Here is a 57,129-nt window from a genome sequence, read left to right on the forward strand (position 1 = left end):
GACACCAGCGTATCACGACACGGGGTCGAGCCATTACCGCGTTCAGCCGGCCGGCTTGGGGGCCGGCGTCTTCGCCTCCGCGTCGATCGCCCGCTTCAGCGCCGCTTGGAGGTCGGCCTGGGCCTTGCCGTAGGCCGCCCAGTCACCGGCCTTCATCGCCTTGTCCGCCTCCTCGATCGCCTTCTGGGCGTCGGCGAGGGCGGCCTTGACCGTCGGGTCCTGCGGGGCCGGCGGCTGCTGCGCCGTCCCGTCGCCCGGCTGGTCCGGCGGCACCGGCGTCGTCGGCGCCTCCGCCCCGAAGACCACGTTCAGCGCCTTGTCCAGGGTGTCCTCGAAGGCCGTCTGCGTGCCGTACGTCACCAGCACCTTGCGCAGCAGCGGGTACTTCAGACCGGAGCTGCGCACGTACACGGGCTCCACGTACAGCATCTTGCCCTCGATGGGAACGGCGAGGAGGTTGCCGTACTCCACCTCGGAGTCGCCGCCGCGCAGCAGCCGGATCGACTCGGCGATCTTCGGCTCCGACTGGAACTTGCTCTGCACCTGCTTCGGGCCGTCGACCGGCTTGCTCGTCGGCATCTTCAGGATGCGGATCTTGCCGTAGTCCTTGGAGCCCGGGTCGGCGTTGACCGACATGAAGGCGCTCAGGTTGTCCCGCTCGTTCGGCGTGAAGGTCGTCGTGAGCGAGAAGACCTGGTCCTTCTCCGCCTGGCCGGGGGTCTTCATCGACAGGTAGTACGGCGGGACCGCCGTGCCGGCCTTGGTCGTCGGGTCGTCCGGGACGGCCCAGGCCTCGCTGCCGCTGAGGAAGGTCTGCGGGTCGGTGACGTGGTAGCGGGTGAGCAGCTCGCGCTGGACCTTGAACAGGTCCTGCGGGTAGCGCAGGTGGTCCATGAGCGGCTTGGAGATCTCGGACTTCGCCTTGACCGTTCCGGGGAAGGCCTTCATCCAGGTCTTCAGGACCGGGTCCTGGGTGTCCCACTCGTAGAGGCTGACCGTGCCGTCGTAGGCGTCGACCGTGGCCTTGACCGAGTTGCGGATGTAGTTGACCTGGTTCTCCTGCGCCACCACCGCGCGCTGGCTGTTGGTCAGCGAGTCCGCGGTGCTCTGGCCCAGCGTGGTGCGCGAGGCGTACGGGTAGCCGTTGGTCGTCGTGTACGCGTCGACGATCCACTTGATCCGGCCGTCGATCACCGCTGGGTAGGGGGCGCCGTCGATCGTCAGCCACGGGGCGACGGCCTCGACCCGCTCCTTCGGGGTCCGGTTGTAGAGGATCCGCGAGCCGTCGCCGATGGCGCCGGAGTACAGGATCTGCGGCTCGCTGAAGGCGAGGGCGTACGCGGCGCGGTTGACCGGGTTGCCGAGGTTGACGCCCGAGTCGCCCTCGTAGCTCGTCTCCTTCTCGCCCTTGTCGTCCGAGTAGTCGAGCTCCTTCTGCGGCCCGCCGACGATCGAGTACTGCGTCGTCCGCTCGCCGTAGTAGATGCGCTGCTCGAAGTCCGTGCCGAACTGGCCGCGGGAGGGCAGGTCGGACTGGGTGAAGTCCGGGGCGCCCTGGTCGCCGACGGTGGTGCCCTTGGCGGCGACCACGCCGTACCCGTGCGTGTACTTGAAGTGGTCGTTGATCCAGTTGTTCTTCGGGATGCCGCCGATGTTCAGCTCGCGCAGGCCGATGACCGTGTCCTGGCCGTTGTAGCGGTCGACCGCCAGCGTCGACGGGAAGGCGTAGTAGCCCTTGACCTGCTGGAGCTGCTGGAAGGCCGGGGAGACGATGTTCGGGTCGAGCAGGCGGATGCTCGCCGTCGTGGCAGCCTCCTGGCGCAGCTTGGCCTTGTCCTCCGCCTTCTCGCTGTCCGGATAGTCCGTGACGTCGGACTTGTCGATTCCGTAGGCGTCCCGCGTGGCCTTGATGTTCTTCTCGACGTACGGGGACTCCTTGGCCTGCTCGTTCGGCTGGACCTGGAACTTCTGCACGATGGCCGGGTACAGCCCGCCGATCAGGATCGCGGAGAGCACCATCAGGCCGAAGCCGATCACGGGCAGCTGCCAGGTGCGGCGCCACAGCGTCGCGAAGAACAGCACCGCGCAGATCGCGGCGATCGCGACGAGGATCGTCTTCGCCGGCAGGTAGGCGTTGGCGTCGACGTAGCGCAGGCCCGTCCAGTTGTCCGCCGCCTTGAAGTCACTGGACTTCACGGCCAGGCCGTACCGGTCGAGCCAGTACGCGACCGCCTTCAGCGTGACGAAGAGGCCCAGCAGCACCGAGAGGTGCCCCGTCGCGGCGGCCGTGGCGCGGGCGCCGGGGCTGGTCACGCGCAGGCCGCCGTACAGGTAGTGCACGACGACGGCGGCGATCACCGAGAGCACCGCGGCGGCGAAGCCGAAGCCGAGGAGGAAGCGGTACCAGGGCAGGTCGAAGGTGTAGAAGGAGACGTCCAGCCCGAACTGGGGGTCCTTCCTGCCGAAGGGCACCCCGTTCACGTACATCAGCCAGGTCTTCCACTGGCCCGCCGCGGACGCGCCGGCGATCATGCCGACGAGCGCGGAGATGCCCAGGAGGAGCCACTTCTTGTACGGCGCGACGCTCATCCGGTAGCGGTCGAGGCTCTGCTGCTCCATCGACATCGCGCTCAGCGGCGGCCGCAGCCGGTGGGCCAGCCAGATGTTGAAGCCGACCGCCCCTGCCATCAGCAGGCCGAAGACCGCGAACAGGCCGATCCTGGTCCACAGCGTGGTGGTGAACACACTGGAGTACTTCACGGAGCGGAACCAGAGCCAGTCCGTCCAGAAGCCCGCGAACATGATGAACGCCATGCCGAGGACGGCCAGCACGCCCAAGGTCATCAGAAGAGTGCGGGCGCGCCGGGACGGGCGGCCGACTCTCATCCGTGGCCCCGAAGGGCCTGAGCCGCGGTCCGGCATCTGGAAAGCCAAGGTGGGCACCTCGAAAGCTGAGTCTTGTTACTGGACGTTTCTTTACCTGGGCCCTTGATGGTAAAGCCCACTCCTGCAACTTACTGAGGCTTCCGTCAGTTCCCGGTATGCGCCGGAAAGGAGGCAGGATGTTGTCCATGTCCAACGTTTCCCCCTCCGCCGGCACGCCGATGGCGGCCAGCCCGCTCACCCGCGCCTGCCTCGAGATCGACGAGTACGCGGCCGGACTGGGCTGGGACCGGCCCGCCCGGCTGTTCGCCCTGGTCGACACCGCCCGGCTGCGCCGGCAGGAGCCGCGCCTCGCCCACCAGCTCGGCGTCGACGCGGACGACGCCGGCCGGACGTCGCTGACCCCCGTCGAGCAGGACGAGCTGCCCGCCGGGATGCCCCTGGACAAGTTCCTGGGCACGATCGCCTGGCCCGACGCGGTCGTCGGCTGCGCCCTGACGGTGGAGCGGCTGATGCTGCCCCCGTCCGCGGAGGCGTCCGTACCGCAGGGGCTGAGCGACAAGCAGCTCGCGAAGTGGGTCGCCGCCCACCCGGAGCGGCAGGAGGTCCGCCTGACCGTGGCGGTGCTGCGCGACGGCTCGCGCGAGTCGGCGGTCCGGCTGCGCGAGAAGGACTCCTCGACCGAGGTGCTCACCGGCGCGAGCCTGGTGCCGGGGCTGGCGGAAGCGCTCGCCGCGACGTTCTCCTAGGGCCTAGGTCAGGAGTCGCCGCACTGCGGCACGCCGGCCGTGTCCCCCTTGGCGATCTTCTCCAGGGACTGCACGGCGTCGCCGATGGTGGAGACCTTGACGAGGGTCAGGCCGTCGGGGGCGTTGCCCGCCGCCGAGGCGCAGTTCTCGGCGGGGGTCAGGAAGTAGCGGGCGCCTGCCTTGCGGGCGCCGATCGTCTTCATCTGGATGCCGCCGATGGGGCCGACCTTGCCGGCGTCGTCGATGGTGCCGGTGCCGGCGACGAACCGGCCGCCGGTGAGGTCGCCGGGCGTCAGCTTGTCGACGATGCCGAGGGCGAACATGAGGCCCGCGCTCGGGCCGCCGACGTCGGCGAGCTTGATGTCGATCGGGAACGGGAAGGTGTGCGCGGTGCCGGCCCGGATGCCGACGATGGCGTGCCCGTCGCCCTCGGCCTTCGCCGTCGTGATCCCGACCGTGCGGGCCGCGGGCGCACGGCCCGACTTGCGGGCCTCCTCGGCCTCGGCGGCGGGCACGACCGCGAACTCGACGGGCTCGCCTGCCTTGTGCTTGGTGACGAGCTTGGCCACGTCACCGGGTGCGGTGACGGGGGTGCCGTCGACCGTCTTGACCTCGTCCCCGGCGTGCAGCCGGCCCTCGGAGGGGCTGCCCTTGACGACGGAGGAGACCACGACGCGGGTGGGGACGGAGATGCCGAGCTGCTTCAGCGCGGCGACCTTCGCGCTCTCCTGCGACTGGCTGAACTCCTCCGCGTTCTCCTGGGTGGACTGCTCCTCGGTCTTCCCGTTCGGGTAGAGGTTCTCGTGCGGGACGACGATGTTGTCGCCGGAGAGCCAGCCGTGGACCGCTTCGAGCAGGTTCATGTCGTAGTCCGCGCCGGTGACCCGCACGGTCGTCATGTTGAGGTGGCCCGTCGTCGGGTACGTCGTGCGGTCGCCGATGCTGATGACGGGCGCGCCGCGCGAATCGCCGAGCGTGTTCACGGTCGGACCGGGGCTCATCTCCGAGTACGGCACCTTGATGAACACCCCGGCGCAGAGCAGCGCGAACAGCATGAGGGTGGCGGCGAGCATCGTCGCTGTGCGGCGTGGCATGGAATCGACAGTACGGGACGGTCCTGTGCGGCGGCCGCCCGGGCCGTTCGCCCCGGTCGGTGTGCACGGGGTGCGGCGGGCGGTGCCGGCGGGGCCTCAGGCGGTGTCGGTCGCGGAGTGCGCCGCCGCCCCGGCCCGGGCGCCGTCGGCCCGGTCCATCGCCTCGCGGAAGCGGGCGTAGCCGGCGAGCTCGGATATGTCGCCTTGGGTGCGGTCGCGGGCCGCCCAGCTGCCCCATATCGCCGCGCCGATCGCGGCGAACAGCGGAATCAGCAACCACGCCAGTGACGCCATGGACGTGCCTCCCTGCCCCTGGGAATGTGCGTGTCGTTGGTGGCTTCAACGCTCCTGCCCAAGGGGGGGTTACGCAAATCGAGGGCGTGTTGCGCGGCCGAACGGGTGGGAGAGTACCGCCCCGGCCGACGGGCGCCGCGGGCGGGGTCCCGCCTGCGTCCGCGGGCCGGCTCAGCAGGCCCCGACCCACTCCTCCGTGCCGTCGGAGAAGCGCTGGTGCTTCCAGATCGGCACCTCGTGCTTGAGGTCGTCGATCAGCATCCGGCAGGCCTCGAAGGCCTCGCCGCGGTGCGGGCACGACACGGCGACGACGACCGCGATGTCGCCGACGGACAGGTCGCCGACGCGGTGGACGGCCGCCAGCGCGCGCACCGGGTACTTGGCGGCGACGCGCTCGGCGATGCGGCGCATCTCCGCCTCGGCCGAGGGGTGGCAGGAGTAGCCGAGGGATTCGACGTCCGCGCCCCCGTCGTGGTTGCGCACCGTGCCGACGAAGAGGGTCGTGCCGCCGGTCTCGTCGTCGCCGACGGCCCGGAAGACCTCGTCGACGGAGAGGGGGGTGTCGCGGATCGCGAGCAGCCGGACCGGGTCCTGGGCGGCCTGCTCGCCGGGGTGGTCGAAGTGCGGTGCCATGGGGCCATCGTGCACCACCGCTCCCGCCGCGCGGTATAGCCGTTTCGACCGGCTGTACGGGCCCGGCGTATGGAGCCTCCTACAGGGCCGGCCGCCCCCGGCCCGCGGGGGCGGGCCGGGCGGGGTGCGGCAGGACGTCCCTCAGATCCCCCGGCGGCGGCGCGCGCGGCGGACGACCGCGGCCGCGCCGAGCAGTGCGACGGTCGCGCCCGCGGCGCCCGCGGCGGTGGCGTCCTTGCGGCCGAGCCGCCGGCCCGCGACCGTGTGCCGGCCCGCGACCTCCTGGAGCAGCTCGGCCAGCACCTCCTCGTTGGTCCAGCGCGGCCGCCAGCCGGCGGCGTGCAGCCTGCTGACACTGACCACCCACGGGTGCATGGTGTACGCGAGGTCGCCGGCCGGGGACGGCGTCAGGCCGATCCGGTGCAGCCGGGCCGCCGCGCCGAGCGCCACCGCCGAGGGCAGCTCCATGCGGCGGATGCCGCTCAGCTCCTCGACCTCGTCCTGCTCCAGCCAGCCCTCGCAGCCGACCGCCAGCTCGCCCTCGACCTTCTCCAGTGCCGCGTACTCCAGGGCGCTGACGAGGTCCTCGACGTGGCAGAACTGCCAGGTCGGGCGGGATCCGGCCACGACGAGCAGGCGCGGGGACTCGAAGTAGCGGGTCAGGGCGGTGTCCGTGCCGCCGACGAGGACGGCGGGGCGGACGACGGTGACGTTGAGGCCCGGGTGGGCGCGCGGCGCACGGCGTCCCAGCCGCTCGATCTCCAGCAGGTCGCCGACGCCTGTGGCCTCGGCGGTGGCGCGCAGCTCGGAGTCCTCCGAGAGGGGGAGGTCGTTGTCGGGCAGCGCCCCGTAGACCATGGCGGAGGTGCAGAGCACGACCCGGTGGACGCCGGCCGCGGCGGCCGCGGTCAGGACGGTCTGGGTCCCCCGGACGTTGTACGCGGTGCGGGCCGCGGGGTCCGTCTCGAGGTCGAGGTCGAGGGCGAGGTGGACGACGACGTCGCTGCCGCGCAGCTTGTCGGCGATGGCGGGGTCGCGGACGTCCAGGACGTGCCATTGGGCGGCGGCGCAGTCGCCGCGCCGCTCGTCGATGGCGACGACCTGCTTGACCTCGTCGGAGGCGGCGAGGCGGCGGACCAGGGCGGCGCCGACGCCGGAGGCGGCGCCGGTCACGGCGATCACCGGGCTGTTCCGGCGGCGGCCCGCGTGGTTTCGCGGCTGGCGAACGCCGGGGGCGCTGTCACCGTGCTCGGGGCGGTTCTCGGCGTCGTCGGGCTCGTGAACCTGCGGATCTGGGGAACTCACCAGGCGTCTCCAGCGGTTGTCTTCAGTAGGGACGCGCCCGTGACGCGTACCCACCAGGTGATGTCCATCCTGCCGCAGCCCAGGAGTCGGCGGAGCACCGAGCCCGGAACCGGGAGTGGTGTCTACGCTGGTTGGTGTTGTCGGACCACTTGCCCGCCGGCTCCCGCCGGCGGCCCTACGAGCCGAGGAAACCCGTGAGCGACACCCCATTCGGATTCGGCCTTCCGCCCGAGGAGCCGGAGGACGGCGACGAGGGCAAGAAGAAGGGCGGGCAGGGCGGCCCGAATCCGTTCGGGTTCGGCGGCTTCGGCCTGCCCGGCGGCCCCGGCGGCCCGGGCGCCGGGGACAACCCGTTCGCGGCCATGTTCGGCGCGATGAACCCGGCCGACCTCGGCGCGGCGTTCCAGCAGCTGGGCCAGATGCTCAGCTACGAGGGCGGCCCCGTGAACTGGGACATGGCCAAGGACGTCGCCCGCCGGACCGTCGCGCAGGGCACCCAGGACGGGGTGAAGGACACCAGCGTCGGCATCGCGGAGCGGTCCGCGGTGGAAGAGGCCGTGCGCCTCGCCGACCACTGGCTGGACGACGTGACCTCGCTCCCCTCCGGCGCCACGACGGCCGTGGCGTGGAGCCGCGCCGAGTGGGTCGAGGCGACCCTGCCGGTGTGGAAGGAGCTCGTCGACCCGGTCGCCGAGCGGGTCGGCGCGGCCATGGGCGGCGTCCTGCCGGAGGAGATGCAGGCCATGGCGGGCCCGCTGCTCGGCATGATGCGCTCCATGGGCGGGGCCATGTTCGGGCAGCAGATCGGCCAGGCCGTGGGCGTCCTCGCAGGCGAGGTCGTCGGCTCGACCGACATCGGCCTGCCGCTGGGCCCGGCGGGCAAGGCGGCCCTGCTGCCGCTGAACATCGAGGGCTTCGGCAAGGACCTCGGCGTCCCGTCGGAGGAGGTGCGGCTGTACCTGGCACTGCGCGAGGCGGCGCACGCCCGGCTCTTCGCGCACGTGCCGTGGCTGCGCTCGCACCTGTTCGGCGCGGTCGAGGGGTACGCCCGCGGGATCAAGGTCGACACCTCCAAGCTGGAGGACGTCGTCGGGCAGATCGACCCGACCAACCCGGAGCAGCTGCAGGAGGCGCTCCAGGGCGGCATGTTCCAGCCGCAGGACACACCCGAGCAGAAGGCCGCGCTGGCCCGCCTGGAGACGGCGCTCGCGCTGGTCGAGGGCTGGGTGGACGCCGTGGTCCACGCGGCGGCCAAGCCCCGCCTCTCCTCGGCGGACGCCATGCGCGAGACGATGCGCCGCCGGCGCGCCTCGGGCGGTCCCGCGGAGCAGACGTTCGCGACGCTGATCGGGCTGGAGCTGCGGCCGCGCCGGCTGCGGGACGCCTCCCGGCTGTGGGCCTCGCTGACCGACGCCCGCGGCGTCGACGGCCGGGACGGCCTGTGGGAGCACCCGGACATGCTGCCTACGGCCACCGACCTCGACGACCCGGACGGCTTCGTGCACCGCGAGCACCCGGACTTCTCCGAGCTCGACAAGATGCTCGGCGAGGCCGCCGAGCAGCGCGGCCGGGACGGCAAGGGCGGCCAGGACGGCAAGGGCGGGCAGGGCGGCACCGACGGCCGGGAAGGCGAGGACGGCGGCGAGGGCGAAGGAGCGAAGTGAGCCTCCACGAGGACGCGGTCCTGACCCTCAAGGGGTACGAGGGCGGCGATGCGGAGCAGCGCGCCCTGCGCGACGTCTACCTGGACCACCTCGCCGCGCATCCGGACGGCATGTACAAGCCGTGCCGGGCGGGGCACGTCACCGGCAGCGCGCTGGTGGTCGACCCGTCGCGCGGCCGGGTGCTGCTGACCCTGCACCGCAAGCTCGGCATGTGGCTGCAGATGGGCGGCCACTGCGAGCCGGGCGACGCGACGCTGGAGGCGGCCGCGCTGCGCGAGGCCGTCGAGGAGTCCGGCATCGGCTCCGGCCTGGCGCTGCTGCCGGGCGGACCGGTGCGGCTCGACCGGCATCCGATCCCGGCGCCGTGCAACTGGCACCTGGACGTGCAGTACGCGGCGCTCGCGCCGGCCGGCGTCGAGGCGGAGATCAGCGACGAGTCGCTCGACCTGCGCTGGTTCCCGTACGCGGAGGTGGGCGCCGTGGCCGACACCTCGGTCGTGCGGCTGGTGGAGGCGACCCTGGCGCGGCTCTGACCGGCCGGACGTGAACGGATGCGAGGGGCGGCCCGCGGTGTGCGGGCCGCCCCTCGCGCCGTGCGGCGGGGCCGCGGGTGCGGCCGGAGCGGTCAGTTCCAGGCGTTGTTCTGGTTCTGGCCGCGCGCCCCCTGCTGGCCCACGCCGAACTGCGCGGCGACGCCCTGCCCGAGCTGGGCGTTCTGCGGGGGCAGCACCTCGCTGGGCTGCACCAGGGCGAAGCCGGTGCCGAGGAAGCTGAGCTCCCAGCCCTCGCCGGTGTTGCCGCGGCGGCGCCACACTCCGCTGGAGTGGGTCTGGGCCTGCATCTGCACGCGCAGCGAGGTGGACCAGGCGACGACGGCGTCGGCGTCGGCGTTGACGTACTTGTCGGGCGTGACCTGGAGCATCAGCGGCTGCCCGGAGGTCATCAGGGCGACCTTGCCGCGGCCCGAGATGTTCAGCTGGTACTTGCCGGAGCCGGAGATGCCGTACTGGCTGTCCACCGCGATGACCTCGGTGTGCAGGGCGGAGTCCAGGGCGAGGACGTAGCTGCTGTCGACGGTGAGGCCGTCGTGGTCGACGTCGACGACATGGACGTACTGGGCCAGGTTCGCGAGGTAGACGGTGCCCTGGCCGGAGCAGCGCATCAGGTCGAGGCCCTCGCCGGTGTTGCGGCGGGCGTTGCGCTGGTTGCCGCTCTGGTACTCGCCGTCGAAGTCGATCAGGCCCTGGTAGGCGACCATGGCGCCCTTGCGGGCCAGGACGTCGTCGGTGCCGGTCAGGGAGACCCGCAGCAGCTGCGGGTTCTGGACGGCGTAGCGGTCCTGGGACTGCTGCTCGGCGTGTGCGAAAAGTGAGCTCTGCATGGTGGTGTCCGCTCCCCCTCAGCCCCGGGTCCGGAGCCGGTCGGTGCTGTCCTCGCTGGGCTGTACGACGACGATGCCCTGGCCGGAGAAGGCCATCTGGTAGGCCTCCCCGCTACCGCGGCCGATCATCGACGAGGCCTTGAAGCTGCGCTTGCCCTTCACCTTGAGGTTCGGGGACCAGGCGACGAGCGCGTCCGGGTCGACGTACGTCTCGTCCTCGCCGCGGCCGCAGTCGACGACGATCGGGGTTCCGCGGGAGGTGATCGCGACCCAGCCGGTCCCGGCGACCTGCACGTTGAACAGGCCCTGGCCGGCGAACTTGGCCATGCCCTTCACGCGCTCGACGCCCCACTGGAGGTGTGCGTCGAAGGCGAGGAGGTTGGTGCCGTTGACGGAGAGGGCGTCGTTGTCGAGGTTGACGACGACGACGTCCGCACCGTAGTCGGCGAGGTAGAGAAGGCCGTCGCCGCTGCACTTCATGACGGGCGCGCCCTCGCCGGTCAGCCACTGCGAGGCCATCTGGCGCAGGGCCGGCGGGTTGGGCTCGTACTGGATGAAGCCCTCGTAGGCGACCATCGACCCGGTGCGGGCGAAGAGGTCCTGACCGGTCTGCATGGCGACCTTGAGCATGGACCGGCCGTGGTTCTCCATGCGGGCCGTGACGGGGGTGGGGGCGTAGCCCGCGAGCTGCTGGTTCATTGCGTTCATGACGGGCTCCCTCAGACCTCGTACGGCTGGACGACGATGAAGTTGCCGGGAGCGCCGCGGAACTGGAGGTTCACGGTCTCCCCGCTGTGGCCGGGGTAGGCGTTGCGCCGCAGGCGGACCTGGCTGGAAACGATCACCTGGGAGGCCGCCGACCACGCCACGATCGCGTTGCTGTCGGCGAAGGTGGTCGGGGTGACGGGGAGCACGACGGGCGTGCCGTGCGTCTTGACGACCACGGTGCCGGTGCCCTGGAAGAGCATGGTGAACAGGGCTCCGCCGGGGATGCCGTGGCCCTCGATGCGGCGGACCTCGTGGTGCAGGGACTCGTCGAAGGCGAGGACGTTCTCGGCGGAGACGCAGATGCCGTCGCCCTGGAGCTCGACGGTGTGCAGGTGGGCGCCGTTCTCGGCGAGGAAGACCTGGCCGCGGCCGGTGCAGCGCATCAGCTGCATCTCCTGGCCGGTGGCGTTGCCGACGACCCGGCCGGCGAAGCCGGCGCCCTTGTAGCTGAAGTCGACCTTGCCCTGGTAGAGGACCATGCTGCCCTGGCGGGCGAGGACGGGCTGCCCGCCCATGGCGAGGTCGACCCGGACCAGCTGCTGGTTCTGCGCGGTCCAGCGGGCGCCGGTCGGGACCTCCTTGTACACCTGGAGGGCCGCGCCGAGGCCGGGGCCGGCGGCCCGGGGGACCTGGCCGGGGACGCCCTGCGGGTACGGGCCGGGGGCCTGGGCCGGTGCCTGGCCGTAGGGGGCCGCCTGCTGGCCGGGGACCTGGCCGCCGTAGGAGGGCTGGGGCTGGTGCGGGGGCTGCTGGCCGTACGGCTGCGGGACCTGGCCGTACGAGGGCTGCGGGACCTGGCCGTAGGAGGGGGTGCCGGGCTGCTGGCCGTACGGGGCCGGGGGCTGCGGCGCATGCGGGGCCGACGGTGCGATCGGCGCGGCCATGGTCGGGGCCGAGTGCACCGGGGCGGCGGGGGCCGGCTGCTGGTACTGCGGCGCGGGGGCCTGCGGCTGCTGCGGAGCCTGGGGCTGCTGAGGCGCCGGCGGCGCCTGGGGCGCAGCGGCGGCGGGGGCGGCGAACGACGGCGCGGGAGCGGGTGTGGGCGCCGGGGCGGCGGGAGCGGCGAACGACGGCGCGGGGGCGGCGGCCTGCGGCGGGGCGAAGCCGGGTGCCGCGGCGGGGGCGGCGGCCGCCGGGGCCTGCTGCTCCGGTTCCTCGGCGACCTCGCCGCCGAAGTTCTGCAGCAGCGCGGCGAGCCCGCCGTCGAAGCCCTGGCCGACGGCGGCGAAGCGCCACACGTCCTTCAGGTAGAAGTCGCCGAGCATCACGGCCCGCTCGGTGCTGAACTCGGTGCCGGAGAAGGAGTACCGGACGACTTCCTCGCCGCCTGCCACGATCCGGATGTAGCCCGGTCCGATCTGCGACATCTGTCCGTCGCCGTCGATGGTGGCGGTGAAGGACAGCTTGTGGATGTTCGCCGGGATGCGGTCCAGCGTCACGCGGAACGACTCGGTGTCGCCGGCCTGCGCGCCGAGCTGCTGGATGGACTCCTCCGGCGACTTCGGCTGGTTGTAGAAGACGAAGTAGCGGTCGTCCGAGAGCCGCTCATCGGCGTCGAGGCCGAAGCAGCTGATGTCGAAGGCGAGCCCGGGGCCGGCGATCTGCACGCCCACGTACAGGTCGGTGCCCGCCGTGAGATCGCTGATCCTGGCCTTGTGACCGCGTTGGAATTCCCTGGCCATACGTAACGACCGTCCCCCATCCCGACAGTGAATTGCGTGGCGCACAGGCTAGCCGCATCCGACGACATCCGGCCAAGTCGGTATCAACCCGGTATCCGGCGGCAGCGGCGGCCAGGCCGCGGCGGCGCGCGGGTGCGCGCCGCCCTTCCGGCTCATTGTCCGCGCGGGGGCGGCACGTTGGGGTGCCGTTCCGCCGCGGCCACCCCTTCCAGGTAGCCGCGGGCCCGCTCGGTGCGGGGATACGCCTCCAGGAGTTCCCAGAAGCGCGGTCCGTGGCCGGCGACGAGGAGGTGGGCGAGCTCGTGCAGCAGCACGTAGTCGACCACGTACTCGGGCATCCCCTGGAGGCGGTGCGAGAGCCGGATGCTGCCCTCGGCGGGGGTGCAGGAGCCCCAGCGGGTGTTCTGGTTGGCGACCCAGCGCACCGAGCTCGGGCGGGCGCGGCCGCCGAGGTACTGCCCGGACAGACGCTCGGCGCGCCCGATCAGTTCCCCGTCGCCGACGGTGTTCCGGCTCTCCCGGGCGGCGAGCTTGTCGAGCATGGCCCCGACCCAGCGCCGCTCCTCCGCCTCGGACATGCGGGCGGGGATGAGGACGATGGTGCGGTCGCCCTCGCGGTAGGCGGACACGGTCTTGCGGCGGCGGGCGCTGCGGCGGACTTCGACGGCGCGCTGCGGTGGGTCGGCGGACACGCCTCCGACCGTACCGGTTCGCGGCGGGCGGGGGGTCTGCGCTCCGCGGTTCGGACGGGGTCGGCAGGAAACAGCGGGAATCGGTGCGGAACGGCCTGAAACGACCCCCTTGTTCTGCATCTCATATGCCTTATAGGTCTTGCCTGTGGACAAATGAGGGCGTCCGGGGCGCGGGGCGGGCACTGTTGCGGGGACGGGTGGCCGAGGCGGTGCGGGGCGATGGGCGGACGTACCGGAGGAAGGGGGAGCCGTGTATCCGAAGGTGAAGCCGGCCCTGGCGAGGGCGTGGCGCGATCTGCAGACGGTCCAGTTCGGGGTGACGCCGGCGCACGCGGTGGTGCTGGGCCCGGTGGACACGGCGACCGGGTCGCTGATCGACCGGATCGACGGGACGCGGGGCATGGACAGGCTCCGCGAGGAGGCGTCGGCGATGGGCATGCCGGCGGGGCAGGCGGACGGGCTGGTGCGGCGGCTGGCGGCGGCCGGGCTGCTCGACGACGCCACGGCGGGCGGGCCGCCGGCCCAGGCGGTCCGCAGCAGGCCGGAGACGTTGGAGCGGCTCGGGCCCGACCTGGGGTCGCTGTCGCTGGTGCACCGGGAGCCGGGGGGCGACTTGCGCGGGGTGGCGGCGCGGCGGGCGATACGGGTCGTGGTGCGGGGCAGCGGGCGGGTGGGCGGTGTCGTCGCGGCGGTGCTGGCGGCTGCGGGCGTGGGCCGGGTCGAGGTGCTCGACGGGGGCCGGGTCGAGCCGGCCGATGTCGCTCCGGGCGGGCTGGGGCCCGGCAGTGTCGGCCGGCTCAGGGCCGAGGCCGCGGCGGCGCTGGTGCGGGAGGCGGCGCCGGGGCGGGCTCCGCGGTCCACCGGGAGGGGAGGGTACGAGACGGGGCCGGCACTGGTGGTGGTCGTGCCCCGGGACGGACTCCAGTCCTGGGCCCCGGATCCGGGGGTGGCGGCCGACTGGATCGCCACCGGAGTGCCGCACCTTTACGCGGGGGTGCTGGAGGGCACGGGGGTGGTGGGGCCGCTGGTCCTGCCGGGGGTCACGGCGTGCGCGGGGTGCATGGAGCGGGAGCGCGTGGACCGGGATCCGGCCTGGCCTCGGATGCTGGTGCAGTGGCGCTCGGCGCACCGGCGCCGGACGGCGGCCGCCTGCGATCTGGGGCTGGCCACGGCCGTCGCGGGGCTGGCCGCGGCCCATGCCCTGTCCTTTCTCGACGGGGAGCTGCCGGCCTCCACGGCCGCCCGCTGGGAGGCGGCCCTGCCGGCGCTGCACTGGGAGCGGACGGCCGTGGAGCCGCATCCGGACTGCCCGTGTGCGGCGGCGGTCGTGCCGGCGGCGCAGGCGGCGGGAGCGTGAGGGCGGCCGGTGCGGGCTGCGCGGGGGCCGGCCGGTGCGGTCCGGAGGGCCCGGAAGGCGCCATGACAGGATGCGCTGTGACGCAGGTGCGGGGAGGACACCCCCGAACCGCCGCCTGCCGCACGGCACTCTGGGAATTGGAGGGGCGCATGTCTGATCTTCCCCGGAAGGCGGTCACCCGTACCGTCAAGCTGGCCGCTCTGCCGCTCGGCATCGCGGGCCGGGCCACCTGGGGGCTGGGGAAGCGGATCGGGGGCAAGTCGGCGGAGATCGTGGCGCGCGAGATCCAGCAGCGCACCGCCGACCAGCTGTTCCGCACCCTCGGCGAACTGAAGGGCGGTGCCATGAAGCTGGGGCAGGCGCTCTCCGTCTTCGAGTCGGCCCTGCCGGAGGACTTCGCCGGCCCGTACCGGGCGGCGCTGACCAAGCTTCAGGAGGCGGCTCCGCCGCTGCCCGCGCAGACGGTCCACCAGGTGCTGGCCGAGCGTCTGGGGCCGGATTGGCGGGAGTCGTTCCGGGAGTTCGAGGACGTGCCGGCCGCGGCGGCGTCGATCGGGCAGGTGCACCGGGCGGTGTGGCACGACGGCCGGGAGGTCGCCGTCAAGGTGCAGTACCCGGGGGCCGGGGAGGCGCTGCTGTCGGACCTGCGCCAACTGGGGCGGTTCGCGGGGCTGCTGGGGCCGCTGGTACCGGGGATGGACCTCAAGCCGCTGATCCAGGAGATGCAGGAGCGGGTCGCGGAGGAGCTCGACTACGGCCTGGAGGCCGAGGCGCAGCGGATGCACGCGGAGGCGTTCGAGGACGATCCGGATGTGGTGGTGCCGCGCGTGGTGCACCAGGGCGAGCAGGTGCTGGTGACGGAGTGGCTGGAGGGGACGCCGCTGTCGGAGGTGATATCCGACGGCAGCCGGGAGGAGCGGGACCGTGCCGGGCAGCTGCTGGCCCGGTTCCTCTTCACCGGCCCGGCACGGACGGGGCTGCTGCACGCGGATCCGCACCCGGGCAACTTCCGTCTCATCAAGGCGGAAGAGGGCCGGCTGCGGCTGGGCGTGCTGGACTTCGGCACGGTCGACCGGCTGCCGGGCGGCTGGCCGGAGCCGATCGGCACCTCGCTGCGGATGACGCTGGAGGACGACGCCGAGGGGATATACGGGCACCTGTGCGGTGAGGGGTTCGTGCGGGAGTCCATCGAGCTGGATCCGCAGGCGGTGCTGGAGTACCTCAAGCCGATCGTCGAGCCCATCGGGGCCGAGGAGTTCACCTTCACGCGGTCGTGGCTGCGCGGGCAGGCGGCCCGGATAGCCGATCCGCGGTCCCCCGCGCACCAGTTGGGCCGGCAGATCAACCTGCCGCCGTCGTACCTGCTGATCCACCGGGTGACGTTGAGCACGATCGGGGTGCTGTGCCAGCTCGGGGCGACGGTGCGGCTGCGCGGCGAACTGGAGTCGTGGCTGCCGGGGTTCCTGCCGGAGGAGTGAGCGGGCGGGGGCTGCGGGCGGCGGTCACCACCAGGACGAGTCGAGGCGGCCCTCGATCGCACGGAGGTTGGCGCGGGCGCAGTCCACGCAGAAGTACTGTCTGGTCCCGTTCTCCACGGAGCAGGTCCAGGTCGGCGGGGCGCCGCCGGGGGACCGGGTGCCGCAGCGCGCGCAGACCGCGGCCTCGGGCTCGGTTCCCGACGGGTCGGGAGGGGGAGTCTGCTGGTCCACCTCCAGACGATATCCCCGCCGCGGCCGCGCGGCACCGCAACGCACCGGGGGGACCGGTCCGTGCGGACCGGTCCCCCCGGGTGGCCGGTGTGCCACCGCACCGCCAGGGTGGTGGCGGCGCGGCGGCGTCAGCGGCTGCCGTCAGTGCATGACGGCCATGGCGAGGGCCCGGCGGGCGCGCAGCGAGACGCGCTCGGCTCGCCGCTGCATGCGGCGGGCGGCGACCAGGCGCAGGGCGCGACGCTCGGCGTCGGCCTCACGCATCCGGTCGTCCATATGGGCACGAGCCAGGGCTTCTGGGATGAGTTGCATTTCGCGGGTCCTGTTCTGACGCGAGGTGATCGCGCCGGTGGTGGTGAAGTCTGCGGGGGCGGAGCCGTGCGGCTTCTCGCTCGTCGTGTGGGCGGTCATGAGGGCCTGCTTCAGGGGGTCGTGCGTCAGGGGGCGGTCAATGGTTCCGGTGGCTTTCATGCCGAGGCAACCGGGTTCTTGCGCGGGCGGCCGCGGGGCCGCTTGCGGGCCACGACCACACCCTGGACGAAGAGCTCGCCGCCCCAGACGCCCCAGGGCTCGCGGCGCTCCAGCGCGCCGGCGAGGCAGGCCTCGACCAGCGGGCAGGTGCGGCAGAGGGACTTCGCGTACTCGACGTCGGCCGGGGACTCGGCGAAGAAGACCTCCGGGTCGTAGGTGCGGCAGGCGACGGGTACGCCGAGGTTCTCGATGGCGTCGTCGAGCGCGGTCAGCGCGGTGAGGGGAGTCAAGGCGGAGTCCTCCGGGACTGCGGGCGGGGAGATCGTCTGGGTCTGCGGTACGGACGGGGCGTGCGCTTCGAGTTGCACGGTGTTTTCTTCCTCGTCTTGTTCGTCTAGTCGTTCCGGCCCGGTTCGGCCGGGGGCGGCTGGTACCTGGTCTTGCCAGTCCCGAGGCTCCTTCGGACTGCCGTCCCCGTTCGGGGACAAACAGAAGGGCCGCGGATCCCGGGTGGGGTTCCGCGGCCCTGAAGGCGCCGGCCTGATCGCTGGATCAGGCTGGATCACTCCAGGGTTCGAGCCCACGGAAGGCCCACATCAGGTGGTGCTGCTGCTTCGTCTGCTTCGTCTTGGATCCGGCACCGGCCGCGGCGGCAAAGCCATAGGCGTGCGCCTGGGCTTCTGCCTTTACTGCCACCGGTGCCTGGGTCGGTCGCTCATTCCGCTCGCTCGCGAGCAGCGCGGCGGGCGCGGCCGGCAGGGCGCGGCTGTCGGCGGAAATCGCGGACAGACCGGTACCCGTGAGCGGGAGGAGCGAGGAGGAGCCGAGCGTGCAGGAAGCGGCGACCGAGCGATCGGTCATTGCGGTGGTGGTGATGAAGCTGGTCACTGGTCTCGCCTCCTCTCGGCGTCTCGGGGACGGGGGCCCGGGGGCCTGTCCCATGCGTATTCGGATAAGTACAGCACAGAGTCGGAGCTTCTCAGAAGCCACCGTTTCCGTTGCTAAGAACCTATGGGGATCCGGCAGGCATGTGCAAACTATTTTTCCGACGAGTTTTCACGCGTCGGCGCCGTCCCCTCCGGCGGGCTCCCTGCCTGCGCAGATGGCGAGGACATCGGCCCCGTACCGGTCGAGCTTGCGGCCGCCCACTCCGGGGATCACGGCCAGCTCCCCCGCCTCGCCGGGCGCCGCCTCCGCGATCGCCATCAGCGTCTTGTCGGTGAAGACGCAGTACGCGGGCAGGCCCTGCCGGCCGGCCTGGACGCCCCGCCAGGCGCGCAGCCGCTCGTACAGGCCCTCGTCCATGGCGGACGGGCAGTCCTCGCAGCGCATCAGCTTCATCTCGCCGGCTTCCGTGAGCGTCCGGCCGCAGACCCGGCACCGGACGGGCCCGCGGCGCGCCCGCCCCCGGGCCGGGCCGCGCTCGATGCCCGCTCCCCCGCCGCCTCCGGGGCGGGAGGCGCGGGCGCCGGAGCCCGGGCGCAGGCCGTTCAGGAAGCGGCTGGGGCCGCGGGAGGGGCGGCCGCCCGGGGAGCGCGAGAGGGCCCAGGAGAGGGTCAGGTGGTGGCGCGCGCGGGTGACCCCGACGTAGAGGAGGCGGCGCTCCTCCTCCACCTGCTCGTCGGTCTTGGCGTAGGTGATCGGCAGCATGCCGTCGGTGAGGCCGACGAGGAAGACGGCGTCCCACTCCAGGCCCTTCGCCGCATGGAGCGAGGCCAGGGTGACGCCCTGGACGGTCGGCGCGTGCTGGGCGGCCCGCCGCTCCTCCAGTTCCACGCCGAGGTCCGCCAGGGTGGCCCCGGGCCGGGCGCGGGCGAAGTCCTCGGCGAGGCGGACCAGCGCGGCCAGGGACTCCCACTGCTCGCGGACGGCCCCCGAGCCGGCGGGCGGCTCGGGGCTCCAGCCGGTGGAGCCGAGGACGGCGCGGACCTGGGCGCCGAGCTCGACGACGTCGTCGAGGAGGGGGTCGTTGCCCGCGGAGCGGGCGGCTCCGCGCAGCGCGAGCAGCGCCCGCTGCACCTCGGCCCGCTCGAAGAACCGCTCGGCGCCGCGCAGCTGGTAGGGGACGCCGGCGTCGGCGAGGGCCTGCTCGTAGACCTCGGACTGGGCGTTGATGCGGAAGAGGACGGCGATCTCGCCGGCGGGCACGCCGGCGGCGATCAGGTCGCGGATCCGGGCGGCCGTGCCCTCTGCTTCGGCGGGCTCGTCGGCGTACTCGGCGTAGACCGGGTCGGGGCCGGGCTCGCGCTGGGAGACCAGTTCGAGGCGGTGGTCGGCGGCCCGGCCGCTCGCCTGCGCCAGCAGCCCGTTCGCGAGGTGGACGACCTGCGGGGTGGAGCGGTAGTCGCGGACCAGCTTGACGACGGTGGCGTGCGGGTAGCGGCGGCGGAAGTCCAGCAGGTGGTCGGGGGTGGCGCCGGTGAAGGAGTAGATGGTCTGGCTGGCGTCGCCCACGACGCACAGGCTGTCGCGGTCGCCGAGCCACAGCTCCAGCAGCCGCTGCTGCAACGGGCTGACGTCCTGGTACTCGTCGACGACGAAGTGCTGGTACTGGCTGCGGACCTGCTCCGCGATGTCGTGGCGGTCCTGGAGGATGCCCACGGTCAGCAGCAGCACGTCCTCGAAGTCGATCAGCACGCGGTCGCGTTTGAGCTGCTCGTACATTCCGTACAGCTGGGCGATCTCGGCCGGGTCGCGGGGGGCCTCTCGGCCCGCCTTCCGGGCGGCCGCCGGGTAGTCGGCGGGGACCGTCTGGGTGACCTTCGCCCACTCGATCTCGCCGGTCGCGTCGCGCAGCTCGCCGCGGTCGAGGCGGAGGCCGCAGCGGGCGCCGGCCTCGGCGACGAGCTGCACCTTCCGCTCGACGAGGCGGGGCAGCTCCCCGCCGATCGCGCGGGGCCAGAAGTACTGGAGCTGGCGCAGGGCGGCCGAGTGGAAGGTCCGCGCCTGGACCCCGCCCGCGCCGAGGCTCCGCAGCCGGCCGCGCATCTCGCCGGCCGCCCGGTTGGTGAAGGTGACGGCCAGCACACTGGCCGGGGCGAGCTGCCCGGACCGGACGCCGTAGGCGATGCGGTGGGTGATCGCCCGGGTCTTGCCGGTGCCGGCTCCGGCCAGCACGCACACCGGTCCGCGCAGGGTCGTGGCGACCTCGCGCTGCTCCGGGTCCAGGCCCTGGAGCACCGCGTCGGCCGGGCCGTCGGGCCCCCCGGCGGCGGAGGGGAAGGACGGGAAGGGCGTTGCTGCTGTCACCCCGCCATGCTGCCAGGTCCGCGGGGGCGGGCGGGACGCCCGTCCACAGGGGGGCCGCCGCGGTCGTACTTGACGTACCGGGCTCCCCGCGGGTGCGGGAATGGCTCCGCGGTCCCGTACGTTCGAGTACTCGGACCACCCCAGGCCCCCACCCCACGAAGGAGCGCAGCATGCAGGACACGGGTTCCGTGACGATGTACAGCACGACCTGGTGCGGCTACTGCCGCCGGCTGAAGAGCCAGCTGGACCGGGAAGGCATCGCCTACAACGAGATCAACATCGAGCTGGACCCGGAGTCCGCGGCGTTCGTCGAGAAGGCGAACGGCGGGAACCAGACCGTCCCGACCGTGCTCGTCGTCTCGCCCGCCGGCACCGAGTCGGTCATGACGAACCCGAGCCTGGCCCAGGTGCAGCAGGCGCTCGCCGTCTGACCGGCCCCGTCCGCGGACGGAGCTGCGGAAGGCCCCCGCCGCCGGCGGGGGCCTTCGCGCGTCCGCAGGCGGACGGCGGCTACGCGCTGTGCGCCAAGGGCCGCGGCAGCGGCTTGCCGTACCAGCGCTCGACCAGCCGGGCCGCGATGGAGATCCCCGACGGGGGCAGCACCTCACCCGACTCGATGGCCTGCCGCAGGTCCTCCCGGGAGAACCAGCGGGCCTCCTCGATCTCCTCGCCGTCGACGGCTATCTCGGAGGAGGCGGCGCGGGCGGTGAAGCCCAGCATCAGGCTGTACGGGAACGGCCAGGGCTGGCTGGCGACGTACTCGACCTCCCCGACCCGGACGCCCGCCTCCTCCCAGACCTCCCGGACCACCGACTGCTCGATCGACTCGCCTGGCTCCACGAACCCGGCCAGCGTCGAGAAGCGCCCCTCCGGCCAGTGGACCTGCCGGCCCAGCAGCGCCCGGTCCTGCTCGTCGGTGACCAGCATGATCACCGCGGGGTCGGTGCGGGGGTAGTGCTCGGCGCCGCAGCCGGGGCAGCGGCGGATGTGCCCGGCGGCCGCGACGACGGTGCGCTCGCCGCAGCGGGAGCAGAAGCGGTGCATCCGCTGCCAGTTCTCCAGGGCGACGGCGTGGACCATCAGGCTCGCGTCACGCGGCGACAGCAGCATCCCGGCCTCGCGCAGGCCGGCCGGGCGGGCCGACTGGTCCATGCGGCCGGGCAGGGAGTCCTTCTGGAGCGCGAAGTACCGTACGCCGTCGTCGTCGGTGCCCAGGAAGTAGCGGTGCGTCTCGGTGAGCGGTGCCTCGAAGGCCGGGGTCATGACGATGCCGGTGCCCCCGTCGGGGGTGTCGTCGATCAGGACCTGGCCGCCGGAGACCACGAAGACCCGCGTCGTCGGGTGGCTCCAGGCGGCGGCGAGCCAGGCCTCGTCGAGGCGGTGGTGCGCGGCGCGGTCGATGCCGCCGGGCTCGGCGAGCGTGATCGGGTGCTCGGTGTGGGTGCTCACAGGTGCTTCCAATTCCCCCGGGGCGTGGTCGGGCAGGCTGGGTGACGCGTGACTCGTGCGGCTCTTGGTGCGCGGCGCGGGCGGGCGGGCGCGCCGGTCTAGGCGGTGGGCCTCCAGTGGGCGGCGAGGTCGGTCCACAGGTGGGCGGCGGCCTCGACGCCCTTGAGGAGCAGGTCGAGCTCGACCTTCTCGTTCGGGGCGTGCCAGCCGTCCGACGGCACGGAGATGCCGAGGAACAGCACGGGCGCGTCCAGGACGTCCTGGAGGTCGGCGGCGGGACCGGAGCCGCCCTCGCGGGTGAAGCGGACCTTCTCGCCGAAGGCGCGCTCCATGGCGCGGACGACGGAGCGCAGCGCCGGGTGGTCCAGCGGGGTCAGGCAGGGCCGGGTCGGGGCGCCGAAGACGAGGGAGTGGCGGATGCCGTCGGGGACGCGGGCCGCGACCCAGTCCCGCACGGCGGCCTCGATCTCGTACGGGTCCTGCCCGGACACCAGGCGGAACGACAGCTTCAGGTGGGCGGAGGCGGGGACGATGGTCTTGCCGCCGGGGCCCTGGTAGCCGCCGCCGATGCCGTTGACCTCGGCGGTGGGGCGGGCCCAGACGCGCTCCAGCGTCGAGTAGCCCTTCTCGCCGGCCGCGGCGTGCGACTTGGCGGTGCGCAGCCACTCGTCCTCGTCGAACGGCAGCTCGGCGATCAGGCGCCGCTCCTCGTCCGTCAGCTCGGCGACGTTGTCGTAGAAGCCGGGGATGGCGACCTTCTCGTCGGCGTCGTGCAGCGCGGCGACGAGGCGGGCGGCGACGGTGGCCGGGTTGGGCACGGCCCCGCCGAAGGCCCCGGAGTGGATGTCCTGGTCGGGGCCGTGCAGGTCGATCTCGCAGTCGGCGACGCCGCGCATGCCGGTGCAGACGGTCGGGGTCGTCTCGGACCACATGCCGGTGTCGGAGACGATGACGACGTCCGCGGCGAGCCGGGCGGCCTCGCGCTCGACGAGGGCGCGGAAGTGCGCCGAGCCGGACTCCTCCTCGCCCTCGACCAGCAGCTTCAGGTGGACGGCGGGGGCGTCGGCGCCGGTCGCGGCGAGGTGCGCGCGGACGCCGAGGGTGTGGAAGAACACCTGGCCCTTGTCGTCGGCGGCGCCCCGGGCGTACATGCGGCCGTCCTTGACGACGGGCTCGAACGGCTCGGTGTGCCAGCCGTCGGCGAGCTCCGCGGGCTGCACGTCGTGGTGGCCGTAGACCAGCACGGTGGGCGCGCCGGGGTCGTCGCTGGGCCATTCGGCGAACACGGCGGGCGCGCCGGGGGTCTCCCACACCTCGGCGACGGGGAAGCCGGTCTTGGCGAGGTGGGCGGCTAGCCACTCGGCGCTGCGTCGTACGTCGTCCGCGTGCTCCGGCTGGGCGGAGACCGACGGGATGCGCAGCCACTCGGCGAGGTCGTCGAGGAAGGCGTCGCGGTGCGTGTCGATGTACGTGCGGACGACGTTGTCCGCCGGGGTTTCGCTCATGCCCACGAGCCTATCCGGCCGTCCGGCGGCCGCCGCCCGGGCCCGTTTTGCCTTGGAGGATCCGCTCAAGGCGGGCCCGGCCGGGCAGGTTGCGCGGCCGGACCACGCGGCCGCTGCGGACGTGCAGGAACGCGGCGGACACCCGGCGCAGCGGCGTACCGGTGGTTTCGGCCCAGGCCAGGCGGTATACGGCGAGCTGGAGGGGGTCCGCGTCGGTGCCGCGGCCGGTCTTCCAGTCGACGATCTCGTACGCGTACGGGGACCCGGCGGGGGCGCGGTAGACGGCGTCGATCCGGCCGCGGACGACCCGCCCGGCGAGGGTGACCTGGACGGGGACCTCCAGGCGGTGCGGGACGCGCTCGGCATACGGGCTGTGCTCGAAGGCCTCCTTGAGGGCGGCGAGGTCGGCCTCGTCGGCGACCTCCTGGTCCGAGCCGGGGAGGTCGGCCGCGGGGTCGAGGACGTCGAGGAACGGCAGCGGGAGCTCGGTGAAGCGGGACTCCACCCAGGCGTGGAAGCGGGTGCCCTGGCGGGCGGCGGGCTGCGGCGGCCGGGGCATGGGGCGGGCCAGGTCGCGGGCGAAGCCCTGCTCGTCGGCGGCGAGGCGGAGCAGCTGGCTCGCGGAGAGCGAGGCCGGCAGCTCGACGTCGCGGACGGCGGCCCGCGACCGGCGCAGCTCGCCCTCCAGGGCGTCGAGGTCCCGGTCCCAGGAGGCAACGGCCCGCGCCTCCTCGGGACTGAGCCCGGCCTCCGCGTGCACGGGCCCCCCGCCGGAGCCGCCGCGCCGGGCCGCGGGCACGCCGGGCCCCCGGCGCCCGGAAGCCTGCGAACCCCTGCCGGGGCCGGCCCACGGGCCGCCGGCCGGCTCGCCGGCCTCTGCCGCTCCGGGCGCGGCGCCCGTTGCCGGAACGGCCGTTCCGGCCCACTCCTCGGGCCACGGGCCGTCCACCGACCCGTCGGCCGCAACGGCCCCCGCCCCGGACGGGAGGGCAGGCTGCGCCTCGGGCACGGCCAGGCCGTGGCCGGCCTCCGGCCGTGCGTCGGCGGCCGGGGCGGCGGCCCAGCCCTCGGGCCACAGGTCGTCCGCCGGAGCGGCAGGGTGCACGACGGGCGCGGACCCGGTCGGCACGGCCTGCGCCGCGGGCACGGCCAGGCCGTGGCCGGCCTCCGGCCGTGCGTCGGCGGTCGGGGCGGCGGCCCAGTCCTCGGGCCACAGGTCGTCCGCCGGAGCGGCAGGGTGCACGACGGGCGCGGACCCGGTCGGGACGGCCTGCGCCTCGGGCACGGCCAGGCCGTGGCCGGCCTCCGGCCGTGCGTCGGCGGCCGGGACGGCGGCCCAGTCCTCGGGCCACAGGTCGTCCGCCGGAGCGGCGCCCGGGGGTGCGGGCAGGCCGGGTTCCGGCCGTGCGTCGGCGGCCGGGGCGTCGGGCCGGTCCTCGGACCAGAGGTCGGTCGGCTCGCCCGCCGGTTCGGTGGGCCACAGGTCCGGTTCCGGTTCCGGGGCGTGGGTGCGGGTGGCGGTCGACAGGTGGGATTCCACCAGGGCCGCGGCCCTGCGCCGCATCTCGAGGGACTTCCGGTCCAGCGGCAGCGGCCAGGCGTGTTCCGCCTCCTTCGCCGCCGTCAGCGACGGGTTCTCCTCCTCCGGTTCCGGTTCGGCGGCCCACGCCTCGATCTCGCCGTGGCCCGCGGCGCAGTGCGCGTACAGGGCCTCCAGGAACGGCGACGGCCCCCGCGGCTTCTTCTGCGACGGCCCCCACCAGTGCCCCGACGCGAGCAGCAGGGAGCGCGGGCGGGTGAAGGTGACGTAGCCGAGGCGGAGCTCCTCGACCGCCTTGTGCTCCTTCAGCGCCGCCTTGAACGTCTTCAGGCCCGCCGAGGTCCACTCGGGGTCCCCCGGCAGGGTGGCCGCGTCGCCGCGCAGCGCGTAGGGCAGGACCTTCGCGTACGAGGTCCACGCCTCCGGCGGCTTCTGCTTGGGGAAGGAGCCCGCGCACAGGTCGGGTACGACGACGACGTCCCACTCCAGCCCCTTGGACTTGTGGGCGGTGAGCACCTTGACCGTGTTCTCCCCGCCGGGCAGGGCGTGGTCGAGGCCCTTCTCGTACTGGACGGCGGTCCGCAGGAACCCGAGGAACGCCAGCAGGGAGGCCTCGCCGTCGAGGGAGGCGAAGCCGGCCGCGACGTCGAGGAACGACGACAGGGTTTCGCGGCGGCGCGCGGCCAGGGCGTGCGGGGACGCGGACAGCTCGACGTCGAGGCCGGTCGCGGCGAGCACCCGGTGCAGGACGTCCATCAGCGGGTCGGCGAGGGAGCGCCGCAGGTCGCGCAGTTCCTGCGCCAGGTGGGCGAAGCGGACGCGGGCGTCCGCGGAGAACGGCAGCCCGTCGTCCCCGGCGGATCCGCCGGAGCCGCCCTGGCCGTCGAGGAACGTGTCGAGGGCGTCGGCCAGCGACACGACCTCGGCCGGGTCCACCCCCTCCACGGCGGCGGCGAGCCGCCCCTCCGGGTCCTCCTCGCCGCGCGCCCCGCCGACGAGCAGCCGGGCGCGCCGGCCCAGCAGCGCCAGGTCGCGGGCGCCGATGCGCCAGCGCGGGCCGATCAGCAGCCGGACGAGGGAGGCGTTGGCGCCCGGGTCCTGGAGCACCTCGCAGACGGCGATCAGGTCGGCGACCTCGGGCAGGTGCAGCAGCCCGGACAGGCCGACGACCTCGACGGGCACCTCGCGGGCCGCGAGCGCGGCCTGGATCTGCGCGAAGTCCGCGGCGGACCGGCACAGCACGGCGATGTCCCGCGGCTCGGTGCCGGTGCGGACCAGGTGGGCGACGGAGTCGCCGAGCCAGTCGAGCTCCTCGGCGTGCGTGGTGTGCAGCGCGCACCGCACGGACCCGGCCTGCTCCTCCCCCGGCGCGGGCCGCAGCGCCTCGACGCCCTCGTGCATGGCGCGCAGCGGGGCGGCGAGCCCGTTGGCGAGGTCGAGGAGGCGGCCGCCGCTGCGCCGGTTCTCGCTGAGGGAGAAGCGGGTGGCGGGGGTGCCGTCGGCGTGCGGGAAGTGCTCGGGGAAGTCGTCGAGGTTGGCGACGGAGGCGCCGCGCCAGCCGTAGATGGCCTGGCAGGGGTCGCCGACGGCGGTCACCGCGTGTCCGGTGCCGCCGCCGAACAGCCCGGACAGCAGCAGCCGCTGCGCGACGGAGGTGTCCTGGTACTCGTCGAGGAGGACGACGCGGAACTCGTCGCGCAGCAGCGCCCCGACCTCGGGCCGGGTGGTGGCGAGCTCCGCGCACAGGGCTATCTGGTCGCTGAAGTCGAGGAGGTCGCGGGAGCGTTTGGCGGCCCGGTAGCGCTCGGTCAGCTCCAGCAGTTCGAGGCGCCCGCGGACGGCTTCGGGGACTTTGCGGAGGTCCTCGTTGGTCAGGCGGGTCCCGGCCAGTTCGTCGAGGAGCGCGGTGTCGTACGCGCGCAGCCGGTCGGGGGTGACGAGGTGCTCGGAGAGTTCGCCGTCGAGGGCGAGCAGGTCGCTGACCAGGTCGGGCAGCGATTTGGTGAGCGCCGGGTACGGGCCGGGCGCCTCGCGCAGGACGCGGGCGGCGAGCTGGAAGCGGGTGGCGTCTGCGAGGAGGCGGGCGCTGGGCTCCAGGCCGATGCGCAGGCCGTGGTCCTTCAGGAGCTGACCGGCGAAGGCGTGGTAGGTGGAGATGCGGGGCTCGCCGCCGGCGGCGTCGGAGCCCGCGGCGTCCGGTGCCGGGTCGGGGTCGGTGACGCCGGCGCGGGCGAGGGCGGTCCGGACGCGTTCGGCGAGCTCGCCGGCGGCCTTGTTGGTGAAGGTGAGGCCGAGGACCTCGCCCGGTGCGACCGTGCCCGTGCCGACGAGCCAGACCACGCGGGCGGCCATGACGGTCGTCTTGCCGGAGCCGGCGCCGGCCACGATGACCTGCGGGGCGGGCGGCGCGGTGATGCAGTCCAGCTGTTCCGGGGTGAACGGGATGCCGAGGAGCTCCTTGAGCTGCTCGGGGTCGGTGAGGGGGGACGGGCGCGCGGACACCCGGAAAGGCTAGCCGTCCGGGCCGACACCGCCCGCGACGCGGCTCACACCGCCCGGGGCGGGCGGACGGGTGCGGGCCGCCGCGCACCGGACCGGTCGGGCCCGGCGGGCCGTGCCGTACTGCGGGTGACGGCGGGTGCGCCCGGTGGACGGCGGCCGCCGCACGCACCCCGCGGCGGGTCGGGTCTGTGCGGCAGGTCACTCCACTGTCTGGCGGCCCTCGGGGCGCGCGCTGCACGAGCTGCGGAACGAGCAGTGGTCGCAGTGCCGGCCGGGGGCGGGGGTGAAGCGCTCGTCCAGGACCCGCCCGGCGGCCGTGGCCAGCAGGTCCCCGACCCACTCGCCGGACGGCCCGGGCGGCAGCGCGTCCTGCGCCTGCACCTTCGGCGCGGTGTCGCCGCCGTCGCGTTTGGCGGCGCCCTGCCGCAGGTGGACGAGCTCCGCGCCGCCGGGCTCGGGGCGCAGCCCGTCGAAGACCTCGTCGACGGCGCCCTCGCGGACGGCGAGCTGGTAGACGGCGAGCTGCGGGTGGCGGGCCACCTCGTCCTTCGTCGGCGCCGCCTTGCCGGTCTTGAAGTCGACGACGTACGCCCGCCCCTGCGGGTCCGCCTCGACGCGGTCCATGGAGCCCCGGATCCGGACGGCGTACTCGCCCGCTTCGAGCGTGACGTCGAAGTCGTGCTCCGTGGCGACGGACGCCCGGCCTCCGCGATCGGTGGTGTGCCAGCGCAGGAAGCGCTCCAGCGCGGCGCGGGCGCTGTCCTTCTCCTGGCGGGACTTCCAGGGGGCGTCGAAGGCGAGGGCGTCCCAGACGGAGTCGAGGCGCTCCATGAGGACGGCCAGGTCGGCGGGGGTGCGGCCGGAGGCGACCTCGTCGGCGAGGACGTGGACGACGTTGCCGAAGCCCTGGGCGGCGGTGGCGGGGGTGTCGGCCTTGACCTCGCGGCCGAGGAACCACTGCAGGGAGCACGTGTTGGCGAGCTGGTCCAGGGCGCTGCCGGAGAGGGCGACGGGCCGGCTGCGGTCGCGCAGCGGCACCCGGCTGCGGGTGGGCTCGTACAGGCCCCACCAGCGCTGCGGGTGCGCGGCGGGCACCAGCGGCCGGCCGTCCTCGTCGGTGAGCGCGGCGAGGCGGGCGAGGCGGCGTGCGGCGGCGTCGCGCAGCGCGGGCGAGGCGGCGGGGTCGACGGTGGTGGCGCGCAGCTCGGCGACGAGCGCCGGGACGGCGAGGGGGCGGCGGGGCCGGCCCGGGACGTCCTTCGGGGGCACGCCGAGCTCGGTGAGGAAGCGGGAGGGCTGGTCGCCGTCCTCGGCGGCGGCCTTGACGGCGGTGACGACGAGCCGGTCGCGGGCGCGGGTCGCGGCCACGTAGAAGAGGCGGCGCTCCTCGGCGAGGAGCGAGCCGGCGCCGAGGGGCTCGGCGAGGCCGTCGCGGCCGATCCGGTCGGCTTCGAGGAGGGAGCCGCGGCGGCGGAGGTCGGGCCAGAGGCCCTCCTGGACTCCGGCGACGACGACGAGGCGCCATTCGAGGCCCTTGGAGCGGTGCGCGGTCATCAGCCGGACCGCCTCGCGGCGCGTGGCGCGGCGGGTGAGGGTGTCGGCGGCGATGTCCTCGGCTTCGAGCTGTTCGAGGAAGTTCAGGGCGCCGCGGCCGCCGGTGCGCTCCTCGGCGCGGGCGGCGGTGTCGAAGAGGGCGCAGACCGCGTCGAGGTCGCGGTCGGCGTTGCGGCCGGCCGGGCCGCCGCGGCGGGCGCTGCGCTCCAGCCGCTGCGGCCAGGGCGTGCCGTCCCAGAGGGTCCACAGGGCCTCTTCGGCGGTGCCGCCGCCCTGGAGGAGCTCGCGCGTCTTGCGCAGCAGCAGGCCGAGGCGCTGGGCGCCCCGCGCGTACGCCGGGTCGTGCGCGGTGAGGCGCTCCGGCTCGGCGAGGGCGCGGGCCAGCAGCACGTCGGACGGCGCGGGGACGGCGGTGCCGGCCGCACGCTCCTCGTCGCGCAGGGCCCGCCCGAGCCGCCGCAGGTCGGCGGCGTCCATCCCGCCGAGCGGCGAGGCGAGCAGGGCCAGCGCCGCCTCGACCCCGATCCACCCCTCACCGGTGCCCCCGCCGGGGGCCGGCCCGTCCGCGTCCCCGCCGCCGACGCCCTCGGCGGCGTCCGGCGCGCCAGCGCCGTCCGCCGAAGCGAAGGCGCCGGCCTTTCCAGGGGTGTTCGCCGAAGCGGCGGCGCCGGGACCGCCCGCACCCGCGCCGGCAGCGGCACCGGCGGCCTGCGCGGCCCCCTCGCCCGGGGCGGACGCCCCACCCGTCGCACCGGTCACAGCGGCGGAGCTGTCTCCGACGGCAGCGGAGGACGCGGCGTCCCGACCACCGACGGGACCGGCCGGGCCGAAGCCGCCGCCCGCGAGGGCGGACCCGCCGCCGTGGACAGCGCCTGCAACGGCGTCCGCGGCGCCGTGCACCGACGCCTCGCCTGCAGGGCCGCCCGGGGCGGTCGGGCCGAGCCCGTGTGTGGCGGAGCCACCCGCCCCGGGCTGCCCGGCCGCGGCGGACCCGCCGGTGTCGGCCGTGCCGTCAGCGGCACCCGCCGGGTCCTGCGCCGAAGTATCGGCGGGGCCGCCCGCGGCCCCGGTCGGCGGCGGGGTGGCCAGGGCCACCGTGCGGAGGGCCGTCAGGAGGGGGGCCACCGCCGGTTCGTGGCGGAGGGGGATGTCCGTGCCGTCCGTTTCGGCGGGGACGCCCGCCGCGATCAGGGCGCGCCGCATCGCCGGCAGCGTGCGCCCGCCGGCGCGGACCAGGACGGCCATGTCCTGCCAGGGCACGCCCTCCTCCAGGTGGGCGCGGCGCAGGATGTCCGCGATGTTGTCGAGCTCGGCGCCGGCCGTCGGGTACGTGTACACCTCGACGCGGCCGCCCTCCCGCGTCGGCGTGAGCCCCCGGTGCGCGCGGACCGCGTCCGCGGGCAGCCGAGGCACCGGCATGCGGGTGGTCAGCAGCCGGGTCGCGGCGAGGACGGCGGAGGCGGAGCGGCGGCCGACCGTCAGGGCCCGTACGGCCGCCCCGGGGAACGCGCCCTCGAAGTCGAGGATGTTGTTGATGTCGGCGCCGCGGAAGGCGTAGATCGACTGGTCGGGGTCGCCGAAGGCGACCAGCGTGCCGCCCGGCCCGGCCAGCGCCCGCAGCAGCCGGAGCTGCGAGGCGTCGGTGTCCTGGAACTCGTCCACGTAGATCACGTCGTACGCGGCGGCCAGGCCGGGCGTCCGCTCGGCGAGCAGCACCGCGCGGTGCAGCAGCTCGGCGTAGTCGAGGGTGCCCTGCATGTCCAGGACGTCGAGGTACTCGGCGAGGAAGGCGGCGGCCGCCTTCCAGTCGGGCCGGCCGATCCGTGAGGCGAACGCGTCGAGGGCGGCCGGGCCGAGGCCGAGCTCGCGGGCGCGGGCGAGGACGGCGCGGACCTCGTCGGCGAAGCCGCGGGTGGTGAGGGCGGCCCGCAGGTCGTCGGGCCAGCGGATGGAGCGGGTCTCGCGCTGCCCCTCCAGCAGGGTGCGGACCATGACGTCCTGCTCGGGCCCGGACAGCAGGCGCAGCGGGTCGGCGAACAGGTCGGTGTCCTGGTGGGCGCGGACCAGCCCGTAGCAGAAGGAGTGGAAGGTGGTGGCCTGCGGGGCGCGGGCGCCGCCGAGCCGGAGGGCTGCGCGGTCGCGCAGCTCGACTGCGGCCTTGCGGCTGAAGGTCAGGATCAGGATCCGGGCGGGGTCGGTCCCGTCGTCGACGCGGGCGGCGGCGGCCTCCACGAGGGTGGTGGTCTTCCCGGTGCCGGGGCCGGCGAGGACGAGCAGCGGTCCGCGGGTGTGGTCAACCACCGCCTGCTGCGCTGCGTCCAGCACAGGGGGCTCCGCCCGCCCCGGCCCGCTGCGCACGAGACGGTACGCGTCGGGGGTCCGCGTACGCAGCCGCTCGGGGCGGTCGGTGGAAGAGGTGATCACGTGAGGTGCCGGTCCTGGTGTTCGTGCTGCTGCGGGGCGTACGGGTCGTGCGGCGTCCGCGGTCGCCGCGCGGGCGCCCGCCGGGGGGCCGGCCGCGACCGCCGAAGAGGCAACGCTACGGCAAGCGGCGCACCCCGTGCAGTTCCCCGAGGTCCGGCCCCGGATGCGGCCTCCGGGGTGCCCGCGGACCGCAGGACGGGGTCCCGCCCTGGCGCGGAACGGGCGGATGCGAACGGCTCCGGGCGGGCGGCCGCCGGTACCCCGTGCGGGCCCCGGCCCCGGCCGGAGCGCCCGCTGGGGCCCCGTGCCCGCGTTGAGCCGGCAGGTGCGGCGAGCGTCGGGCCGATGGCCGCCCGCCCCCCGCACGGGCCCCGGGTCCGGCCGCATCACGCGCCGGGGCCCCGCCCCGGCGTGGTACCGGCAGGTGTGCAGGCGTCCGGGCCGGTGGCCGCCGATCCCCCCTACGGGCGCCGGCACCGACCGGACCACACCCTGAAGTCCCGCCCCGGCGTCGTGCCGGCAGGTACGGAAGCGTCCGGGCCTGCGGCCGCCGGTACCCCCTGCGGGCCCCGGCCCCGGCCGGAGCGCCCGCTGGGGCCCCGCCGCGGCCTGGTGCCGGCAGGTGCGGAACCGTTCGGGCGGGCGGCTGCCGCTGCCCTGTGCGGGCGCCGGGTCCGGCCGGACCACGCACCGAAACCCCGCCCCGGCGCAGTGCCGGCAGGTGCGGAACCGTTCGGGCGGGCGGGCGCCGGTGCCACGTGGGGGCGCCGGCCCCGGCCGGGGCGCGCGGCGGGGGTCCTGCGGGGCGTGGTGCGTGCGGGTGCGCGGGAGTGCGGACGGGCGGGCGGCGGTCGCCCGTACGGGTCCCGGGGTCGGCTTTCGACCGGCGCGCGGGGGGCTTCGTGGCGGAAGCTGTCAGGTGTGACCCTCGTCGCCCGCCGTTGCGTGCCCGCCGCCGTCCCAGCGTGCCCGCGGCATGTCGAGCCGGGCCTCGCCGCCCGCGGTGAGGCGCAGCGGGGTGGACTCGGCCCGGTAGTGCTGCAGGGCGCGGGGTTCGCTGCCGGGCAGGGGCCTGCCGTCGGCGCGCACCACGCGCCACCAGGGGACGGCGCCGCCGTACAGGGCCATGACGCGGCCGACTTGGCGCGGGCCGCCCTCCCCGAGCCATTCGGCGACGTCCCCGTACGTCATCACCCGGCCGGGCGGAATCCGCTCGGCCGCGTCCAGTACGCGCTCCGCGTACGCGGGCAGCTCCTCGCTCATTCCGCCCATGGTGCCGGACATGGCGGGCCGCTGTGCGGAGCGTTTCCTTCCGCACCGGCGCGCACCCTGCCGCCCCCCGGGACCGCCCGGCCGTGCCACCATCTTCCGGGCGGTGACTGGTGATACGTGATCAAGAAGAGACGGCTGTGACGACGAAGGAGCAGGGTGTGAGCCCTCCGGACGGCGCGACCGAGGACGACGGCGCGCGCCCCGAGCCGGGCCCCGAGCCGCACCCCGGCACGCCCGCCGCGGGGGCTCCCGGCGCGCCCGCCGACGGCCCGCCCGCCGCCCCCGCGGCCCCGGCACCCGCAGCGGCGGCCGCCGACGAGGTCGAGGTCGACGAGCCGCTGCTCGCCGCCCGCGTGCACCGCCCCTCCGACCTCGTCCGCTTCCTCGTCGGACTCCTCGGCATCGCCGTCGTCCTCGGCATCGCCGCCTTCGCGCACGGCACCACCGCCGGCCTGGAGGACGACATCAGCCAGGGCACCCAGGCCGCCCCCGACCTCCTGATCAAGGTCGCGGGCCTGGTGTCCAGCATCGCCGTCCTCCTCGTCCCCGTCGCCTTCGCGATCGAACGGCTGATCAAACGCGACGGGCTGCGCATCGCCGACGGCGTCCTCGCCGCCGTCCTCGCCCACGGCGTCACCCTCGCCACCGACCTCTGGGTCTCCCAGGCAGCGCCGGCCACCATCCAGGACGCGCTGACCCGCGCCGCGGGTGCCGGCGGCGCCCCCACCGACCCCGTGCACGGCTACCTCGCGCCCGTGATCGCGTACATGACCGCCGTCGGGATGACGCGACGGCCGCGCTGGCGGGTCGCCCTGTGGGTGGTGCTGCTGCTCGACGCCTTCGCGATGCTGGTCAGCGGCTACACCACCCCGTTCTCGATCATCCTGACGGTGCTGATCGGCTGGAGCGTCGCGTACGGCACCCTGTACGCGGTCGGCTCCCCGAACGTGCGCCCCACCGGGCAGAACCTCCTCGCGGGCCTGCGCCGGGTCGGCTTCCAGCCGGTCAGCGCGGCGCGCGCCGAGGTCCCGGAGGGCGCCGACGCCTCCGAGGCCAGCGACCGCGGGCGCCGCTACCACGTCACCCTGGAGGACGGACCGCCGCTCGACGTCACCGTCGTCGACCGGGAGCAGCAGGCGCACGGGTTCTTCTACCGGGTGTGGCGCCGCATGACCCTGCGCGGGATCACGACGCGCCGCTCCCTGCAGTCGCTGCGCCAGGCGCTGGAGCAGGAGGCGCTCCTCGCGTACGCGGCGATCGCGGCCGGCGCGAACGCGCACAAGCTGATCGCCACCTCCGAGCTCGGCCCGGACGCCGTGATGCTCGTGTACGAGCACCTGGAGGGCCGGCCGCTGGACGCGGTCCCGGACGAGGAGATCACCGACGGGCTGGCCCGCCACGCGTGGGAGCAGGTACGCGCCCTGCAGTCGCGCCGGATCGCGCACCGCCGGCTGACGGGTGACGCCCTGCTGGTGGATCGTTCCGGCAGGGTCATCCTCACGGATCTGCGCGGCGGCGAGATCGCGGCCGGCGACCTGGTGCTGCGGATGGACATCGCGCAGCTGCTGACCACGCTCGGCCTGCGGGTCGGCGCGCAGCGCGCGGTCGCGTCGGCGGTGTCGGTGCTCGGCCCGGACGCGGTGGCGGACTGCCTGCCGCTGCTGCAGCCGATCGCGCTGAGCCGGTCGACGCGGGCGACGCTGCGCCGGCTCGCCCGGGAGCGGGCGGACCGGCAGCGGGAGGCCGTGCTGGAGTCCTCGCGGGCGGCGAAGGCGGCCCGCGAGGCGGCGGCCGGGAAGGCGGGCGCCAAGGCGGTCCCCGCCACCTCGGCGGCCGAGCGGAAGGCGGAGAAGCGGGCGCTGGACGATGCGCTGGAGGGGGCCCGCGAGGAGGACCTGCTCAGCCAGATCCGCAAGCAGGTGCTGCTCATCCGGCCGCAGGCGCCGGTGGAGCCGGCCCGGCTGGAGCGGATCCGGCCGCGCACCCTGGTGTCGTTCATCGCGGGCGCGTTCGGCGCGTACTTCCTGCTGACGCAGCTGGCCCACGTCGACTTCGCGACGATCGTCGGCGAGGCCGAGTGGGGCTGGGTCGGGGCGGCGCTGGCGTTCTCGGCGCTGACGTACTTCGCCGCGGCGATGAGCCTGCTCGGGTTCGTGCCGGAGCGGGTGCCGTTCCTGCGGACGGTGGTGGCCCAGGTGGCCGGCTCGTTCGTCAAGCTGGTCGCCCCGGCGGCCGTCGGCGGCGTCGCGCTGAACACGCGGTTCCTCCAGCGGGCGGGGGTCCGGCCGGGGCTGGCGGTGGCCAGTGTGGGCGCCTCGCAGCTGTTCGGGCTGGCGTCGCACGTCCTGCTGCTGCTGGCGTTCGGCTACCTGACGGGCACCGAGAAGACGCCGGAAATGACGCCGTCCCGGACGGTCATCGCCGGCCTGCTGACGGTGGCCGTGCTGGTCCTCGTCGTCACGGCGGTGCCGTTCCTGCGGAAGTTCGTCGTGACACGCGTGCGGGCGCTGTTCGCCGGTGTCGTGCCGCGCATGCTGGACGTCCTCCAGCGGCCGCAGAAGCTGATGACCGGCATCGGCGGGATGCTGCTGCTGACCGGCTGCTTCGTGATGTGCCTGGACGCGTCGATCCGCGCCTTCGGCGGCGGCGAGGCGCTGAGCTACGCGAGCATCGCCGTCGTGTTCCTCGCGGGCAACGCCCTCGGCTCGGCCGCGCCGACGCCGGGCGGCATCGGCGCCGTGGAGACGACGCTGACGCTGGGCCTGATCGCGGCGGGCCTGGACAAGGAGGTCGCGATCTCGGCGGTCCTGCTGTTCCGGCTGATGACGTTCTGGCTGCCGGTCCTGCCGGGCTGGCTGTCGTTCAACTACCTCACCCGCAAGGAAGCGATCTGACGCCGCGGCCCGCGCCCGCGGGCGGCTGACCCGAACGGGCGCGTGCGCGGGCGGGGTCCGCGGGGGCGGCGGAGGATGGGGACATGTCGAGACACGTCCTCCGGACGGCCGCCGCCGGCGCCGTCGTCCTCGCCGTGGCCGCCGTCGCCGGCTGCTCCGGCGGCGGAGGCGGCACCCCGTCCCGCACCGACGGGACCGGGTCGGCGCCGCCGCCGCTGAAGTGGGGCGCCTGCGCCGCCCCGGACGCCGCCCAGGGCGGCGGCCCCGCCCCGCCGAAGGACTGGCAGTGCGCCACGCTGCGGGTGCCGCTCGACTACGCCGACCCCGGCGGGGAGACGATCCCGCTCGCGCTGATCCGGGCCCCCGCCCGGGACAAGGAGCGGCGCCTCGGCTCCCTCGTGTTCAACTTCGGCGGTCCCGGCGGCTCCGGCGTCAGCACGCTGCCCGGCGCGGCCGAGGAGTACCAGGCGCTGCGCTCGCGCTACGACCTGGTGAGCTTCGACCCGCGCGGGGTCGGCGCCAGCGCGCCCGTGCTGTGCCAGACCGACAGGCAGCTGGACGCGTACTACGCCGCGGACAACACGCCGGAGACGCCGGCGGAGGAGAAGGAGTTCGCGGACGGCATCCGCCGCTACCACCAGGCCTGCGAGGCCCGGTCGGGGAAGGTGCTGCCGTACGTGGGCACCGAGAACGCCGCCCGGGACCTGGACCGGATCCGCCAGGCGCTCGGCGACGGGAAGCTGAACTACTTCGGCATCTCGTACGGCACCGAGCTCGGCGGGGTCTACGCCCACCTGTTCCCGGACAAGGTCGGGCGGGCCGTCTTCGACGCGGTCGTCGATCCGACGAAGACCTCCGAGCAGAGCGCGCTCGGCCAGGCGAAGGGCTTCCAGCTGGCGCTGGAGAACTTCGCGCAGGACTGCGTGGACCGCGGCGACGAGTGCCGCCTCCAGGGCGCCACCGCCCAGGAGGTCGAGGACACGGTGCTCCGGCTGCAGAAGAGCCTGGCGCAGAAGCCGATCCCGGGCCTCGGCGGGCGCATGCTGACCGACTCGGCGGCTACCAACGGCATCGCGCAGGCCCTGTACTCGCAGGAGCTGTGGCCGCTGCTGGAGCAGGGCATCGACGAGGCGGAGGGCGGGCAGGGCCAGCTGCTGATGGCACTGTCCGACGCGCTGAACGGGCGGCAGGAGAACGGCCGCTACAGCAACATCGGGGCCGCGAACACGGCGGTCAACTGCGCGGACTCGAAACAGCGGTTCACGCTGGAGCAGACGAAGGAGCGGCTGGCGGAGTTCCGCAAGGCCTCCCCCGTCTTCGGGGACTTCCTCGGCTGGGCGCTGATGAGCTGCACCGGCTGGCCGGTCAAGGGCGCCTGGGAGACGCCGGACGTGTCGGCCGCCGGCTCCGCGCCGATCCTGGTGATCGGCAACACCGGCGACCCGGCGACGCCGTACGAGGGGGCGCGGCGCATGGTGGAGCGCCTCGGCCCGGGGGTCGGGGTGGAGCTGACGTACGAGGGCCAGGGGCACGGCGCGTACAACAGCGGCGACCCGTGCGTGCAGAAGGCGGTCGACGCCTACCTGCTCGACGGGAAGGTGCCGTCCGGCGGCACGGTCTGCAAGTCCTCCTCCGCCTGACCCGGCGGCGGACACCGGACGGCCCCCGGCCCCGCGCCGTCGCGCGCAGGGGCCGGGGGCCGGTACGGGTGGACCCGGGGGGACCCGGGAGGGCCCGCTAGTAGACGGGCTTCTCGGGCTCGACCTGGTGGACCCAGCCGATGACGCCGCCGCCGACGTGGACCGCGTCCGCGAAGCCGGCGGACTTCAGGACCGCCAGGACTTCCGCACTGCGGACACCCGTCTTGCAGTGCAAGACGATCCGCTTGTCCTGCGGGAGGTCCTGGAGGGCGCTGCCCATCAGGAACTCGCCCTTGGGGATCAGCCGCGCGCCCGGGATGGAGACGATCTCGTACTCGTTCTTCTCGCGGACGTCGATGATCTCGATGTTCTCGCCCTCGTCGATCCACTCCTTGAGCTGCTTCGGGGTGATCGTCGAGCCGGCGGCCGCCTCCTGGGCCTCCTCCGAGACGACGCCGCAGAAGGCCTCGTAGTCGATGAGCTCCTTGACGGTCGCGTTCGGGCCGCACACCGCGCAGTCGGGGTCCTTGCGGACCTTGACCTGGCGGTACTGCATCTCCAGGGCGTCGTAGATCATCAGACGGCCGACCAGCGGCTCGCCGACGCCGGTGAGGACCTTGATGGCCTCGGTGACCTGGATGGAGCCGATGGACGCGCAGAGCACGCCGAGGACGCCGCCCTCGGCGCAGCTCGGGACCATGCCCGGCGGCGGGGGCTCCGGGTAGAGGCAGCGGTAGCAGGGGCCGTGCTCGGACCAGAAGACGGAGGCCTGGCCGTCGAAGCGGTAGATGGAGCCCCACACGTACGGCTTGCCGAGGAGCACGCAGGCGTCGTTGACGAGGTAGCGCGTGGCGAAGTTGTCGGTGCCGTCGACGATCAGGTCGTACTGGGAGAAGATGTCCATCACGTTGTCGGCTTCGAGCCGCTCTTCGTGCAGGACGACGTTCACGTACGGGTTGATGCCGAGGACGGAGTCACGGGCGGACTCCGCCTTGGAGCGGCCGATGTCCGACTGGCTGTGGATGATCTGGCGCTGCAGGTTCGACTCGTCGACCTCGTCGAACTCCACGATGCCCAGCGTTCCGACGCCGGCCGCGGCCAGGTACATGAGGGCGGGCGAGCCGAGGCCCCCCGCGCCCACGGCCAGCACCTTCGCGTTCTTCAGGCGCTTCTGGCCGTCCATCCCGACGTCGGGGATGATCAGGTGGCGGGAGTACCGACGGACCTCGTCGACGGTGAGCTCGGCAGCCGGCTCGACCAGGGGTGGCAGCGACACGGGGACTCCGTAGATCGGTATGCGTGAACGGTGGTTCTTCCCGTAACACTGCCACGCCCTTCTTCATTCCGAGACACCTGGTCCGATACGTGAGACGATTTCGTCCCAGTACGCGGGCATTGACGCCCAGGGGTCCTCATTCGGGGCCGCGCGCCGGTCGGTGAACCAGATCGTCCCGGCGCCCTGCCAGCGGGCGATCCGCAGCGCCTCCTCCAGATGCGTGCGCGGCACGCCGTGGACGAGGTGGCAGAACCGCTCCGGCGGGTGGTCTGCGGTCCACTCCGCCACCTGCGACCAGCGGTAGTCCGCCCAGGCCCCGGCGAAGGTGACCAGCTGGTCGGCGACGTCCGCGTAGCCCTCGCTCGGGTGGGTGCCGTGCCCGAGCACGATCCGCAGGTCCGGGCCGAGACCGCGCAGGGTGTCGACGACCCTGCGCACCCCTGCGAGCCCGGACCGGTCGGCCGGGGCCCCGTCCAGGTAGAAGCCGTCGACCCGGTACCAGTCGGCGAAGCGGTGGGCGTCGGAGACCAGCTCGCCGAACGTCCGCTCGCCGTCCCGCACCGCGAGATGCCCGAGGACGGTGCCGCCGGCCCCGCGGAGCCGGGCCACCGCCTCGGTGCAGTGCGGGTCGGGCCGGGAGCCGGGGCCGTCGGTGACGTTCAGCACGGCCCAGTGCAGGGGCGTGCCGGGGCGGGTCAGCTCGGCCCATTCGACGGGCGCGAGCAGCGGGTGCGCGTAGCCGGGGATGCCGAGGCCGGGCCGGCCGGAGCCGGTGGCGGCGGCAGCCGGGGCGGGCGTGGTCAGATGCGGCACGCCGCCTCCATCCAGATGTCCGCGAGGGACTCCTCCAGGTTGATCCTGGGCCGCCAGCCGAGCCGGTCCCGGGCGGTGCGGACGTCGGCCTGCTGCCAGGCGCCGCAGCCGTCCGGATAGGGGTACGCGGCCGCGGGCGGGGCGGCGGCCAGCTGCTCGGCGGTGGCCTCGGAGCGGGGCGCGCCGATCGCCGCGAGGGAGGAGGCCCGGCCGTGGCCGCCGTGGAGCGGCCCGTGGCCCTGCGGGTGTCCGCCCTGTGGGACGTCGATCTCATGGAGGGTGCCTCCGTACCCCGCGACCCGGGCGAGGACGGCTGCGGCGTCGCGGAGCCGGACGGCGCGCCCGGTCCCGATGTTGACGACGCCCTGCGCGGCGGACAGGGAAGCGGCGTGCACGGCGCGCGCCACGTCCCGGACGTCGACGAAGTCCCGCTGGACCCCGAGTCCGCTGAGCTTCAGCTCGCCGTCCCCGGACTGCATGGCGCGCCGCATGGCCTCGGCGAGCCGGCCGAGCGGGGAGCCGGCGGGGGTGCCGGGCCCGACGGGCGAGAAGACGCGCAGGACGACGGCGTCGAGGCCGGAGCCGAGCACGAGCTCGGTGGCGGCGAGCTTGCTGACGCCGTACGGCCCGCCGGGTCTGGGGACGGCGTCCTCGGCGGTGGACGATCCGGGCTGGCTGGGCCCGTACTCGGCGGCGCAGCCGAGCTGGACGAGGCGGGCCCCGCAGCCGCTGCGGCGCAGGGACTCGCAGATGGTGGCGACGGCGACGGTGTTGTGCCGGGTCAGTTCCCGGGCGCCGCCGCGGGTGGCGCCGGCGCAGTTGACGACGACGCCCGGGTGGACGGCGTCGAGGAAGCGGGTGAGCGCGCCGGGGCTGCCGGTGGCGAGGTCGAACCGGACGTCGGCGTCGTCGCCGCGGCCGAGCGCGGTCAGCTGGACGGCGGGGTCGGCGAGCAGCCGGTCGGCGACGTAGCGGCCGAGGTATCCGTTGGCTCCGATCAGCAGCACCCTCATCGCGCGGCCCCTCGGTTGGTTGGCTGGCCGGTCATGCGGTGTCTCCTTCTTCTTCGGTCGGGCGGGAGGGGGTGGGGCGGGCCTTCGCCGCTTCCGTGTCGGCGCGGGGAGCGGGCGGCCCTCAGGTCCGGGCGTGCGCGGAGGCGCGCGCCAGGACGGACAGGGCGAGGGCGAGGAGGCCGGCCGCGGCGGCGGGCGCCGCGGGCGCGGCGGGGACCGCGGCGAGGGCGAGCGCCGCGGCGACGGGCGGCCAGGGGGCGCCGTGGCACAGGAGCAGCCGGGCCAGGAACAACAGCACGGCGAGCGGCACCGCGGCGGCGAGCGGTGCCCCGGCGAGGGCGGCGGCGCCCGCGGCGGCGGCGGTCTGGGCGGCGCAGGCCGCGAGGAGCAGCGGCCGGGCGGAGGAGGCGAAGTCCTCCAGGGCGCGGCTGGCGGCGAGCCGGCTGCGGGCGCGGGCGGCGAACGCCGCAGCGGCGAGGTGGCCGGGGGCGGCGGCGAGGGCGAGGGCGGCGCCGAGCGGGGTGCCGTGGCGGTGGACGGCCCAGCCGGCGGCGGCCGCGGCGGCGAGGTGGACGGCGAGGGAGCCGCGGCCGCGGACGGTCCGCCCGGTCGCGGAGGGCCGGGCGAGCGCGGCGACGGTGGCGGCGGCGGCGAGGGCGCCCGCGTACGGCAGCGCGGCGGCGACCGCGGCGAGGGCGGCGGCGCCGGGCAGCAGGGCGAGGCCGAGGCCGCGCAGGGCGCGGGCGTCGCGGGGGCCGGCCGCGGCGGGCGCGGCGGGCCCGTCGCCGCGGGGGGTGCGGGCGTAGAGCTCCTCGGCGAGGGAGAAGACGTCCCGGTGGCGGAAGCGGGCGGCGGTGCGGTCGGTGATGCCGCGGGCCTCCAGTCCGGCCGCGATCTCCAGCGGGTCCACGGCCCGCTCGCACAGCTCCCGGTGGCGGTGCAGGAGGGTCTTGACGGGGTCCCCGGCCGCCCGGCGGCGGGGGGCGGCGGCGACGGGTGCCGCGGCCCCGGCTTCGTCGGGGGTCATACGGTCGCCTCCGTGGTGGGGGCCGGGGCGGATGCGCCGGCGGAGTGCCCTGCGGCGGCCGCCGCGTCGGGGTCCGGGTCGGGGTCGGGGTCGGCCCAGCCGGGGCTGGTCCAGTGGCCGGGGACGCGGGCCTCGGGGGGCTGTCCGAAGGGGACGCCGGTGCCGGGCCGGGCGGGTCCGCGGGCGAGGAGCCGCAGGTAGGCCTCCCGGAAGGCGGCCACGTTCTGCTCTACGGTGAACAGCTCCAGGGCGCGGGCCCGGGCGGCCGCGCCGAGCCGCTGGGCCCGCTCGGGGTCGCGCAGCAGGGAGAGGCAGGCGTCGGCGAGGGCGCGCGGGTTGCGGGGCGGGACGACGAGGCCGGTGCCGCCGATGACCTCGCACACCGCGCCGACGTCGGTGGAGACGGTGGCCCGGCCGCAGAACATCGCCTCGGCGAGCCCGGCCGGGAAGCCCTCGACGACGGAGGAGAGGACGGCGACGCGGCCGCTGCCGTAGGCCTCGGCGGCGGTGGCCGCCTCGGGCCCGCCGATCTCCTCGAACGAGACGGGGTTCTCCTCGGCGGTGACGGCGTCGGCGGCCTCGTCCGGGAAGAGCTGGGCGGCCAGCGAGCGGCAGTCGGCGAGGTAGCCGGGGACCGCGGCGGCGGTCCCGAAGATCCGCAGCCTGGTGCCGGGGGCTGCCTTGCGGACCTCCGCGAAGGCGTGGAGCAGCCCGACGAGGTCCTTGCCGGGCTCGATCCGGCCGACCCACACGAGCGTGTCGGGGTCGCCGCAGGCGGGGTCCTCCCCGACGGCGGCGAATCGGTCCGCCTCCATCCCCGGGTACACGGTCTCCAGCCGGTCGCGGGTGGCGCCGCACCGCTCCTGCCAGCGGCGGGCGTGCGCGTTGCCGGGGGTGAGGAGGTCGGCGCGGGCGTAGATCTCGCAGGCGAGCCGGACGTGGAAGGCGGCGAGGAGCGCGCGCACTGCGGGGCGGCCGCCCTCGGGGCGGTCCAGGTAGTGGGTGCGCAGCCGCACCCCGTACTCGGTGACCAGGAGCGGCACTCCGAAGAAGCGTTTGGCCAGCAGTCCGGGGAGGGCGGCGATCCCGCCCGCCGTGGCGTGGCAGACGTCCACCTCGCGGAGGTCCTCGTACCAGTCGAGGGACAGCGGGCGCAGCAGCCGCTCCAGGGCGTCGGCGAACTCCAGCAGGTCGGCCACCTGGGCGTGCCGGACGGAGCGGCGGGCGCCGGGCGCCCGGCAGGCGGACTCCACCGCCCGCACGGCGGTCTCCGAGCGGAGGGCCGCGTACATGCCGCCCTGTTCGCGGGCGAGCTCGGCGAGCCCGTACAGCCCGGCGGCGAAGGGCTCGGCGCGGCCGGTGCAGATGCCGTCCACCAGCTCCCCGTAGGAGTCGGCGAACCGGCGGCGCTCGCGCCGGGAGTGGGTGCGGCCGTCGTCGGCGGGCGCCCACAGCGGGGCGGTCCAGACGCGGGTGACGTGCTCGGGGAGCACGACCCGGCCGCGCTCCTCCTGTTCGGCGCTGCGGCTCAGCGCGTAGAGCTCGAACTCGTGCTGCGGCAGGCCGCGCACGAGGCGCTCGCACCACAGCCGGCCCTCGCCCGCGGCATACGGATAGCCGCCTTCGGTGAGCAGTCCGATCCGCACGAGTGGCACCCCCGAATCTCCCGTCGTGGCGGCGGCCGCCGGTCCGGCGACCGGCCGCGGGAGAAGCCAAGCGGATGCGCCGGTGGCGCGGCGGACGGTTGTCCGTCGCGCCACCGGAAGGGGTGAAGAGTCGTAACTTTCCCGTACGGTTCGCGTTCGAGCGCGCTACCCGGAGGGGTGCCGCGGGGGTGGGCAAGCCGCGGAGCGAAGTGCTTTCCGGCTGCCCCGCCGTCCGGCCGTCCGGCTTTCCTGCCGTCCGTCAGTTGCCGGGGAACACCCACGGGTTGGGCTTGCAGCGGACGCCGTTGATCTCCAGCGACTTGGTCTGCTGCTGCATGATCGGCGCGGGGGCGCCCGGGGTCTGGCAGTTCACGTGCCCGTGGCCGAGCCGGTGGCCGACCTCGTGGTTGATGAGCATCTGCCGGTACGCGAACATCTGCTCCGCCCCGTACGTGGGCGAGCCCTGCGCCCACCGGTACGCGTTGATCATCACGCGGTCGGTGTTGGCGGAGTCGCAGGAGACGTTCTCGATGGTGGTGTCCAGCCCGGACTTCGCGCACCACACGCCGGTCGTGCCGGGGCTGGCGAGGGTGATGACGAAGTCGGCGCTGCCGCCCGGGACCCGCTCGAAGGTCTTGCGGCCGCCGTGGGCCCAGCTGCGGTCGTCGTTGAGGGTGCGGTGCACGGCCTCCGCGAACAGCTGGGCGTCCAGCCCGAGCCCGGTCTCGACGTCGACCCGGTAGCGGACCACGTCGCCCTTGCCGGGGGCGGCGGCGACGCCGGGGACCGTCTCGAAGGTCCCGGGTCCCTTCAGCTTCTCGTCGATCGGGAGCTGCTGGGCCATCTTCTGGTCGTACGTGAGCTCCGGCGCGGGCGCCGGGGCCTCGGGCGGCGCCTGCGGGACGGCCCGGCCGTCGGAGCGGGAGGCCGCTGACTGGCCGGGCAAGGCCCGGTCGCCGGCAGCGCCGGCGGCGCGCGGGGAGGCGGACTTGCCGTCGGCGTCGGCGGACATATGGCCGGCGACGACGACGGCGAGGACGGTGGTGACGGCCGCGGCGGCCATGCCGGTGTAGGTGAGGGCCTTGCGGCCGCGCCCCGTGCCGGAGGCGCCGGCCTGCGTTTCCTCGGCGTCGTCCCCGCGGGGGGCGGGCACCCGGCGCTGCGGGCCGGTGGAGGCGGGGCCGTCGGAGGCGTCCGCCGCGGGGCCGGAGCCGGGGAGAACGGTTTCAGCTCCGGACCGGGGGGCGCGGGCGGATTCCGCACCGCCGCCCGGGAGGCCCTGCCAGTCTCCGTACACCGTGCCGGGGCCGGCGCCCCACCCTCCGCCGGGCTCGCGCTGCTCGGGGTGGCCGGCGGGCCGGTCGTACTGCGGGTGCCGCTCCCCGTACGCAGCGTGGCCGCCGGAGGAGGCGTGCTCCTCGTACGCGAACTCCCCGTACTGCTCGTACTGCTCGTACTGCTCGTACTGCCGGTACTGCTGCCCGTGGGACTGCTCGTACGGCTGGTGCTGCCCGTACCCGTCCTGCCCGTACCCGTCCTGTCCGTACCCGTCCTGTCCGTACCCGTCCTGTCCGTACGCGTACGGCTCGCGGCCGCGCTCCTGCCCGTACGGGGCCTGCTGCTCGGCGGCCGGCGGCGCGGCGGGGGCGGCCCCGGGGGGCCTGCCTGCCGGAGCGGGGCCCTTGCGGCTGTGTCGTCCCAAGGTGCTCAGCCTCTGCCGTCGTCGGTATATCGGACATGTTTGCCGGTGTCGTCCAGGAGTTCCCGGAAGGCCTTCGCCACGGCGTCTGGGCACTCCATCATCGCCACGTGCCCGGCGGCGGGCAGGCACAGCAGGCGCGAGCCGCGGAACGCGGCGGCGGCCTTGCGGGCCATGCGGTAGGAGACGAGCTGGTCGCGGCCGCCGTAGACGAGCAGCGTCGGGGCCAGGACGCGCTGGGCCTGCCGCCACAGCCCGTGCTGTCCGCCGAGGGTGTAGGCGTCGACGATGCCGCGGGTGGTGCGGCTCATCGCCTCCCAGAAGTAGGGGAGCGCCATGCGGCGCTCCATCTCCTCGACGGCCTGGGCGAATGCCTCCGGCGGCACCAGCGAGGGGTCGCCGTAGCAGAGCTCGGTGACGCCGCGGGTGCGCTGCTCGGCGCTGAGGCCGCGGGTGAGCCGGTCGATGAGCGCGGCCGTCCCGGGCAGGGCGAGGAGGCCGGTCGGCACGGCCGACCGCTGCACGCGCAGCTCGGGGAGGGCGGGCGAGACCAGGGTCAGGGTGCGCACGAGGTCGGGGCGGACGGCCGCGACGCGGGTGGTGACGGCGCCGCCGAGGGAGTTGCCGACGAGGTGGACGGGGCCGCGGCCGGCGGCGTCGAGGTGCCGGACGACGGCGCGGGCCATGGCGTTGACCGAGTAGTTCCGGTCGGCGGGCGGCGGCGACCAGCCGAAGCCGGGCAGGTCGAGGGCCTCGCCGTCGACGCGGTCCTCCAGGCGGGCCATGAGGGCGGACCAGTTGGTGGAGGAGCCGCCGAGGCCGTGCACGAACAGGGCGGGCGGCAGTCCGGTCCCGGCTGTGGCGGGTCGGAACCGCACGGCGAGTTCCAGCCCCGGCAGCCGGTCGGTGCGCAGCTGCTCCCCCTCGGCCACCCGGGCGGTGCCGGCCCGGGGGGACGGCTCGGCGGCGGAGCGCACACCCGGCAGCTCGGTCGAAGACATGGGGGCAATGTTACGAGACGATCACGTCCGGACTCTTGTGTTCGGCGTCACAGGCCGAGGACGGCCGCGTAGCGGTGCACGGGCGATCCTCCTAGGCTTTGGGGTAGGCAGGACCAGGGGCGAGGGAAGGGGAGAGCCAGATGAGTGTCGACCCCGCAGAGCCGGACACCTTCCGGGGCGAGTTCCGGGAGTCGCTGGACGCGGAGGCGCCGGAGGCCGACGCGGCGGAGCAGCTGGCGGAGCTCCGGCCCGATGACGACGACGACCGCATCACGGGGGTGGAGCGCGGCGAGGCGAACGACGGCGACGCCGTCGAGCAGGCGCGCGTGGTGCCCCTGGACGAGGAGGACTACCGCTGAGCCGTCCGACGCCGCCCACTACCGCCCGGTAACCCGCCGGGGCGTCCTGACCAGCGCCTCCGGGCGGTCCGCAGAGCGAGAAAACTCGGCCGGAACCCCCCGCATGCGGTTACCGAAAAGTACGATGGCGGGCGCGGCGCAGAGCGCACTGTGCATGAGAGAAAGTGGGAGGCGGCGTGACAGCCATCGAGCAGACGGAGGCAGCGCGTCCTCGGGGCACGCGCCTGCCGCGCCGAGCCCGACGCAACCAGCTCCTGGGCGCGGCCCAGGAGGTCTTCGTCGCGCAGGGGTACCACGCGGCGGCGATGGACGACATCGCCGAGCGGGCCGGGGTCAGCAAGCCGGTGCTCTACCAGCACTTCCCCGGCAAGCTGGACCTGTACCTGGCGCTGCTGGACCAGCACTGCGAGAACCTTCTCCAGGCGGTGCGGGGTGCGCTGGAGTCGACGACGGACAACAAGCTGCGCGTCGCCGCGACGATGGACGCCTACTTCGCGTACGTGGAGGAAGAGGGCGGCGCGTTCCGCCTGGTGTTCGAGTCGGACCTGACCAACGAGCCCGCGGTGCGCGAGCGTGTCGACCGGGTGTCGCTGCAGTGCGCGGAGGCGATCTCCGACGTGATCGCGGAGGACACGGGGCTGTCCCAGGACGAGTCGATGCTGCTGGCGGTGGGCCTGGGCGGCGTTTCGCAGGTGGTGGCCCGGTACTGGCTCTCCAGCGAGAGCCCGGTCGCCCGCGACAAGGCGGTGGGCCTGCTGACGTCGCTGGCCTGGCGCGGCATCGCCGGCTTCCCGCTGCACGGCGCGGAGGGCGCCGCAGGGGGCCCGGCCTCCTGACCCTGGCGCAGGACCGGCCGCGGGGCGGCGCCGACCGGTGAGGTCGGTGCCGCCCCGCGCTGTTCGCTGCGAGCGTGCCCGGAGCACGCTCGCCCGTCCCCTCTGCGGGCTAATGTGGACCGGTACGGCGCGGCTGATCGCGCACAACGACCGTCGGAGGGACGAAGCCGTGGAGGTCAAGATCGGCGTGCAGCACGCACCCCGGGAGATCGTGCTGGAGAGCGACCTGAGCGCCGAGGAGCTGGAGCGCATCGTCTCGGCCGCGCTGACCGGTTCGGAGCCGCTGCTCAGCCTCACCGACACCAAGGGCCGCCGGGTCCTGGTGCCGTCCGACCGCCTGTCGTACGTGGACCTGGGCGAGCCGAACGTCCGCAAGGTCGGCTTCGGCGCGCTCTGACCGGATGTCGGGGGCGTCGGACGGGCGCTCCGGGAACTGGCCGAAACGGCCCGGCGGTTGTTCCGCCGGGCCGTTTCCGCGTCTTCCGCTTCGGGTAGGACGGCTCTGACCTGGTTCGGCCCCGGCCTGCGGGAGGCCCTCATGCTGCTGCTGGAAGCGCTCGGCTCCGCCCTGTTGGGCCTCGCCCTGGCGGCGGGGGCGGTGCGCCTGTTCGCCCGGCGCCTGCCCGCCGCGCGGATCGTGCTCGCCAGCGGCGTGCTCGGCGCCCTCTTCGGGGCCTGGCTGACGGGGTACGCGCTCGGCCCGGGGCACTCCAGCCCGATGGCGACGCTGGCCGGTGCGGTGCTGGTGTCCGCCGTGGTGCTGTCGCTGCTGCTGCGGCCGGGCGGGTCCCCCGGCGGCGCCCGCCGGGCTCCGTTTTCGCTTCCGTCGCGGGGCTGACCGTCGCCGCCCGCCCCGCTCCGTTACCGGTCGCCGCCCGCCAGGCGGTCCCTCCGGCGGATCGTGACGCGGCCGCGGCCCCGGTGCGCGGTGCGCGCGCCGGGGCCGCCGTAAGCCCTGAGCGGGAACCGCCGGTGTCAGGCGGCGAGGCCCAGGGCCGCCATCCGCTTGGTGTGCGCCTTGGTGATGCGGGCGAACATCTCGCCGACGGCCGCCAGGTCGAAGCCGGCCGCCATCCCGTCGACTCCGCCGACGAGCATGGTCGACAGGGCGTCGCGCTCGGCGACCACCCGCTGCGCCTGCGAGAGGGCCTCGCCCATCAGGCGGCGCGCCCACAGGGCGAGCCGGCCGCCGCAGCGCGGGTCGGCCTCGATGGCGGCGCGGACCTTCTCCACGGCGAAGCCGCCGTGGCCGGTGTCGTCGAGCACGCCGAGCACCAGGGCGCGGGTGTCCGCGTCCAGGTGGCTGGCGACCTCGCGGTAGAAGTCGCTGGCGATCGAGTCGCCCACGTACGCCTTGACCAGGCCCTCCAGCCAGTCCGACGGGGCGGTCTGGCGGTGGAAGTCGTCGACGCCCTTGGCGAAGGGCTCCATCGCGGCGGTCGGCTCGGCGTCGATCGCGGCGAGCCGGTCGCGCAGCCGCTCGAAGTGGTGGAATTCGGCGGCGGCCATCTTGGCGAGCTCGGCCTTGTCGTCGAGGGTGGGCGCGAGCTTCGCGTCCTCCGCGAGGCGCTCGAATGCGGCCAGCTCGCCGTACGCGAGCGCGCCCAGGAGGTCCACGACGGCGGCCCGGTACTGCGGCGAGGCCGAGGCGGTCGCCCAGTCCTGGGCTGCGATGCCGCCGGACCCGGCGGAGGCGCCGTCGTCGGCGGGCGTTGCGTTTTCTACGGTCGACATGGTCCGCACAATAGCCCGCCCCGAGGACCCCGAGGCCACCGCGTCGCACGTCGTCCCGTCCACCCGGACACGACGGCCAGGTGAATTCACCCGACACGCCTGCGGGAATCCGGGGTACAGTGGTATTGCGCCTGCCGAATACTCGGCGGGCCATCCGAATGAGGATGCCCGGTCGGTGGCCCGATCGGCTCCAACCCGACCGCCCTCGGTGATGCGTACGTCCATGCGTACCGCGTCCGAGAGGGGCCCCCTCAGCGGCGCAAGCGCTTGAGCGAAGGCAGTGGTCCCGCGCAGCTTCGCACGTCCCAGTACGGCAAGCCTGGCACGGTAGGACCCCCTCGCCGCCTCGTGCCGCGTCTCACAGAAGAGGCAGCACCCTGACTACGTTCCGAGAACTCGGGATCTTTCCCGAGACCGCCGAGGCCCTCGAAGCCGTCGGCATCACCACCCCCTTCCCGATCCAGGAGATGACCCTCCCCGTCGCCCTCTCCGGCACGGACGTCATCGGACAGGCCAAGACCGGAACCGGCAAGACGCTCGGTTTCGGCCTTCCGCTGCTGGAGCGCGTCGTCGTTCCCGCGGACGTCGAGGCCGGCCGGGCCACGCCCGACCAGCTCACCGACTCCCCCCAGGCCCTCGTCGTCGTCCCGACGCGCGAGCTGTGCACCCAGGTGACGAACGACCTGCTGACCGCCGGAAAGGTCCGCAACGTCCGCGTCCTCGCCATATACGGCGGACGCGCGTACGAGCCGCAGGTCGAGGCGCTCCAGAAGGGCGTCGACGTCATCGTCGGCACGCCCGGCCGCCTGCTCGACCTGGCCGGCCAGCGCAAGCTCGACCTGTCGCGCGTCAAGGCGCTGGTGCTGGACGAGGCCGACGAAATGCTCGACCTGGGCTTCCTGCCCGACGTCGAGAAGATCATCAACCACCTGCCGGCCAAGCGGCAGACGATGCTGTTCTCGGCGACCATGCCGGGCGCCGTCATCGGCCTGGCCCGCCGGTACATGACCCAGCCGACGCACATCCGCGCCACCTCGCCCGACGACGAGGGCGCGACCGTCGCCAACATCACGCAGCACGTCTACCGTGCGCACAACATGGACAAGCCGGAGCTCGTGTCGCGCGTCCTGCAGGCCGAGGGCCGCGGACTCGCCATGATCTTCTGCCGGACCAAGCGCACCGCGGCGGACATCGCCGAGCAGCTGGAGCGGCGCGGCTTCGCGGCCGGCGCCGTCCACGGCGACCTGGGCCAGGGGGCGCGCGAGCAGGCGCTGCGCGCGTTCCGCAACGGCAAGGTCGACGTCCTGGTGTGCACCGACGTCGCCGCGCGCGGCATCGACGTCGAGGGCGTGACGCACGTCATCAACTACCAGACGCCCGAGGACGAGAAGACCTTCCTGCACCGGGTCGGCCGCACCGGCCGCGCGGGCAACAAGGGCACCGCGATCACGCTGGTCGACTGGGACGACATCCCGCGCTGGCAGCTGATCAACAAGGCGCTGGAGCTCGACTTCCACAACCCGGTCGAGACGTACTCCACCTCCCCGCACCTCTACGAGGAGCTGGGCATCCCGGCCGGCACCAAGGGTGTCCTGCCGCGCGCCGAGCGCGTGCGGGCCGGCCTGGACGCCGAGGAGATCGAGGACTTGGGCGAGACCGGCGGCCGCGGTGGCCGGGGCGGCCGCGGCGAGCGCCGTCCGGCGGCCTCCGCCGAGGCGGAGCGCCCGGCCCGGACGCGGACCCCGCGCCAGCGCCGCCGTACGCGCGGCGGTGCCGAGGTGGCGGCCGAGGCGGCTGCGGCTCCCGCCGCGGTGGCCGAGGCCCCCGCCGCGGAGGTGCCCGCCGCGGACGAGCCGCGCAGGCCGCGCCGCCGGCGGACCCGGGTGTCGGCTGCGGAGGCCGCCGCTGCCGCCGTGGCCGCGGCCCCGGCCGTCGAGGTTCCGGTCGCCGAGGTCCCCGTCGCCGAGGTGCCGGCCGCCAAGGCGCCGGTGGCCGAGGCCCCCGCCGCCGAGGCTCCGGCCGAGGTGCCGCCCGCCAAGGCCGCTGCCGCGCCGCGCCGGGTGGCCCGGACCCGCAAGCCCACCCAGACCTCGATCCTGGCGGCGGCCGCGGCCGCGCCCGTCGAGGTGCCGGTGCAGCCGGCCGGGCCGGAGCCGGACTTCCAGATCGCGCCGCCGGCCGAGCCCGTCCGGGCCCGCCGCACCACGCGGGCTCCGCGCAAGGCCCCCGCTGCCGCCCCGGCCGCGGCGCCGGCCCCGGTCGCGGAGGCCCCGGCGGCCGAGGAGGCCCCGGCCAAGCCGAAGCGCACCCGGACCCGCAAGGCCGTCGCGCCCGCCGCGGAGGCTCCGGTGGCCGAGGCCGCCGCTGCCGCCGAGGACGCCGCGGCCAAGCCGAAGCGCACCCGGACCCGCAAGGCCGCCGCCCCCGCCGCGGAGGCTCCGGTGGCCGAGGCCGCCGCTGCCGCCGAGGAGGCCCCGGCCAAGCCGAAGCGCACCCGGACCCGCAAGGCCGTCGCGCCCGCCGCGGAGGCGTAAGCCCCCGCAGCACCGTGCCACGGGCCCGGTTCCCCACTCGGGGAGCCGGGCCCTCGGCATGCCCGAGGAGGGCGGGCCCTCGGAGTGAACGGCTCCCTACGGGCCGGTAACCTCGGGCCATGAGCAAGCCGCCCCGCCTGACCCTCCCGTCCGACGCCTGCGCGTACCGCCTGACCACCGCCCGCGGCGACTTCGCCGTGCACGAGGCGGGGGCACCGGAGCGCGGCACCGCCCTGCTGGTTCCCGGGTTCACCGGGAGCAAGGAGGACTTCATCGGGCTGCTGGAGCCGCTGGCCGCGGCCGGGTACCGGGTCGTCGCCGTCGACGGGCGCGGGCAGCACGAGACGCCGGGGCCGCGCGAGGAGTCCGCGTACGCCCTGGAGGAGCTGGCGCGCGACGTCCTCGCGCAGGCCGCCGCGCTCGGCGGCGGGGGGCCGCTCCACCTGCTCGGGCACTCCCTGGGCGGGCTGGTCGCGCGGGCCGCGGTCCTGCGGGACGCCGCGCCGTTCGCCTCGCTGACGCTGATGAGCAGCGGGCCGGGCGCCATCTCCGAGGAGCAGCAGGCGCGCACGAAGCTGCTGGTGGCGGCGCTGGAGGTGATGCGCGAGGACATGGCGGGCGTGTGGACCGCGATGCGCTCCTACGATCCGGAGGACGCGGTGGCGGACGCGCCGGAGCTGGAGGCGTTCCTGCGCGGCCGCTGGCTGGCGACCGTGCCGGAGCAGCTGATCGCCACGGGGCGGGTGCTGGTCTCCGAGCCGGACCGGGTCGACGAGCTGGCCGCGGTGGACCTGCCGAAGATGGTCGTCTCGGGCGAGGTGGACTACGCGTGGCCCGTGCCGCTGCTCGACGAGATGGCGGAGCGGCTCGGGGCGCGGCGGGTGGTCGTGGCGGGGGCCGAGCACTCCCCCAATGCGGAGAACCCGCAGGCCACGGCCAGGGCACTGGCGTCCTTCTGGACGTCCGTCGGCCACAAATAGTTAGCCTGGGAAAAAATTTATTTAGCGTAGGGAATGTTTGCCTCCTCCCCTCGGTTGGAACAGTGCAAGGAGAACACTGACGAAGGGAGAAGCCGTGCGCTTCGAGATTCTGCGCCTGGACGACGTCGACGGATCCGCCGTGGACAGCACCGTCGTGGACGCGGCCTCCGTCAACCGGATCGTGCAGCAGGCGGCCTCGATCGGCCAGCGCATCCTGATCCGACCGGCCGAGAGTGCGTCCTCCTGACGCTTCGCCCCACACGCCGAACGCCCCCGCACCGATCCGGTGCGGGGGCGTTTCGCCTGCGCGGGCGCGGCGGGCGTCAGGCGCCGCGGACGACCTGGAGCACGCCGTTGATGATCTGCTGGACGGCGATGGCGGAGAGCATCATGCCCGCGAGCCGCGTCACGAGGACGACGCCGCCGTCCTTGATCACGCGGATGATCACCAGGGAGTAGCGCATCGTGAGCCACAGGACCGCGTGCATCGCGACGATCGCGGCCCAGACCGAGACCTGCCCCGCGACGCCGTCGGCCTTCTGCACGGCCAGGATGACGGAGACGATCGCACCCGGTCCGGCGAGCAGCGGCATGCCGAGCGGGACGAGGGCGACGTTGACGTCCTTGGTCTGCTTCGGCTCGTCCGTCTTCCCGGTCAGCAGGTCGAGGGCGATGAGCAGGAGCAGCAGACCGCCGGCGATCATCAGCGCCGGGACGGAGACGTGCAGGTAGTCGAGGATCTGCTGGCCGCAGATGCCGAAGACGGCGATGACGCCGAAGGCCACGCAGACGGCCTGCCAGGCCATCCGGCGCTGCACCTTGACGGGGCGGCCGGAGGTCAGGGCGAGGAAGATCGGCGTGATCCCCGGAGGGTCCATAATCACAAAAAGCGTGAGAAATAGGGATCCGAAGACGGCGAAGTCGAACACAGTGATGCCTTGCAGAGAGAGGGGTGTTTCGGAGGAGGGTGCCGGGGGCGGGGCGTGCGGGCGCGGACCCGGCTGCTGCCGGGCGGGGCGGCCTTACGCGCGCGTGTCTCCGCCGGCGCCCGGGACGGGGAAGGCCCCCGCGGCGCGGCGCGTGATCTCGCCGTAGACCTCCGGGTCGGTGGTGTAGTCACCGAGGCGGCAGGTCTTGCGGCTGCCGTGGTAGTCGCTGGAGCCGGTCACGAGCAGGCCCAGGTCGCCGGCCAGGCCGCGCAGCCGGGCGCGCGTGGCGTCGTCGTGGTCCATGTGGTCGACCTCGATGCCGTCCAGTCCGGCGGCGGCGAGTTCGGCTATCGCCGACTCGGGCACACAGCGGCCGCGCTTGACGGCGGCGGGGTGCGCGAAGACGGTGACGCCGCCGGCCGCCTTGACCAGGCGTACGGCCTCGAACGGGTCGAGCTCGTGCTTCTCGGCGTAGGCGCGCCCGCCGTCCGCGAGCCAGTCCGGCGTGAACGCGTCCGACACGGTGGGCACGACGCCGAGTTCGACGAGCGCGGTCGCGATGTGCGGCCGGCCGACGGAGCCTCCGGCGGCGATCCGGGAGACTTGCTCCCAGGTGACGTCCACGCCGAGGCCGCGCAGCTTGGCGATCATCGCCTGGGCGCGCGGCGTGCGGTCGTCGCGGACGAGCTCCCGCTCGCGGGCGAGCTCGGGCTCCCCGGGGTCGAAGAGGTACGCGAGCATGTGCATGCCGATGCCGTCGAGGCGGCAGGAGAGCTCCATGCCGGGGACGACGGTCAGCCCGGCCGGGGCGGCCGCGACGGCCTCGGCGTGGCCCGCGACGGTGTCGTGGTCGGTGAGCGCGACGACGTCCAGCCCGGCGGCGGCCGCGGCGCGGACCAGCTCGGCGGGGGTGTCGGTCCCGTCGGACGCCGTGGAGTGGGCGTGCAGGTCGATGCGCACGGCCATGGCTCCAGGGGTCGGGGTTGCGGGGACACCCCAGGATAACGCCCGGCCGCGCCCCCCTCCTCCCCCCGGGCCGCCGCGACGGCACTGCCGTGGACTACGACAATCCGAGGATCCGCGGGCTGAGGGCACCGATGGGCAGCATCTCCACCTCGGCGCCCGCCTCGCGCAGGTCCGTCAGGACCAGTTCGTCGTACATCAGGAGGCCCGACTGCTCGGGCCAGGCGATGGCCCACAGCCACAGCCCCCGGGCCTCGCCGGCGAAGACCGCCCGGTCTTCGGGGGCCCCGTTCACGTGCCACAGCGGTGTCGGCCGGCCGCCCGCGACGACCTTGGCGTGCGGCGGGGAGGAGACGTCGATGGCGGAGCCGGGGTCGGGGCCGTCGATGCCGGCGTAGCGGGAGCCGAGCCCGACGCCCAGCTCCTCGGCGATCAGCACCAACTCGCCGGGGCCGCCCAGCGGTCCGGGCCCGGAGCACGCCACGGCGGTCGCCCTGCCCCCGCTGCGGTCGTCACCGGCCGCCGCCACCCCCGTGAAAAGCCACCCCACCGGCAGCGGCCACGGCATCCACACCGGGACCCGGGCCCGCTGCACGACGACCCCGAGGGCCTCGACGCTGGGCGGGATGACGGGCTGCAGGGGGTGCACCGTGCCGTGCACCGCGCACTGCCAGGAGTCGGAGAAGAGTCCGGGCGCCCTGACCCGGCCACCGCACTTCGGGCAACTCGGTTCGCCCCTCATGGGAAGCCACGCTCCTCCCCGCCCGGCGCCCCGTCAAGACACGATCACCCGGTCGGATGCCTCAGTCCAGCGCCACGGCGGTACGCAGCGGGTCGCGCAGGTCCGTCCCGCGCGCCAGCCACTTCTCCTGGAGGGCAGCCGCGCCGTGGACCCGCTTCCAGGCCGCCTCGTTCGCTGTCATCGGCAGGAGCGGCAGGAACCGCACCGGCTCCATCGGCTCGTCCAGTTCGAGGTCCTCGACGAGCCCGCCGGGCTCCGCGACGAGCACCGACGTGAAAGGCGCGCCCTCCCACAGCGGCTCGCCCACGTCGAGCGACGCGCCGGGCGCCACCACCAGCCCTTCCACCTGCGGCGAGGCGGCGAGGACGGCGAGCGGCCGCAGCACCCGGTCCGTGGGCGCCAGGCCTTCCCGCACCGTCAGCAGCAGCTCGGCCCGCGGGCCGCGCAGCGGGTCGGCGACCACGGCGGTCGGGTCGGCCATCGGGGACGCGGACATGCCGAGGGTCGCGTACCGCACGAGGCCGTCCCCGGTGAAGCGGAGCACCTCGATGCGGTCGGTGCCGAGGAACGTGACGGCGGCCCGGGCGTCGGGCTCGCCGAGGGCGCTGCGCAGCCGGGCTTCGACGAGAGCCAGAATTTCTGCCATGCGCCGAGCATAGAACTCGTATCCGGCGGGTAAAGGGCGGGTCTTGACCATCCGTCGGCTGATAGTGTTGACCGCTGGTCGGGGCCGCACCGCAGAAGCGGTGCCTCGGGGCCCCGGCGACAGGACGTCCCCCACGGGGGACCGGCCGGAGGAGGTGGGGACTGCCGTGGACCGAAGTCGATCGTGCAGTACCAATCGCTCTTCCGCCCCTGGTACGGGCGCACCCTGCCCCGTTTGATCATCCGATCAGCAGAAGAGCGACGGCGGAACGTCTGTCCTCCCGTCCCTTTCCCTCCGCCCCTGCCGGCGCGCCCGCCGCCCGCAGTCCGCGTCCACCGGAGGGACCTCCCACCCCGTACGGCCGCGGCCGTGCGTGCGAAGGAGCCTGCCATGTCGATGCTGCCCTACCTCCGTGCCGCCGTCCGACCGGCGCTGCGCAGGTCCAACCCCGTCCAGCCCGGCTACGACACCACCCGCGACCCCTCGGCGAGCAGCGCCGTGGTCGACTGCGCGGTGTACCGCGACGGCCGGCGCGCCCTCGGCTCGGCCTGTCTGACGCCCCGTGAGGCGATCCGGCGGGTCCGCGAGGACGGCGGCTTCGCCTGGATCGGCCTGCACGAGCCGACGGAGGAGGAGTTCGCGGGGATCGCCGCAGTCTTCGGCCTGCACCCGCTGGCCGTGGAGGACGCCGTACACGCCCACCAGCGGCCGAAGCTGGAGCGCTACGACGACACCCTCTTCACGGTGTTCAAGACGATCCACTACGTGGAGCACGCGGAACTCACGGCGACCAGCGAGGTCGTGGAGACCGGCGAGGTGATGTGCTTCACCGGCCCCGACTTCGTGATCACGGTCCGGCACGGCGGGCAGGGCTCGCTGCGGGGCCTGCGCCACCGCCTCCAGGACGACCCCGAGCTGCTGGCCAAGGGCCCCTCGGCGGTCCTGCACTCGATCGCCGACCACGTCGTCGACGGGTACATCGCGGTCGCGGCGGCGGTCCAGGACGACATCGACGAGGTGGAGAACGCGGTGTTCGCCGCGCCCGCCAAGGGCGTCGCGCGCGGCGGCGACGCCGGCCGCATCTACCAGCTCAAGCGGGAGGTGCTGGAGTTCAAGCGGGCCGTGGCCCCGCTGCTGCGGCCGATGGAGCTGCTCAGCGAGCGCCCGATGCGGCTGGTCGACCCGGACATCCAGAAGTACTTCCGCGACGTCGCCGACCACCTGGCGCGCGTCCACGAGCAGGTCGTCGGCTTCGACGAGCTGCTGAACTCGATCCTCCAGGCCAACCTCGCCCAGGCGACCGTCGCGCAGAACGAGGACATGCGCAAGATCACCTCCTGGGCGGCCATCATCGCCGTACCGACCATGATCTGCGGCGTGTACGGGATGAACTTCGAGCACATGCCCGAGCTCCAGTGGGAGTACGGCTACCCGATGGTGATGGCGAGCATCGTCGGCATCTGCTTCACCATCCACCGGGCGCTGCGCCGCCACGGCTGGCTGTAGCCCCCCCGGGGCCCCGCCCGACGGGCCCGCCGGGACCGTGCGGGCCCTCCCCTACCCTGGTGCGCATGACTCTCAGCACGCTCGACCTGGCCCTCGTCGAGGAGGCCACCAAGAAGTCCGGCCTGATCTGGGTCCGCGGCGCCGGCGCCGAGCGCGCCCTGTGGCACGCCTGGGTGGACGGCGCGGCGCACGTGCTGGGCGACGGCCCCGGCGAGCAGCCGCTGCCCGGCCTCGCCGACGGGGCGACGGCCGAGGTGACCGTCCGCAGCAAGGACAAGGGCGGCCGGCTCGTGGCATGGACCGCGGCCGTACGGGAACTGCCTCCCGGCGGCGGCGAGTGGGAGGCGGCGGTGGCGGAGCTGAAGGGCAAGCGGCTGAACGCCCCCGACTCCGAGGAGATGACGGCGCGCTGGGCGCGCGAGTGCCGGGTGCTGCGCCTGGAGCCGGTCGCGGCGAGCACCGACCTGCCGGACGGGTCGCTGGCCGCGGTGCCGGCCGGCTCGCCCGCGGTGACGCGGCGGCCGATCCCGGCGGGCCTGCCGAGGCTGCTGCTGAAGCGGAAGAAGGCCGCCCGCGGGGCGTAGGCCGACGCCGGGCCCGCCGGCTACCCCGTCGGGTTGCTGCCCTGGCCCGATCCCTTGCCGGTCGGCGCCGGAGCCGGGCTGCCGCCGCCGCCGGGCTCCTTGGTCGTCGGCAGCTGGGAGCCGTAGTCGA

At 74.7% G+C, this 57,129-nt stretch carries 49 protein-coding genes (1 of these 49 only partly in view); 17 read left to right on the plus strand and 32 right to left on the minus strand.

Annotated features, from left to right (window positions below; genetic code table 11):
- Window positions 1–42: 42 nt before the first annotated feature.
- On the minus strand, window positions 43–2,922 hold the full coding sequence (locus IE170_RS16835) for a UPF0182 family membrane protein (protein WP_223855939.1): 2,880 nt from the start codon (window positions 2,920–2,922) through the stop codon (window positions 43–45).
- A 140-nt stretch (window positions 2,923–3,062) separates the two neighbouring features.
- Here IE170_RS16835 and IE170_RS16840 point away from each other — a divergent pair, with 140 nt between their 5' ends.
- On the plus strand, window positions 3,063–3,632 hold the full coding sequence (locus IE170_RS16840; protein ID WP_223855882.1) for a PPA1309 family protein: 570 nt from the start codon (window positions 3,063–3,065) through the stop codon (window positions 3,630–3,632).
- Between the two features lie 8 nt (window positions 3,633–3,640).
- Here IE170_RS16840 and IE170_RS16845 read toward each other — a convergent pair whose 3' ends face one another.
- The 4 genes from IE170_RS16845 to IE170_RS16860 all read right to left on the minus strand — a co-directional run bounded on the left by IE170_RS16845 (window position 3,641) and on the right by IE170_RS16860 (window position 6,958).
- Complete coding sequence (locus tag IE170_RS16845; protein WP_189810212.1) at window positions 3,641–4,726, minus strand: YlbL family protein; 1,086 nt, start codon at window positions 4,724–4,726, stop codon at window positions 3,641–3,643.
- Between the two features lie 96 nt (window positions 4,727–4,822).
- Window positions 4,823–5,020, minus strand: coding sequence for a hypothetical protein (locus IE170_RS16850; RefSeq protein ID WP_189810213.1), 198 nt, complete (start codon window positions 5,018–5,020; stop codon window positions 4,823–4,825).
- A 171-nt stretch (window positions 5,021–5,191) separates the two neighbouring features.
- A complete protein-coding gene (locus IE170_RS16855) occupies window positions 5,192–5,653 on the minus strand; it encodes a molybdenum cofactor biosynthesis protein MoaE (RefSeq protein ID WP_189810214.1) in 462 nt (153 codons plus the stop codon).
- A gap of 141 nt (window positions 5,654–5,794) precedes the next feature.
- Complete coding sequence (locus IE170_RS16860; RefSeq protein ID WP_189810215.1) at window positions 5,795–6,958, minus strand: SDR family oxidoreductase; 1,164 nt, start codon at window positions 6,956–6,958, stop codon at window positions 5,795–5,797.
- A 194-nt stretch (window positions 6,959–7,152) separates the two neighbouring features.
- Between IE170_RS16860 and IE170_RS16865 the strand changes: the two genes are divergently transcribed.
- Window positions 7,153–8,622, plus strand: coding sequence for a zinc-dependent metalloprotease (locus tag IE170_RS16865; protein WP_189810216.1), 1,470 nt, complete (start codon window positions 7,153–7,155; stop codon window positions 8,620–8,622).
- Window positions 8,619–9,155, plus strand: a complete 537-nt coding sequence (locus tag IE170_RS16870; protein WP_189810217.1) for an NUDIX hydrolase — start codon at window positions 8,619–8,621, stop codon at window positions 9,153–9,155. Before IE170_RS16865 ends, IE170_RS16870 begins: the two co-directional genes overlap by 4 nt.
- Before the next feature lie 92 nt (window positions 9,156–9,247).
- Here the strand turns inward: IE170_RS16870 and IE170_RS16875 are convergent, their stop codons facing one another.
- The 4 genes from IE170_RS16875 to IE170_RS16890 all read right to left on the minus strand — a co-directional run bounded on the left by IE170_RS16875 (window position 9,248) and on the right by IE170_RS16890 (window position 13,145).
- Window positions 9,248–10,003: an AIM24 family protein gene (locus tag IE170_RS16875; RefSeq protein WP_189810218.1), complete on the minus strand. Its 756-nt coding sequence runs from the start codon at window positions 10,001–10,003 to the stop codon at window positions 9,248–9,250.
- Between the two features lie 18 nt (window positions 10,004–10,021).
- Window positions 10,022–10,702: an AIM24 family protein gene (locus IE170_RS16880; RefSeq protein ID WP_125541263.1), complete on the minus strand. Its 681-nt coding sequence runs from the start codon at window positions 10,700–10,702 to the stop codon at window positions 10,022–10,024.
- A gap of 20 nt (window positions 10,703–10,722) precedes the next feature.
- Entirely contained in the window at window positions 10,723–12,453 is a 1,731-nt protein-coding gene (locus tag IE170_RS16885) for a TerD family protein (RefSeq protein WP_189810219.1), read from the minus strand.
- A 152-nt stretch (window positions 12,454–12,605) separates the two neighbouring features.
- Window positions 12,606–13,145, minus strand: coding sequence for a M48 metallopeptidase family protein (locus tag IE170_RS16890; RefSeq protein ID WP_229884861.1), 540 nt, complete (start codon window positions 13,143–13,145; stop codon window positions 12,606–12,608).
- A 250-nt stretch (window positions 13,146–13,395) separates the two neighbouring features.
- Here IE170_RS16890 and IE170_RS16895 point away from each other — a divergent pair, with 250 nt between their 5' ends.
- Together IE170_RS16895 and IE170_RS16900 are read left to right on the plus strand one after the other, a co-directional pair.
- The gene (locus tag IE170_RS16895; protein WP_189810221.1) at window positions 13,396–14,502 is read left to right on the plus strand and encodes a ThiF family adenylyltransferase; all 1,107 of its coding nucleotides are present in this window, start codon (window positions 13,396–13,398) and stop codon (window positions 14,500–14,502) included.
- A 149-nt stretch (window positions 14,503–14,651) separates the two neighbouring features.
- Window positions 14,652–15,980 (plus strand): ABC1 kinase family protein, encoded by a 1,329-nt coding sequence (locus IE170_RS16900; RefSeq protein WP_189810222.1) that lies wholly within the window; start codon window positions 14,652–14,654, stop codon window positions 15,978–15,980.
- Between the two features lie 24 nt (window positions 15,981–16,004).
- On the opposite strand, the gene IE170_RS16905 is transcribed toward IE170_RS16900, so the two are convergent.
- The 5 genes from IE170_RS16905 to IE170_RS16925 all read right to left on the minus strand — a co-directional run bounded on the left by IE170_RS16905 (window position 16,005) and on the right by IE170_RS16925 (window position 20,033).
- Window positions 16,005–16,211, minus strand: coding sequence for a hypothetical protein (locus IE170_RS16905; protein ID WP_189810223.1), 207 nt, complete (start codon window positions 16,209–16,211; stop codon window positions 16,005–16,007).
- A 141-nt stretch (window positions 16,212–16,352) separates the two neighbouring features.
- On the minus strand, window positions 16,353–16,682 hold the full coding sequence (locus IE170_RS16910; protein ID WP_189810224.1) for a putative WhiB-interacting protein: 330 nt from the start codon (window positions 16,680–16,682) through the stop codon (window positions 16,353–16,355).
- The gene (locus tag IE170_RS16915) at window positions 16,679–17,050 is read right to left on the minus strand and encodes a WhiB family transcriptional regulator (RefSeq protein ID WP_114054060.1); all 372 of its coding nucleotides are present in this window, start codon (window positions 17,048–17,050) and stop codon (window positions 16,679–16,681) included. Before IE170_RS16915 ends, IE170_RS16910 begins: the two co-directional genes overlap by 4 nt.
- A 184-nt stretch (window positions 17,051–17,234) precedes the next feature.
- Entirely contained in the window at window positions 17,235–17,570 is a 336-nt protein-coding gene (locus IE170_RS16920) for a hypothetical protein (protein ID WP_373299002.1), read from the minus strand.
- A 168-nt stretch (window positions 17,571–17,738) separates the two neighbouring features.
- Window positions 17,739–20,033, minus strand: coding sequence for an ATP-dependent DNA helicase UvrD2 (locus IE170_RS16925; protein WP_189810333.1), 2,295 nt, complete (start codon window positions 20,031–20,033; stop codon window positions 17,739–17,741).
- 68 nt (window positions 20,034–20,101) lie between these two features.
- Between IE170_RS16925 and IE170_RS16930 the strand changes: the two genes are divergently transcribed.
- Window positions 20,102–20,362: a glutaredoxin family protein gene (locus IE170_RS16930; protein ID WP_114054058.1), complete on the plus strand. Its 261-nt coding sequence runs from the start codon at window positions 20,102–20,104 to the stop codon at window positions 20,360–20,362.
- A 79-nt stretch (window positions 20,363–20,441) separates the two neighbouring features.
- Here the strand turns inward: IE170_RS16930 and nudC are convergent, their stop codons facing one another.
- The 5 genes from nudC to IE170_RS16955 form a co-directional block, all read right to left on the minus strand.
- Complete coding sequence (gene nudC / locus IE170_RS16935; RefSeq protein WP_223855972.1) at window positions 20,442–21,392, minus strand: NAD(+) diphosphatase; 951 nt, start codon at window positions 21,390–21,392, stop codon at window positions 20,442–20,444.
- Window positions 21,393–21,478: 86 nt separating this feature from the next.
- Window positions 21,479–22,885 (minus strand): dipeptidase, encoded by a 1,407-nt coding sequence (locus tag IE170_RS16940; RefSeq protein WP_189810226.1) that lies wholly within the window; start codon window positions 22,883–22,885, stop codon window positions 21,479–21,481.
- A gap of 10 nt (window positions 22,886–22,895) precedes the next feature.
- Window positions 22,896–26,927: a UvrD-helicase domain-containing protein gene (locus IE170_RS16945; protein ID WP_189810227.1), complete on the minus strand. Its 4,032-nt coding sequence runs from the start codon at window positions 26,925–26,927 to the stop codon at window positions 22,896–22,898.
- Between the two features lie 198 nt (window positions 26,928–27,125).
- Complete coding sequence (locus IE170_RS16950) at window positions 27,126–30,839, minus strand: ATP-dependent helicase (protein ID WP_444545711.1); 3,714 nt, start codon at window positions 30,837–30,839, stop codon at window positions 27,126–27,128.
- 981 nt (window positions 30,840–31,820) lie between these two features.
- Window positions 31,821–32,177 (minus strand): MGMT family protein, encoded by a 357-nt coding sequence (locus IE170_RS16955; protein ID WP_308428413.1) that lies wholly within the window; start codon window positions 32,175–32,177, stop codon window positions 31,821–31,823.
- Between the two features lie 110 nt (window positions 32,178–32,287).
- Between IE170_RS16955 and IE170_RS16960 the strand changes: the two genes are divergently transcribed.
- Both IE170_RS16960 and IE170_RS16965 read left to right on the plus strand, forming a co-directional pair.
- Entirely contained in the window at window positions 32,288–35,071 is a 2,784-nt protein-coding gene (locus tag IE170_RS16960) for a lysylphosphatidylglycerol synthase transmembrane domain-containing protein (protein WP_189810230.1), read from the plus strand.
- Window positions 35,072–35,154: 83 nt separating this feature from the next.
- Entirely contained in the window at window positions 35,155–36,711 is a 1,557-nt protein-coding gene (locus tag IE170_RS16965) for an alpha/beta hydrolase (RefSeq protein WP_189810231.1), read from the plus strand.
- A 97-nt stretch (window positions 36,712–36,808) separates the two neighbouring features.
- On the opposite strand, the gene moeZ is transcribed toward IE170_RS16965, so the two are convergent.
- The 7 genes from moeZ to IE170_RS17000 form a co-directional block, all read right to left on the minus strand.
- Entirely contained in the window at window positions 36,809–37,987 is a 1,179-nt protein-coding gene (gene moeZ, locus IE170_RS16970; RefSeq protein WP_189810232.1) for an adenylyltransferase/sulfurtransferase MoeZ, read from the minus strand.
- Between the two features lie 63 nt (window positions 37,988–38,050).
- Window positions 38,051–38,800, minus strand: coding sequence for a spherulation-specific family 4 protein (locus IE170_RS16975; protein WP_189810233.1), 750 nt, complete (start codon window positions 38,798–38,800; stop codon window positions 38,051–38,053).
- Window positions 38,788–39,813 carry an SDR family oxidoreductase gene (locus tag IE170_RS16980; protein ID WP_189810234.1) on the minus strand — a complete coding sequence of 342 codons (1,026 nt, stop codon included), beginning with the start codon at window positions 39,811–39,813 and terminating at the stop codon, window positions 38,788–38,790. The genes IE170_RS16975 and IE170_RS16980 overlap by 13 nt, the downstream gene beginning before the upstream one ends.
- Window positions 39,814–39,934: 121 nt before the next feature.
- Window positions 39,935–40,840: a hypothetical protein gene (locus IE170_RS16985; RefSeq protein WP_223855970.1), complete on the minus strand. Its 906-nt coding sequence runs from the start codon at window positions 40,838–40,840 to the stop codon at window positions 39,935–39,937.
- Window positions 40,837–42,486 carry a DUF3492 domain-containing protein gene (locus IE170_RS16990; protein ID WP_189810235.1) on the minus strand — a complete coding sequence of 550 codons (1,650 nt, stop codon included), beginning with the start codon at window positions 42,484–42,486 and terminating at the stop codon, window positions 40,837–40,839. Before IE170_RS16990 ends, IE170_RS16985 begins: the two co-directional genes overlap by 4 nt.
- Window positions 42,487–42,745: 259 nt before the next feature.
- Entirely contained in the window at window positions 42,746–44,188 is a 1,443-nt protein-coding gene (locus IE170_RS16995; RefSeq protein WP_189810236.1) for a DUF3152 domain-containing protein, read from the minus strand.
- A 5-nt stretch (window positions 44,189–44,193) separates the two neighbouring features.
- The gene (locus IE170_RS17000) at window positions 44,194–45,186 is read right to left on the minus strand and encodes an alpha/beta fold hydrolase (protein WP_189810237.1); all 993 of its coding nucleotides are present in this window, start codon (window positions 45,184–45,186) and stop codon (window positions 44,194–44,196) included.
- A gap of 140 nt (window positions 45,187–45,326) precedes the next feature.
- Here IE170_RS17000 and IE170_RS17005 point away from each other — a divergent pair, with 140 nt between their 5' ends.
- From IE170_RS17005 to IE170_RS17020, 4 genes are all read left to right on the plus strand, one after another.
- The gene (locus tag IE170_RS17005) at window positions 45,327–45,545 is read left to right on the plus strand and encodes an Rv3202a family protein (RefSeq protein WP_189810238.1); all 219 of its coding nucleotides are present in this window, start codon (window positions 45,327–45,329) and stop codon (window positions 45,543–45,545) included.
- A 176-nt stretch (window positions 45,546–45,721) separates the two neighbouring features.
- Window positions 45,722–46,381: a TetR/AcrR family transcriptional regulator gene (locus tag IE170_RS17010; protein ID WP_189810239.1), complete on the plus strand. Its 660-nt coding sequence runs from the start codon at window positions 45,722–45,724 to the stop codon at window positions 46,379–46,381.
- A gap of 169 nt (window positions 46,382–46,550) precedes the next feature.
- On the plus strand, window positions 46,551–46,778 hold the full coding sequence (locus tag IE170_RS17015) for a DUF3107 domain-containing protein (RefSeq protein WP_189810335.1): 228 nt from the start codon (window positions 46,551–46,553) through the stop codon (window positions 46,776–46,778).
- A 141-nt stretch (window positions 46,779–46,919) separates the two neighbouring features.
- Entirely contained in the window at window positions 46,920–47,219 is a 300-nt protein-coding gene (locus IE170_RS17020; RefSeq protein ID WP_373299003.1) for a hypothetical protein, read from the plus strand.
- 137 nt (window positions 47,220–47,356) lie between these two features.
- Here IE170_RS17020 and IE170_RS17025 read toward each other — a convergent pair whose 3' ends face one another.
- Window positions 47,357–48,115 (minus strand): ferritin-like fold-containing protein, encoded by a 759-nt coding sequence (locus tag IE170_RS17025; RefSeq protein WP_114058456.1) that lies wholly within the window; start codon window positions 48,113–48,115, stop codon window positions 47,357–47,359.
- 467 nt (window positions 48,116–48,582) lie between these two features.
- On the opposite strand from IE170_RS17025, the gene IE170_RS17030 reads away from it, so the two are divergent.
- The 3 genes from IE170_RS17030 to IE170_RS17040 all read left to right on the plus strand — a co-directional run bounded on the left by IE170_RS17030 (window position 48,583) and on the right by IE170_RS17040 (window position 51,876).
- Complete coding sequence (locus tag IE170_RS17030; protein WP_223855968.1) at window positions 48,583–50,649, plus strand: DEAD/DEAH box helicase; 2,067 nt, start codon at window positions 48,583–48,585, stop codon at window positions 50,647–50,649.
- A gap of 119 nt (window positions 50,650–50,768) precedes the next feature.
- Complete coding sequence (locus IE170_RS17035; protein ID WP_189810240.1) at window positions 50,769–51,629, plus strand: alpha/beta fold hydrolase; 861 nt, start codon at window positions 50,769–50,771, stop codon at window positions 51,627–51,629.
- 94 nt (window positions 51,630–51,723) lie between these two features.
- Window positions 51,724–51,876 (plus strand): DUF8834 family protein, encoded by a 153-nt coding sequence (locus tag IE170_RS17040; RefSeq protein WP_174250346.1) that lies wholly within the window; start codon window positions 51,724–51,726, stop codon window positions 51,874–51,876.
- 76 nt (window positions 51,877–51,952) lie between these two features.
- Here IE170_RS17040 and IE170_RS17045 read toward each other — a convergent pair whose 3' ends face one another.
- The 4 genes from IE170_RS17045 to IE170_RS17060 all read right to left on the minus strand — a co-directional run bounded on the left by IE170_RS17045 (window position 51,953) and on the right by IE170_RS17060 (window position 54,909).
- Complete coding sequence (locus IE170_RS17045) at window positions 51,953–52,558, minus strand: MarC family protein (protein ID WP_114054039.1); 606 nt, start codon at window positions 52,556–52,558, stop codon at window positions 51,953–51,955.
- 93 nt (window positions 52,559–52,651) lie between these two features.
- On the minus strand, window positions 52,652–53,518 hold the full coding sequence (locus tag IE170_RS17050; protein WP_189810338.1) for a PHP domain-containing protein: 867 nt from the start codon (window positions 53,516–53,518) through the stop codon (window positions 52,652–52,654).
- A 100-nt stretch (window positions 53,519–53,618) separates the two neighbouring features.
- On the minus strand, window positions 53,619–54,263 hold the full coding sequence (locus IE170_RS17055) for a DUF6758 family protein (RefSeq protein WP_189810241.1): 645 nt from the start codon (window positions 54,261–54,263) through the stop codon (window positions 53,619–53,621).
- 61 nt (window positions 54,264–54,324) lie between these two features.
- Complete coding sequence (locus tag IE170_RS17060) at window positions 54,325–54,909, minus strand: suppressor of fused domain protein (protein WP_189810242.1); 585 nt, start codon at window positions 54,907–54,909, stop codon at window positions 54,325–54,327.
- Between the two features lie 390 nt (window positions 54,910–55,299).
- Between IE170_RS17060 and IE170_RS17065 the strand changes: the two genes are divergently transcribed.
- Together IE170_RS17065 and IE170_RS17070 are read left to right on the plus strand one after the other, a co-directional pair.
- On the plus strand, window positions 55,300–56,415 hold the full coding sequence (locus IE170_RS17065) for a magnesium and cobalt transport protein CorA (RefSeq protein ID WP_189810243.1): 1,116 nt from the start codon (window positions 55,300–55,302) through the stop codon (window positions 56,413–56,415).
- 65 nt (window positions 56,416–56,480) lie between these two features.
- A complete protein-coding gene (locus IE170_RS17070; protein WP_189810244.1) occupies window positions 56,481–56,999 on the plus strand; it encodes a hypothetical protein in 519 nt (172 codons plus the stop codon).
- A gap of 20 nt (window positions 57,000–57,019) precedes the next feature.
- On the opposite strand, the gene IE170_RS17075 is transcribed toward IE170_RS17070, so the two are convergent.
- Window positions 57,020–57,129, minus strand: the final stretch of a protein-coding gene (locus tag IE170_RS17075; protein WP_189810245.1) for a hypothetical protein. The gene runs 688 nt beyond the window's last position; the window shows 110 of its 798 coding nt (coding positions 689–798); its start codon lies beyond the right edge, outside the window; its stop codon occupies window positions 57,020–57,022.

It is taken from the genome of Streptomyces toxytricini (assembly GCF_014649915.1).
In the GTDB taxonomy this organism is placed as follows: Bacteria; Actinomycetota; Actinomycetes; order Streptomycetales; family Streptomycetaceae; genus Streptomyces; species Streptomyces toxytricini.

What these genes read in the sequence shown, in the direction of transcription:
- IE170_RS17000 (WP_189810237.1), bottom strand. Translation starts at nt 45,186, where the DNA reads ATGTCTTCGACCGAGCTGCCGGGTGTGCGCTCCGCCGCCGAGCCGTCC.
- IE170_RS16900 (WP_189810222.1), top strand. Translation starts at nt 14,652, where the DNA reads ATGTCTGATCTTCCCCGGAAGGCGGTCACCCGTACCGTCAAGCTGGCC.
- IE170_RS16840 (WP_223855882.1), top strand. Translation starts at nt 3,063, where the DNA reads ATGTTGTCCATGTCCAACGTTTCCCCCTCCGCCGGCACGCCGATGGCG.
- IE170_RS17005 (WP_189810238.1), top strand. Translation starts at nt 45,327, where the DNA reads ATGAGTGTCGACCCCGCAGAGCCGGACACCTTCCGGGGCGAGTTCCGG.
- IE170_RS17020 (WP_373299003.1), top strand. Translation starts at nt 46,920, where the DNA reads ATGCTGCTGCTGGAAGCGCTCGGCTCCGCCCTGTTGGGCCTCGCCCTG.
- IE170_RS16850 (WP_189810213.1), bottom strand. Translation starts at nt 5,020, where the DNA reads ATGGCGTCACTGGCGTGGTTGCTGATTCCGCTGTTCGCCGCGATCGGC.
- IE170_RS16940 (WP_189810226.1), bottom strand. Translation starts at nt 22,885, where the DNA reads ATGAGCGAAACCCCGGCGGACAACGTCGTCCGCACGTACATCGACACG.
- IE170_RS16955 (WP_308428413.1), bottom strand. Translation starts at nt 32,177, where the DNA reads ATGGGCGGAATGAGCGAGGAGCTGCCCGCGTACGCGGAGCGCGTACTG.
- IE170_RS17055 (WP_189810241.1), bottom strand. Translation starts at nt 54,263, where the DNA reads ATGAGGGGCGAACCGAGTTGCCCGAAGTGCGGTGGCCGGGTCAGGGCG.
- IE170_RS16910 (WP_189810224.1), bottom strand. Translation starts at nt 16,682, where the DNA reads ATGAAAGCCACCGGAACCATTGACCGCCCCCTGACGCACGACCCCCTG.
- IE170_RS16985 (WP_223855970.1), bottom strand. Translation starts at nt 40,840, where the DNA reads ATGACCCCCGACGAAGCCGGGGCCGCGGCACCCGTCGCCGCCGCCCCC.
- IE170_RS16930 (WP_114054058.1), top strand. Translation starts at nt 20,102, where the DNA reads ATGCAGGACACGGGTTCCGTGACGATGTACAGCACGACCTGGTGCGGC.
- IE170_RS16855 (WP_189810214.1), bottom strand. Translation starts at nt 5,653, where the DNA reads ATGGCACCGCACTTCGACCACCCCGGCGAGCAGGCCGCCCAGGACCCG.
- IE170_RS17070 (WP_189810244.1), top strand. Translation starts at nt 56,481, where the DNA reads ATGACTCTCAGCACGCTCGACCTGGCCCTCGTCGAGGAGGCCACCAAG.
- IE170_RS17065 (WP_189810243.1), top strand. Translation starts at nt 55,300, where the DNA reads ATGTCGATGCTGCCCTACCTCCGTGCCGCCGTCCGACCGGCGCTGCGC.
- IE170_RS17030 (WP_223855968.1), top strand. Translation starts at nt 48,583, where the DNA reads ATGACCCTCCCCGTCGCCCTCTCCGGCACGGACGTCATCGGACAGGCC.
- IE170_RS16980 (WP_189810234.1), bottom strand. Translation starts at nt 39,813, where the DNA reads ATGAGGGTGCTGCTGATCGGAGCCAACGGATACCTCGGCCGCTACGTC.
- IE170_RS16885 (WP_189810219.1), bottom strand. Translation starts at nt 12,453, where the DNA reads ATGGCCAGGGAATTCCAACGCGGTCACAAGGCCAGGATCAGCGATCTC.
- IE170_RS16965 (WP_189810231.1), top strand. Translation starts at nt 35,155, where the DNA reads ATGTCGAGACACGTCCTCCGGACGGCCGCCGCCGGCGCCGTCGTCCTC.
- IE170_RS17025 (WP_114058456.1), bottom strand. Translation starts at nt 48,115, where the DNA reads ATGTCGACCGTAGAAAACGCAACGCCCGCCGACGACGGCGCCTCCGCC.
- IE170_RS17035 (WP_189810240.1), top strand. Translation starts at nt 50,769, where the DNA reads ATGAGCAAGCCGCCCCGCCTGACCCTCCCGTCCGACGCCTGCGCGTAC.
- IE170_RS16835 (WP_223855939.1), bottom strand. Translation starts at nt 2,922, where the DNA reads ATGCCGGACCGCGGCTCAGGCCCTTCGGGGCCACGGATGAGAGTCGGC.
- IE170_RS16845 (WP_189810212.1), bottom strand. Translation starts at nt 4,726, where the DNA reads ATGCCACGCCGCACAGCGACGATGCTCGCCGCCACCCTCATGCTGTTC.
- IE170_RS17060 (WP_189810242.1), bottom strand. Translation starts at nt 54,909, where the DNA reads ATGGCAGAAATTCTGGCTCTCGTCGAAGCCCGGCTGCGCAGCGCCCTC.
- IE170_RS16875 (WP_189810218.1), bottom strand. Translation starts at nt 10,003, where the DNA reads ATGCAGAGCTCACTTTTCGCACACGCCGAGCAGCAGTCCCAGGACCGC.
- IE170_RS16880 (WP_125541263.1), bottom strand. Translation starts at nt 10,702, where the DNA reads ATGAACCAGCAGCTCGCGGGCTACGCCCCCACCCCCGTCACGGCCCGC.